The organism is Blastococcus sp. SYSU D00695 (genome assembly GCF_054050555.1).
Genome location: NZ_JBJGZP010000006.1, coordinates 114223 through 168673 on the forward strand (window position 1 = coordinate 114223; position 54451 = coordinate 168673).

Consider the following 54451-nt stretch of genomic DNA (forward strand, 5'->3'; position numbering starts at 1 on the left):
TGGCGTACTGGTCCATGAGCTCGGCGCGGCCCGCGACGCCCGCGATGGGGAAGCCGTTGCCGACGGCCTTGCCGAAGGTGGTGATGTCCGGCGTGATCCCGATGAGGGACTGGTAGCCGCGCAGCGCGTGCCGGAAGCCGGTGACGACCTCGTCGAAGACGAACACCGCGCCGTTCGCGGCCGCGATGCGCTGCACCGCGTGGTGGAACCCGTCGTCGGGCAGCACGTTGCCCAGCGCGTGCAGGATGGGCTCGACGATGACGCCGGCGATCTCCCCGGGGTGCTCGGCGAAGGCGCGCTCGACGGCGGCGGGGTCGTTGAACGGGACGACGACGGTCTGCGCGGCGGCCTCGGGCAGCGCACCGGGGACCGGGGTCGGGGTGTTCAGCCGCTCCCGGGGCGTCCCCACCCCGTTCATGAGCAGCGAGTCGCTCCAGCCGTGGTAGGCACCCTGGAACTTGAGGATCTTCGAGCGGCCGGTGACCACACGCGCGAGCCGGACCGCGTGCGCGGTCGCCTCGGACCCGGAGTTGCAGAACAGGACCCGCTCGGCGCTGGGCAGCAGGCCGGTGATGCGTTCGGCGAGCTCGACCTCCTCGGCGGTGACCCCGAAGCCGACGAGGTCAGTGCGCCGGGCGGCCGCGGCCGCGGCCGCGTTGACGTCGGGGTCGTTGTGCCCGAGCAGGGTCGCCCCGAAGGCGCCCTGGAAGTCCAGGAACTCGCGGCCGTCGGCGGTGGTGAAGGTGGAGCCCCGCGTGCCGACGACGGTGATGTCGTCGCACCCGGGCAGCCGCCGGCTGGCGCTGTTCACGCCGCCGGGCAGCACCGCCCGCGCTCGGGTCAGCAGCTCTCCGGACGTGGCCAGGACCACCACGCCACCCCCTCTCGCTCGGCGGGCCCGTCCGCGGTGCGCGGGCCCGGTGTGCCGAGCCTGCCCCTCGCCCACCTCCCGCCCTTGTCCGTGCCTGCCACGGACTTGTACGGCGCCGGCCCGGCGGGACCGGCCCGCGACCCGGCGGCGTCGACCGGGTCCGGCCGCCGGGCGGCTAACCTGGACCGTCGGGACGCCGGGCGCGCGACCGCGGGTCCACCCCCGTCCCACCTCGTCCCGTCCGCGGCGTCCGGCCCCCGCGGCCACCCCGACGCCCCGCAGGAGAGCCACCCGTGACCACCACCGCACCGGCCGGCGCCGGCACCCGCGAGCACCCGCCGGCCGAGGTCCTGGCCGAGGCGGGCCGGCGGCGCACCTTCGCCGTCATCAGCCACCCCGACGCCGGCAAGTCGACGCTGACCGAGGCCCTGGCGCTGCACGCCCGCGTCATCGGCCAGGCCGGAGCGGTGCACGGCAAGGCCGGCCGCCGCGGCACGGTCAGCGACTGGATGGAGATGGAGCGCGACCGCGGCATCTCCATCACCTCGGCCGCCCTGCAGTTCGCCTACCGCGACGCGGTGGTGAACCTGCTGGACACCCCCGGCCACGCCGACTTCTCCGAGGACACCTACCGGGTGCTCACCGCGGTGGACGCCGCGGTGATGCTGGTCGACGCCGCCAAGGGCCTCGAGACGCAGACGATGAAGCTGTTCGCCGTCTGCAAGCACCGCGGCATCCCGATCATCACGGTGGTCAACAAGTGGGACCGCCCGGGCCTGGACGCCCTGGCGCTGATGGACGAGATCACCGAGCGGACCGGCCTGACCCCGACGCCGCTGACCTGGCCCGTCGGCATCGCCGGGGACTTCCGCGGCGTGCTCGACCGCCGCGACGGCACCTACCGGCACTTCACCCGCACCGCGGGCGGCGCCACCATCGCCCCCGAGCAGGTGCTGGACGCCGAGCGCGCGCTGGCCCAGGAGGGCGACGCCTGGACGACGGCGCTGGAGGAGTCGGAGCTGCTCGCCGAGACCGGCGCCGAGCACGACCAGGAGCTGTTCCTGTCCGGCGTGACGACGCCGGTGCTGTTCGCCTCCGCCGTCTCCAACTTCGGCGTCGGGCAGCTGCTCGACGTCCTCGTCGACCACGCCCCGGCGCCCGCCCCGCGGCCGGACGCGGACGGCGAGCCGAACCCGCTGGACGCCCCGTTCAGCGCGTTCGTGTTCAAGGTGCAGGCGGGCATGGACACCGGGCACCGCGACCGGCTGGCCTACATCCGGGTGTGCTCGGGGGTCTTCGAGCGCGGGATGGTGGTCACCAACGCCGCCACCGGGCGGCCGTTCGCCACCAAGTACGCCCAGCAGGTCTTCGGTCGCGACCGGGAGACCATCGAGACGGCCTGGCCCGGGGACGTCGTCGGCCTGGTGAACGCCGCCGCGCTCGGGGTCGGCGACACCCTGCACGCCGGGCGCCCGGTCCGCTACCCGCCGGTCACCACGTTCGCGCCCGAGCACTTCGCGGTCGCGCGGGTGGCCGACACGAGCAAGTACAAGCAGTTCCGCAAGGGCATCGAGACGCTCGCCGGGGAGGGCGTCGTCCAGGTGCTGACCTCCGAGCGCCGCGGCGACGGCGCGCCGGTGTTCGCCGTCGTCGGGCCCATGCAGTTCGAGGTGGCCGGCCACCGGATGGAGCACGAGTTCGGCGCCCGGGTGACGCTGGAGCCGCTGCCGTACTCGCTGGCCATGCGCACCGACGAGGCGTCGGTGCCGGTCATCACCGCCAGCAGCGGCACCGAGGTGATGCGCCGGGCCGACGGCGAGCTGCTGGCGCTGTTCACCACCAAGTGGGTGATGGGCGTGCTGCGGGACAAGCCCGGGGTGCACCTCGAGCCGCTGGTGGCCGCCCAGCTGGGCTGAGCGGGGCCGCGGTGCGCGGGGTCTCGGCGCGCGGGGCCGTCAGCCGATCCGGACGGACGTGCGGCCGCGGAGCACCCAGCGGCCGTCGCGGCGCTCCTGGGCCGGCGGCGGGGTGTCCGCCGGGCGGCGCGCGCCGGGGATCCGCGGCAGGGGCCGGGTGGTCTCCACGGCGGTCAGCAGCTCCACCCCGCGGGCGCTGAGCGCGAACGTCTCGGTGACCTGCCCCGACCCGCGCGGCAGCGACTCCAGGTAGCCGCCCTCGTGGGCGCGGGTGAACGTCGACAGCAGCTCCACCTGGCGGTGCCGCCAGGCGGCGGCGTCGCCCTCCCCGGTGCGCGGGTTGAGCCGCTCCAGCAGCGCGAACATCGTCGCCGGCCGGTCGTCGGCCCGCAGGGCCTCGAGGACGGGACGGAGGTCGGCGCTGTTCTGCATGCCGACGACGCTAGGGCGGACGAGGGCGCGGGCCCGGGCGCCGACCTGCCGAAAGTCGCCGGCAACGGTGGGGGAAGCTGCCATGCCTCCGCGACCGAGGGCGTCCCGCCCACCGCACCGCGTCGACGGTCTCCGGGGCCGGGTCTCCGGGGCCGATGATCTCCGGGGACAGGGCCGCCGCGCGACGGCTGGAGCGCCTGGGACGGGTGAGGAGGACACGCGCACCCGCGTCCCGGCCCGCTCCGCGGCGCGTGGCGACCCTGGCGGACATGACGACGGCCTACGCGTACGGCACCGCCCACGCGGTGGTGATGGTCGGGGCGGTGGGGACCACCGACGGCCTGCAGCCCCGCCGGATCGGTCCCCTGCACGCCACCATCGGCCGGGTGAACGGCCGCAGCCGCAAGTCGCTGTGCGGCGCGTACGTCGCCGTCGACGAGCAGACCCCGTGGCCGCCGCAGGGCTACGACGACGAGCAGCTGTGCCCCGAGTGCGCGGAGCTGGCCACCCTGTAGGCCGGCGACCGCGCTCAGCCGCCGGCCACCGAGGGCAGGACCTGCACGACCGACCCGTCCGCGACCGGCGTGGCCAGCCCCTCCCCGAACCGGATGTCGTCGCCGTCGACGTAGACGTTGACGAAGCGGCGCACCGCCCCGGTCTCGTCCCGGATCCGCCGGTCCAGCAGCGGGTGGGTGGCGGCCAGCCGGTCCAGGACCTCGCGCAGCGTCGTCCCGTCGACGCTCAGGTGCTTCTCGCCGCCGGCCAGGTCGGCCAGCGCGCCCGGCAGCACGACCTCGGCGGTCACGGCAGCCGCACCGCCCGAACCACGAGGACGTCGGGCAGGTGCGCGGCGACCAGCCGGAAGGAGTCGCCCTCGTCGGCCGAGGCGTAGACGCAGCCGTCCCGGGTGCCGACGTACACGCCGGTCGGGTCGCCCTCGTCCACGCACAGGGCGTCGCGCATGACCGCGGCCCAGCTCGCGTCGGGCAGCCCCTCCCCGAGCTCGGTCCAGCTGTCCCCGCCGTCGCGGGTGCGGTGGACCCGCAGCCGGCCGCCCGGCGGCAGCCGCTCCATGTCGGCGACCAGCGGCACCACCCAGGCCGTGCCGGGCGTGCGCGGGGAGGCGGCGACCGGGAACCCGAAGTCGGCGGGCAGCCCGCCGGCGATCGAGCGCCAGGAGACCCCGGCGTCGTCGGTGGCGAAGACGCCGAAGTGGTTCTGCGCGTACAGCCGGTCGGGATCACCGGCGTCGACGGCGACCTTGTGCACGCACTGGCCGTACTCGGGCAGCTCGCCGGGCAGGAAGCTCGCGGTGATGCCCTTGTTCCGCGGGGTCCACGAGCCGCCGCCGTCCTCGCTGAGGTAGACGCCGCCGGTGCTCATGGCGACCAGCACCCGGTCCGAGGCCGGGTCGGGCAGCACGGTGTGCACCGCTCCCCCGCCGCCGCCCGGCTCCCAGGTCGGCCGGTGCGGGTGCTCCCACAGGCCCCGGACGAGGGAGAAGGTGCAGCCGCCGTCCTCGCTGCGCCACAGCGAGTGCGGCTCGCAGCCGGCCCAGACGACGCCGGGGCGGTCGGCGGAGTCCGGCCGCAGCTGCCACACCCGGGCCAGCGCGGCGCCGGTGTCCTCGGGGAAGCGGATCGCGCCGGCCTCGGTCTCCTGCCAGGTGCGGCCGAGGTCGTCCGAGCGCATCACGGTGGGGCCCCAGTGCCCGTACTGGATGCCGGCGAGCACGCGCGGCACCGGACCGCGGGCGTCGATCGACACGGCGGCCACCTCCTGCGCCAGCAGGTGCGGCCCGTCGAGGGTCCAGCTGCGGCGGTCGTCGGAGCTGCGGGCCAGCCACAGCCCCTTGCGCGTGCCGATGGCGAGCAGGTCGGTCATGGTGCCTCCCGGGTCCGCGGGGGCACGGGCCGGCCCCCGCCAGCTGAGACCGGCGGGGGCGGGGGAACTGAGCGGTGCGGGCCCGTCAGAGGCGGGAGGCACCCCCGTCGGGGTGCTGCTGCGGCCGGTCGGCGTCCAGGCCGGGCGCCAGCTTCTCGGCCTTCTCCCGCAGCTCCTGGGCGGCGGTGGCGTGCTCGTGGGCCGTGGCGGCGCGCTGCGCGGCCTCCTGCTCGGCGAGCCGGGTCCGCTCCTCGACCTCGGCGCGCTCCCGCCGGGCGCGGGCCGCCTGCTCCTCGGCCAGTGCCTGCTCCTTCTCCGCCTGCACCCCGCGCAGCCGGGCCTCCTCGAGGTGCTCGCGCGCCTGCTCCCGCCGGCGGGTCGCGCCGATGCGGTTGCGGCGCGCCAGCGCCAGGGCGAGCGCCGCCAGCAGCACGACGGCGACCACGACGACCAGCACGATCACCCAGGTGTCCACGGGGCTCCTCCATGGGGACGACGACGACGTCCCTGCAGGTGCCCGCGCCGTCCCCGCGTCAACCGTGGGTGCCGGGCTACTGCAGCGCGCTCCCGGCCCGCCACTGGTCCCAGCCGATCGTCCAGTCGTAGATGTCGCCGTCGGCCGGGCCCAGCGGCGGGCCGTCGGAGTTCCTGATCTCCACGACGTCCCCGGGCTGGCTGAACTGGAAGAACCAGGCGGCGCGCTCGGTGGAGACGTTGATGCAGCCGTGGGAGACGTTGCGGTTGCCCTGCTGCGCCACCGACCACGGCGCCGCGTGCACGAACTCGCCGTTGTTGGAGAGGCGGACGGCGTACTCGACCTCGGTCCGGTAGCCGCCGGGGCCGTCGGACGGGACGCCGAAGGTGCTGGAGTCCATGATCCGCGTGCGGTTGAGCTCGGTGACGACGTGGACGCCGTTGTGGCTGGGGTTGTCCGGGCTGCCGGCGCTCATCGGGTAGCTCTGCACCAGCTGGTCGCCGTCGTAGACGTCCATCACGTGCGTGCTCGCGTCGGCGATCGAGACGTGCCGGGCGCCGACGTGGAAGGAGATGGTGCGGTCCTTCTCGCCCCAGACGCCGTCGCCGAAGTCGACGCCGTACAGGTCGGCGTGCAGGGTCACGTCGGTGTCGGCCGGCCAGTAGGTGGACGGCCGGAAGTGCACCTCGCTGTCGCCCACCCAGCTCCAGACGCCGTCGGTGGGCGTGGAGCTCTGCACGAGCAGGTGGCTCTCGACCGCGGCCTGGTCGGCGACCGGCTGGTCGAAGTACACGCGGATCGGCATGCCGACACCGACGGTCTGCCCGTCCAGCGGCCCGATGTCGGGGGTGGAGACCTGGCCGGGCGTGACCGTGGTGAAGGTCGTCGTCGCCTCGACGGTCTCCTCGTCGGTGCCCTCCGCGCCGGCGGTCAGCGTGTAGGAGGTGCCGTAGGCGAGGTCGGTGTCCGGCGTCCACACCTCGACGTCGGGGACGCCGGGCTTCTCGGCCACGCTGCCGGCCACCGGGGCGCCCGAGCCGTCGGTCACGGTGACCTCGCCGAGCTCGCCGTCGGTCACGGTGATCTCGACCGGCACGAGCGGCGAGACGTCGGTGCTGCCGTCGGCCGGTGCCAGCGCGACCGAGGCGGGGGTGCCCTCGTCGGTCTCGGACGCGCCCGCGCTGCCCGAGCCCCCGTCGTCCTGGCACCCCGCCAGCAGGAGCACCGCCCCCGCCATCGCCACCGTGGCTGTCCGTCGCACTCGGTCCGACTCCCCTTCCGTCCCCACCGGCCCGTCCCCGGACCGCGGAGCCCAGGCTCCCACGCGGAGACGGAACGGGAACGGCCGTCGGCGTCCGGATGTCGGGGGGCGCCCGTCGCGGCCCGTCCCGGCGCTGGTATCGTTCTCCCTCGTCGCCCGGAGGTCCGGACGACACGCGCCATTAGCTCAATTGGCAGAGCAGCTGACTCTTAATCAGCGGGTTCGGGGTTCGAGTCCCTGATGGCGCACCCACCACGAGAGGCCCCTCCAGCGCGGACGGGCCTCTCGTCGTCCCGGGCGTGGAGTGGCCACACTCACACCACCGGTTCGTGCGGCACCCGGGCGGCGCCCGGCCTCCGCGTGCGACCATCCACCCGACCCGCGAACCGCGGCCGTTCCCGGCTGCTCGCCATGGAGGGCCGCTTGCACGCGACGGACACGAGGTCCCCGCGCGGGCTCCGCTGGGTGAACACGGCACTGCTGCTGACCCTGTTCACCACCGCGTTCCCGTCGACGATCCTCACGATCGCGGTGCAGCCCATCGCCGAGGACCTGGACTCGCTGCCGTCCACGGTCGTGTGGGTCACCACCGCCCCCCTGCTGGCGGCCGCCGTCACCACACCGCTGTTCGGGCGGATGGGCGACCTCTACGGCCACCGCCGCGTCTACCTCACCGGCGTCGTCACGTCGATGCTGTTCGCCCTGGCCAGCGGGCTGGCGTGGGACGCCAGCAGCCTGATCGCCGCCCGGACCATCTCCCAGGCCGCCGCGGCCGCGACCGTCCCGACCGCCCTGGCGATGCTCTTCCGGGTCAGCCCTCCCGGCGAGCGGGTCCGTGCCAGCGCGCGGGTCGGCGCCGTGACCTCCGGCGCCGCCGTCATCGGGGTCATGGTCGGCGGCCCGCTGGTGGACCTCGTCGGCTGGCGGGCGATCTTCTTCGGCCAGGTGGTCTTCTGCGCCGGCGCGCTGGTCCTCTCGGTGCTGGCGACCCCCGCCGACCCGCGGGAGCGGGTGCGCGCCTCCCTCGACGTCCCCGGGGCGCTGGCGCTGGCCGTCGCGACCCTGGCGCTCACCTTCGGGGTCAACCGGCTGGCCGTGTGGGGCTGGACGCCGCTGCCGATCGCCTGCCTGGTGATCGCCCCGCTGGCCGTCTGGGCCCTCGTGGTCATCGAGCGGCGGGCGTCCTCGCCGCTGCTGCCGGTGCGGGTGCTGTCCTCGCGCAACGTCCGCGTCATCACCGGCGCCAGCGTCCTGCTCGGCGCCAGCTACATGGGCAACTTCGTCGTCACCCCGCTGTACCTGCAGGGCCTGCTCGGCCTGACCGCGGCGGTGACCTCGATCCTGAGCGTCCCGCGCGCGCTGGCGCTGCTCGTGGCCGCCCCCACCGCCGGCCGCTGGGGCAGCCGCTTCGGCGAGCGCCGCGTCATCCTGATCTCCTGCTGGGCCTTCACCGCGGTGCTGGCCTCCATGGCCGTCGGCGCGTGGACGATGTCCCTCGTCGCGATCGCGATCGCCATCCCGCTCAGCGGCTACGCCTACGGCCACGCCGGCCCCGCGCTCATGTCCGCCCAGAGCGCCGCGGTCGACGCCCGCGACGTCGGGCTGGCCACCTCCCTGGAGCACACCGGCTTCCAGGTGGGCGCGGTCATCGGCATCGGCCTGTTCACCGCCATGGCCGGGGACGCGACCACGCCGGGGCCGTTCGCGCTGGTGTTCCTGCTGACCGCCGTCTCCTCGCTGCTGGGCACCCTGGTGCTGCACCGCATGCGGGACACGCGCGCCACGGAGCAGGGCGCGCCGGCGGTGCCCGACCGCATCCCGGACGACGTCGAGGCCTGAGCGGCACTCCGGGCGCCGCGGCGCCCGGACGGCGGAGGGGCCGGTGTGGACTGCGCGTCCGCACCGGCCCCTGCCGTTCCCCCACCCGCGGGTGCTGCGTCCCCCCGTGCATCGCAGACCCCGCCGGCACCTCGGCCGGTCTCCCGGCGACAGGACCCACTCTGCGGGGCCGGCCGCAGGGATCCCGCCCGGCGACCGCAAGGTCGGCGCAAGACCGCGGCCGCCGAAACCGCTTGCCCCGCCCGCCTACGGTTCCCTGGTGACTCCCCCGCCGACCCCGGTCCCCGTCCACCGTCCCGAGGACGGCGAGCTCGTCGGGCAGCTGTCCGCCGGGCGCCGGGACGGCGCCGACGTCTGGGTGGCGCAGACCCTCTTCGGGACCGAGCTGGGCACCTTCCCCGACCCCGACCAGGCGGCGGCCTTCCTGCACGCCCGCGGGCTGGCGCTGCTGGCCGACCGCTGGTGGTGGTCCTCGCCGGCGGAGGGCTGGGTGCCGGTCACCCTCGTCGAGGCGCGGCCCAACGCGGTGACGATCCGCCCCGGCCCGGACCCGGCGACCCCGCTGGTCACGCTGACGGGCGCGGGTCTGGCCGCCCTCGCCCGGACCCCGCCGGCCTGAGGAAGCCCCGGGCCGGCGCCGGTGTTGGCCGGACGTGGACAGCGCCCGGGACGTGGACGTCGTCGTGGTCGGCGCCGGCCAGGGCGGCCTCAGCACCGCGTTCCACCTGGCCCGGCTCGGGTTCGCGCGCGGCTCCGGCTTCGTCGTCCTGGACGGCGACGACGGCCCCGGCGGCGCGTGGCGGCACCGCTGGCCCTCGCTCACGGTCGGCACCACCCACCGCGTGCACGACCTGCCCGGCCTGGCGTTCCCCGGCCGCGGGGAGCAGCCGGCCGCCGAGGCCGTGCCCGCCTACTTCGCCGGGTACGAGCGCCGCTTCGACCTGCCGGTGCACCGGCCCGTGCGGGTCACCGCGGTCCGCCGGGACGGCGACGGCTTCCGGGTCGAGACCGACCGCGGCGCGTGGCGGGCCCGTGCCGTCGTCAACGCCACCGGCACCTGGACGCGGCCGTTCGTGCCGCGCTACCCCGGCCAGGACACCTTCCGCGGCCGGCAGCTGCACACCGTCGACTTCCGCTCCGCCGCGGAGTTCACCGGGCAGTCGGTGGTCGTCGTCGGGGGCGGGGCGTCGGCCACCCAGCTGCTGGCCGAGATCAGCCGGGTGGCCGACACCACCTGGGTCACCCGCCGGCCGCCGGTCTGGCGGGAGGACCCCTTCGACGAGGCCGCCGGCCGCGCGGCGGTCGCCCGGGTGGCCGCGGCCGTGCGCGCCGGGCGGTCCCCGGGCAGCGTCGTCGGCAACACCGGCCTGGTGCTCACCCCCTGGCTGCGCGAGGCCCGCGCGCGCGGCGTGCTGGAGCGGCTGCCGGTGTTCGACCGCATCACCCCCGACGGCGTCGCCTGGGACGACGGCCGCGCCGTCCGCGCCGACGCGATCCTGTGGGCGACCGGCTTCCGCGCCGCCGTCGCCCACCTCGCGCCGCTGCACCTGCGCGCCCCGGGCGGCGCCGTCCCGGTCGACGGCACCCAGGTGGTCGGCGAGCCGCGCCTGCACCTTGTCGGCTACGGCCCCACCGCCAGCACCATCGGCGCCAACCGCGGGGGCCGGGCGGCCGCCGTCGCGCTCGCCGCGGAGTTGTCCCCGGGGCGCGCCGCCGCCTGAGCGGCCGGTCCGGCAGAGTGGCCGACCGTGACCGCCGAGCTCGTCTTCCTGCACGGGGGCATCGCCTCCGGCAAGCTCACGACCGGGCGGGCCCTCTGCGCGCTCACCGGCCTGCCGCTGTTCCACAACCACCTGGTCGTCGACACGCTGCTCGCCGTCTTCCCGTTCGGCAGTCCCGAGTTCGTCCGGCTGCGCGAGCAGTTCTGGCTGAGCACCTTCGCCGCCGCGGCCGCCTCGGGCCGGTCACTGGTCTTCACCTTCGCCCCGGAGCCGACCGTGCCGCCCGGTTTCGCCGACCGCGTCCGGCAGGTGGTGGAGGAGGCCGGCGGGCGGGTGCGCTTCGTCGGGCTGCGGGTCTCCGCGACGGCACAGGAGGCCAGGCTGGCGAACGCCGACCGGACCGCCTTCGGCAAGCTCACCGACGTGGCGGTGCTGCGCTCGCTGCAGGGCCACCCGGGCGAGGACCTCCCGGCAGAGATCGTCGTGGACACCGACACGAGTCCCCCGGAGGCCTCCGCGCGAACGATCGCCGCCGCGCTCGGCCTGCCGCTCCCCTCCTGACCCCGACGAGCCCCTGGGGGACGGATGGGGGTCGGGTCAGGGCGCTCCCCGATGTGCGGGGACGGCGCGGGCGGCCAGCCTCGTCGGCATGACGCCCCCACCACCGCCCGGGACGGCCGCGCCGTGATCGTCGCCCGGGACCTCACCAAGACCTACGGCTCGCGGACCGCCGTCGACGGGATCTCGTTCACCGTCGAGCCCGGCCGCGTCACCGGCTTCCTCGGCCCCAACGGCGCCGGGAAGTCCACCACCATGCGGATGCTGCTCGGCCTGGACCGCCCGACGCGGGGCAGCATCACCGTCGGTGAGCACCGCTACGCCGACTCCCCCGCCCCGCTGCGGGAGGTCGGCGCCCTGCTCGAGGCCCGCGCGCTGCACCCGGGCCGCACCGCGCGCGACCACCTGCGCTGGCTGGCCGCGAGCAACGCGCTGCCGGCGTCCCGGGTCGACGAGGTGCTCGGCCTGGTCGGCCTGGAGGCGGTCGCCGGCCAACGGGTCGGCCGGTTCTCCCTCGGCATGGGGCAGCGCCTGGGCATCGCGGTGGCGCTGCTGGGCGACCCGGCCGTCGTCGTGCTCGACGAGCCCGTCAACGGCCTGGATCCCGAGGGCATCCGCTGGGTCCGCGGGCTGGCCCGGCAGCTGGCCGCGGAGGGCCGGACCGTGTTCGTCTCCAGCCACCTGATGGCCGAGATGGCGCTGACCGCCGACCACCTCGTCGTCATCGGCCGCGGCCGGGTGCTGGCCGACTGCCCCACCGCGGACTTCATCGCCCGGCACGCCGCCGCGCACGTCCGGGTCCGCAGCCCGCGGGCCGCCGAGCTCGCCGGCCTGCTGCGCGGCTCTGGCGCCGAGGTGACCGCGGACGGCGACGCGCTGCGGGTGCAGGGCGCCGACACCGCCGCCGTCGGCGACCTCGCCGCGGCGCACCGCCTGCCCCTGCACGAGCTGACCCTCGTGCAGTCGTCCCTGGAGGACGCCTTCATGTCCCTCACCGCTGCCAGCGTCGAGTACGGCGCCGCGCCCGCCGGAGCCGCACGGTGACCGCCGTCGCCGCCCGCCCGGTGGCCGCCCGGACCGCCCGGCCCGGCTTCGCCCCCGTCCTGCGGGCCGAGTGGATCAAGTTCTGGTCGGTGCGCTCGACCGCGTGGTCGGTCGCCGCCCTGTTCGTGCTCGGTGCCGGGCTCACGGTGCTCGTCTGCGCGACCAGCGCCGAGTGGCTGGCCAGCGCTGACGCCGACGAGTCCCCCGCCTCCTTCGTCACCTGGGGCCTGCTCGTCGCCCAGGTCACCGCCGTCGTCCTCGGCACGCTGGTGGCCACGAGCGAGTACGGCACCGGGATGATCCGCGCCACCCTCGCCGCCGTCCCGCGGCGCGGCGCCGTGCTGGCCGCCAAGGCCCTGGTCCTCGCCGGCACGCTGCTGGTCGCCGGCGTGGTCACCGCCGTCGCCGGCTACCTGGGCGGCAACGCGTTCCTCTCCGCCGAGGGCGTCGGGGTGCCCCTGGACGGGGACGGCGTCCTGCGCGCGCTGCTGGGCAGCGGGCTGTACCTGGCCGGGCTGGGGCTGCTCTCGATGGCGGTCGGCCTGCTGGTGCGGCACACCGCGGCGGCGCTGTCGACGGTGCTCGGCGTGGTGTTCGTGCTGGGCAACATGGCGTTCCTGCTCCCCGGCGCCTGGGGCGAGTGGGTGGCGAAGCTGCTGCCGGGCAACGCCGGCTCCGCGGTCGCGACGCCGGTGTCGTTCAACCCCGACCTGCTGGGCCCGTGGACCGGCTTCGCGGCCTTCGCCGCGGAGGTGGCGGTGCTGCTCGCCGTCGCGGCCGCCGTCTTCCGGCGCCGCGACGCCTGAGCCGCCCGGCGGCCGGGCCGGCCGGCGGTGGGACAGTGGACGGGTGACCGCCCCCGATGACCTGACCGCCGGCCGCGCCCGCGCCGACGAACTGCTCGCCCGCCTCGACGGCGCCCCCGCCGGCGACACCGCCGCGGCCCAGGCCCTGCTCGAGGAGGTCACCGAGATCCGCGAGCTGGCCTTCGTCGGCGCCGGGCTCACCGCGATCGCCCGGGCCGAGGGCCGCCGCCTGCCCCCGGCGCAGCGCGCGCAGGCGGCCACCCGCCAGGTCCACCTGGGCACCCTGCGCGACCGCCACCGCACCGACCCCGCGGGCCTGCGCGTCTGGCTGCTGGGCGCGGCCGAGGAGATCCGGCTGCTGCGCCGGCTGCGCGCGGCCGCCGAGCGCGTCGCCGGCTAGGGCCGCGCCGGCACCCGCGCCGCGACCACGGCCGCCGGCAGGGTCAGCGCCAGCAGGACGGCGACCAGCCCGTAGGTCCCCGACAGGCCGACGCCCCCGGACAGCCAGCCCAGCGCGAGCGCGCCGACCGCGGTCCCGGCGTCGAAGGAGGCGTTCCACATCGCGCTTGCCGCCGCGGCACCGCCGGCCCCGGCGCGGCCGAAGGACACCAGCAGCGTCAGGTTCTGCGTCGCGCCGTAGCAGATCCCGAACAGCGCGACGGCCACCAGCAGCCAGCCGCCGCCCCCGTGCAGCGTCGCGCCCAGCAGCGCCATGCCGACCGCCCCGACCGCCACGCCCGCCGGCAGCAGCACCCGCGCGCCCACCCGGTCGGCCAGCAGCCCGACCCGCCACCGCGCCAGCGCCGTCGACAGGCCCATGACCAGCAGCGCCAGCGTGGCCAGCGAGCCCTCGGGCCGCTCGATCGGCAGGAACGTCACCACGCCGCCGCCGGCGAGGGTGACCACGAGCAGCACCGCCGCGGGCGGCAGCGACGCGCGCACCGCCCGCCGGGTGGCCCCGCCGCCGGGCGAGGGCGCCACCGGCGCGGCCGTCCGCACGAGGCCGGGCAGGAACAGCAGGCCGGCCAGCGGCGCGGCGGCCACCCACGCCAGCACGGCCACCCGGCCGTCGAGCACCAGCGCCACCCCGGCCGGGACGGCGAGCAGGTTCGGCACGGCGATCGCCAGGCCGTACAGCCCGATGGACTCCCCCCGGCGCTCGGGTGGGGCGACGGCCGCGGCCAGCAGCGCCCCGAGGACGGTGACGATGCCGAACCCGACGCCGCGCACCGCCGACAGGCCCGACAGCCACGCCAGCCCGTCGTCGAGCGCGTACAGCGGCGCGGGCAGCCCGAGCGCCACCAGGCCGGCCGCGAGCACCGGCCCCGTGCCCAGCCGCGCGGTCAGCGCCGGCACCGCGGCCTGCGCGGCGACGGTGACGCCGAGGAAGACCGCCGTCACCACGCCCGCCGACGACTCGCCCGCGCCGCCCCGGACCGCGTAGGTCGGCAGCGACGCCAGGGTGAGGCAGAAGCTGGTGAAGCCGAGCAGGGTCACCGCCAGCAGCGAGCGCATGGCCGGCTCGCGCAGCAGCGACGTCCGCGCCGAAGTCCCGCCGTCCATCGCGTCCACCCCCGCTCCGGGCCCGCCGCCCGGTTCCCGCCGAGCAGCATGACCGGCGCTTCGCCGGGGCCACCGCGGGGGTAGCGCCCCGGCGTGCGCTTGCTGACCGTGGGACACGGACCCGAGGACCGCGCGGCGCTGGGCCCGCGGCTGGTCGCGGCCGGGGTCGCGGCGGTCGTGGACGTCCGGCGGTTCCCCGGCAGCCGCAGCAACCCCGACGTCCGCCGGGAGGCGCTCGAGGAGTGGGTGCCGGCGCTGGGGATCGACTACCGCTGGGAGCAGCGTCTCGGCGGGCGCCGGGCGCTGCCCGCCGGCGAGCCGGTCGCCGACGGCTGGTGGACGGTGGCGCAGTTCGCCGCGTACGCCGCCCACACCCGCACCCCGGCGTTCGCCGCGGCCCTCGACGAGGTGCTGGCCGAGGCCGCCGGGCGCACGGTCGCGGTGATGTGCAGCGAGTACGTGTGGTGGCGCTGCCACCGGCGGCTGGTCGCCGACGTCGTCGTCCTGGGCCGGGGCCTCGCTGTGGAGCACCTCATGCCCGACGCGCGCCTGGCCGCGCACCGGCCCGCGGAGGGGGCCGTCCTCGGCGCCGACGGCCTGGTCCGCTGGCCCGCCCGCTGACGGCCCCGTCCGGAGCCCGGGGGAGGACGGCGCCCTCACCCCATGTGCGGGTAGCGGTGGTCGGTGGGCGGCACGAAGGTCTCCTTGACCACCCGGGTGCTGGTCCAGCGGAGCAGGTTCTGCTCGGCGCCGGCCTTGTCGTTGGTGCCCGAGGCCCGCCCGCCGCCGAAGGGCTGCTGCCCGACGACGGCGCCGGTGGGCTTGTCGTTGACGTAGAAGTTGCCGGCGGCGAAGCGCAGGACCCGCTCGGCGTGCGCGATCGCGGCCCGGTCCTGCGCGATCACCGCCCCGGTGAGCGCGTACGGCGCCACCGACTCCAGCTGCCTCAGCACGGTCTCGTAGGACGCGTCGTCGTAGACGTGCACCGCGAGCACGGGGCCGAAGTACTCGGTGGTGAAGACGTCGTGCTCCGGGTCGCTGCCCTCGACGACCGTCGGCCGGACGAAGAACCCCTCGGCGTCGTCGCAGCGGCCGCCGGCGACCACGGCCAGGGCGTCGTCCTCCCGGGCGCGGTCCAGCACGCCGGCGAGCCGGTCGAAGGCGCGCCGGTCGATCACCGCGCCGAGGAAGGTGGACAGGTCGGTGACGTCGCCCATCGGCAGGGACTCGGTGGTGTCGACCAGGTCGTCGCGCAGCCGCGCCCAGACCGACCGCGGCACGTAGGCGCGCGAGGCCGCCGAGCACTTCTGCCCCTGGTACTCGAAGGCCCCGCGGACCAGGGCGGTGCGCAGCACGTCGACGTCGGCCGAGGGGTGGGCGACGACGAAGTCCTTGCCGCCGGTCTCCCCCACCAGCCGTGGGTAGCCGCGGTAGCCGGCGACGTTCTCCCCGACCGTGCGCCACAGGTGCTGGAACACCCGGGTCGAGCCGGTGAAGTGGATGCCGGCGAGGTCGGGGTCGGCGAGCACGACCTCGGAGACGGCGACCCCGTCGCCGGTCACCAGGTTGACCACCCCCGGCGGCAGGCCGGCGGCCTCGAGCAGCCGCATCACGAAGTGCGCCGCGAACTGCTGCGTGGGCGCGGGCTTCCACACCACCGTGTTCCCCATCAGCGCCGGCGCGGTGGGCAGGTTGCCGGCGATCGCCGTGAAGTTGAACGGGGTGACCGCGTAGACGAACCCCTCCAGCGGCCGGTGGTCGACCCGGTTCCAGGTGCCCGGCGCGGACTCCGGCTGCTCGGCCAGCAGCCGCCGGGCGAAGTGCACGTTGTAGCGCCAGAAGTCGACCAGCTCGCAGGCGCTGTCGATCTCGGCCTGCTGCACGGTCTTGCTCTGCCCGAGCATGGTCGCGGCGTTCAGCGTCTGCCGCCACGGGCCGGCGAGCAGGTCGGCGGCCTTGAGGAAGACCGCGGCCCGGTCGTCGGCCGACAGCTCGCGCCACCCGGGGGCGGCCTCCTTCGCGCAGCGGACGGCGTCGGCGGCGTCGGCGTGCGTCGCGTGCGCGGAGGTCCCGAGGACGGCGGCGTGCCGGTGCGGCTGGACGACGTCGAACCGCTCGCCCGCGGCCATCCGCTGCTCGCCGCCGATCGTCGCGGTCAGCTCCAGCGGCTCGGCGGCCAGCTCGGTCAGCCGCCGCTCCAGCTCCGCGCGCTCGGCCGACCCGGGCGCGTAGGTCAGCACCGGCTCGTTGCGCGGTGGGGGGACGCGGGTGGTGCCGTCCATGCCGACTCCCTTCAGCGGGTGGTGACCAGCGAGCGCAGGAAGAAGCGGAGGTTGGCCGGGCGCTCGGCCAGGCGGCGCACCAGGTAGCCGTACCAGTCGGCGCCGTAGGGGACGTAGGCCCGGACCCGCACGCCGTCGGCGGCCAGCCGGGCCTGCTCGGTGCCGCGGATGCCGTAGAGCATCTGCACCTCCCAGGAGTCCGGCGCCCGCCCGTGCTCCGCGGCCAGCCGCCGGGCCAGCGCCACCATCCGCGGGTCGTGGCTGCCGACCATCGGGTAGCCGCCACCGCGCATCAGGACGCCGAGGCAGTGGGCGTACGCGGCGTCGACGGCGTGCCGGTCCGCGTGCGCCACCGACGGCGGCTCGTCGTAGGCCCCCTTGACCAGGCGGACCCGGGACCCGGGGACGGCGAGGGCGGCGACGTCGGCCTCGGTCCGCCGCAGCGCGGCCTGCAGGACGGCGCCGGTGCGCGGGTGGTCGCGGCGCAGCTCGGCGAGCACCCGCAGCGTCGCGTCCACGGTGGGCGACTCCTCCATGTCGAGGGTGACCGTGGTGCCGATCGCCGTCGCCGCCGCCACCACCGGACGCACGAGGTCCAGCGCCAGGTCCTCGCCCCCGGGCAGCGCGGCGCCGAAGGCGGACAGCTTGACCGAGACCTCCGCGGCGGCGCCCAGGGCGAGCGGCGCCAGCCCGTCGAGGGCGGCGAGGTAGGCGTCGCGGGAGCGCCGGGCCCGGTCGCGGTCGGTGACGTCCTCGCCCAGGTGGTCCAGGGTGACGGCGATGCCCGCCGCGGCGAGCCGCCGGACGGCGGCCAGCGCGTCGTCCAGCGTCTCGCCCGCCACGAAGCGGTCGACCACCCGGCGGGTGGCCGGCACCCCCACCAGCGCCCGGCGCAGCGCCGGCCGGCGGGAGGCCGCCAGCAGCACGGCCCTCGAACTCAGCACGGGCACCTCCGGCGGGCGGCACGCGACCGGGGACGACGGCACCGACGCTAGGGCCGCGGCGGCCGCCGGGCCAGGCCCGCGACGCCGGACGGTGGGGCCGTGCAACCGGTCGTGCACGACGCACCGCGCGCCGCCGTCCCTGGGGTGACCTAGTCTCGGAGCCAGTGGAGCGGGAAGGGGAGGCGTTGCCTCGAGACACGGGGGGCGACGCCGACGTCCTCAGGGTGCTGCGGACGGAGACGGCCGACGAGCACGAGCGGGTCGAGGAGACCCTCGGACTGATGGACCCCGGCCTGACGCGGGAGCGGCTGACCGGCGTCCTGACCCTGATGCACGGCTTCTGGTCGGCCGCCGAGGCCGGGCTGGACGGCTGGGCGGCCCGCGAGCCGGCCGCCGCGCGGACCCTGGAGTGGCAGCGGCGCCGCCGCACCGCCCTGTTCGCGGCGGACCTGGCGGCCCTCGGGTCGGCCGGCGAGCCCGCCGGCCGGCCCGCGCTCCCCCCGGTCGCCGACACCGACCAGGCGCTGGGCCGGATGTACGTGCTGGAGGGGTCGACGCTGGGCGGCGTCTTCATCGACCGGCACCTGGCCACGCTCCCCGGGCTCGCCGGCGGCGACCGGCTGCGCGCCTTCAGCCCCTACGGCGAGGACACCGGCGCGATGTGGCACGCCTTCCGCCGGGCCACCCGCGCGCACGTGGCCGGCGGCGGCGACCCGGGCCGCGTCGTGGACGCGGCCCGGACGACGTTCACCGTGCTCGCCGACTGGTGCCGGCCGGCGCGGGCGGGCGGGGCGTGACCGGCGACGCGGAGGTCGGGCTGCTCCCGCCCGGGACGCCCATCGACCTGAGCAACTGCGAGCGCGAGCCGATCCACGTCCCGGGCAGCGTCCAGCCCCGCGGCGTGCTGCTGGCCGTGGACGAGCCGGGGCAGCGGGTGCGGCAGGCCTCCCGGAACCTGGCCGAGCTCACCGGCGTCGCGTGGGAGGACGCCGTGGGCCGCACGCTGCCCGAGGTGCTCGGCGTGCCCGCGGCCGAGGCGGTCGCGCGCTCGGCCAGCGCCTTTGGCGACCTGCGCGAACGCAACCCGATCGAGCTGACCCTCGACGTCGACGGCGACCCGGTGCCGGTCGACGCGATCCTGCACCGGGTGCTGCTGCCCCGGCCCGAGGAGCGCGCGGGCGCGGACCTGCCGGCGGCCACCGCGCTGGTGGTGGAGCTGGAGCCGGCGCGCGGTCCGCGGCCGTTCTCCTTCCCCAACACCTACCAGGCGGTGCGCGGCACGGTCGGCGAGCTCAACCGCGCCTCGTCGCTGCAGGAGCTGTACGACATCACCGCCGGGGCCGTCCGGGCCCTGACCGGCTTCGACCGCGTGATGGTCTACCGCTACGACGCGGACTACAACGGCGAGGTCGTGGCCGAGGCGAAGGCGCCGGAGTTGAACTCCTTCCTCGGCCTGCACTACCCCGCCTCGGACATCCCGGCGCAGGCCCGGGCGCTGTACGAGAAGAACTGGATCCGGCTGATCTCCGACGTCGACTACCGGCCCGCACGCATCGAGCCGGTCGACCACCCGGTGAACGGCCAGCCGCTGGACCTGACCTACTCGACGCTGCGCAGCGTCTCCCCGATCCACGTCGAGTACCTGCAGAACATGGGCGTGCGCGCCTCCATGTCGATCTCGCTGCTGCGCGAGGACAAGCTGTGGGGGCTGATCGCGTGCCACCACTACGCGGGCCCGCACGCCCCGCCGTTCGCCACCCGCGCCGCCGCGGAGTTCCTCGGCTCGACGCTGTCCCTGCGGCTGGTCGACCGGGCGTCGGAGGAGGAGGTGCACCGCGCGCTGCGGGCACGCTCGACGCTCACCTGGCTGACCGCGGCCACCCTCGACGAGGACCGCGCGCTCACCGACACCCTGCTCGGCTCCCCCAGCCTGCTCGACCTGCTGCCGGCGGACGGGGTGAGCGTCTGCCTGCAGGGCACGCCCGGCAGCGACGGTGCTCCCCTGCCGGAGGACCTGGCCGCCCGGATCGCCGAGTGGGCCGCCGGGCGCGGCGAGGACGTCGTCGCCACCGACAGCCTCGCCACGCTCGCGCCGGAGCTCGCCGTCCCCGCCGACCTGGCGGTTGGGGTCCTCGTCGTCCCGCTGCCCGAGGGGCAGTACGTCCTCTGGCACCGCGGGGAGAGCGTCCGCACCATCGACTGGGGCGGGGACCCGCACAACAAGGCGATCGCCGAGCGGGAGGGCGACGGGGTCCGGCTGAGCCCGCGCAAGTCGTTCGAGCGATGGCGGGAGACCGTCCGCGGCCGGTCCGAGCCGTGGACGCCGCCGCAGGTCGCCGAGGCCGCGGAGCTGCGCACCCACCTGCTCGAGGCCCTCTACGCCCGCCAGCGCAGCATCGTGCGCGCCGCCGAGATCCTGCAGCGCAGCCACCTCACCGCGCCGCCGCGCCGGCCCGACCTGCGGGTCGCCGTCCGGTACGTGCCGGCCACGCGGGAGGCCCAGGTCGGCGGCGACTGGTACGACGTCTTCGGCCAGCCCGACGGCTCCACGGTGCTCGTCATCGGCGACGTGGTCGGCCACGACACCGCCGCCGCCGCGGACATGGCGCAGCTGCGCGGCCTGCTCCGCGGCATCGCCTACGACAGCGCCGACGGTCCGGCGCGCGTGCTGAGCCGGCTGGACGCGGCGATCGAGGGGCTGGGCCTCGGCGCGCTGGCCACGGTCCTGGTGGCGCGGCTGTCGCCGGCGGCCCCGGACGGCCGGGTGACGGTGCGCTGGTCCAGCGCCGGTCACCTGCCGCCGGTCGTGGTGGGCCCCGACGGCGGGACGCGGTACCTGCAGACCGACCGCCCGGAGCTGCTGCTCGGCGTCCGGCCCGAGGCCGAGCGCGGCGACGCGGTGGCGGAGCTGGACGCGGGGTCGACGTTCCTGCTCTACACCGACGGCCTCGTCGAGCGCCGCGACCAGCTGTTCGACGCGGGGGTGGCGCAGCTGGGCGACGCCCTCGCCGCACTGCGCACCCGCGACGTCGAGGACGTCTGCGACGGCGTGCTCACCCGGCTGGTGCCTGACGGCGCCGAGGACGACGTCGCGCTGGTCGCCGTCCGCCTGGGGACCCCCGGCCACCCGGCGTGACACCGGGTGGCCGCGGGCCGCTCAGCCCTGCTCGAGCGCGCTGAAGTCCGCCGTCAGCCCGTTGTCCGGCGCGCCGCCGTCGGCGGGCAGCGGGACCTCGTCCTCCGCGGCGCGCAGCTCGGCCTCGGCGTCGGGCCGCTCGCTGCTGACGTCGCGCCGCAGGGCGTCCAGCAGCGCCTGCTCGTCGGGCGCCAGGTCCCCGAGACCGAGGCGGTCACCGGGCCGGCCGGCGTCGGAGCCGCTCGCCATCGCGGAGTCGGGCAGGTCGGGTTCGGTCATCGTGGTCTCCTCAGCGCGGGAAGTTCGGTTCCAGCCGGGGCACGATCTGCATCTCCGGCACGAACGCCGCCGGGTGCAGCGTCACCAGGTAGCGGACCATCTCCGCGACCGCCGACGGCGGCATCATCAGGTGGGCGGGGATGCCCCACTGCTCCATCATCGGGGTGTCCATGGCCGCCGGGATCACCGCCTGCACCCGGCAGGGGAACGGCCGCTCGACGCCGTCCTCGTCCCGGGTCGCCTTCTCGCGCAGCTCCCGCTGGATGCAGCGGGTGGCGTTGAGGAAGCCCGCCTTGGAGCCGTTGTAGGCGATCGCGCCGCTGCCGGAGGTGATCGCCGAGAGGCTGACGACGTGCACGACGTCGGCGGTGCGCTCGGCCGGCAGGTGCTGCACCCGCTTCATGAACTCGCTGGTGAGGAAGACCGGCCCCTCGCAGTTGACCGCCTGCACGCGCTGGTAGTCGGCGAGGTCGATGTCGGTGACGTACCCGGGGCGGTCGATGCCGGCGACGTTGACCAGGACGTCGAACGCGTCGCCGTGCTGCTCGAACAGCTGCGCGACCACCGCCCGGCGGCTGGCGTCGTCGGTGACGTCGAGGGCGACGACGTCGGCCTTGCCGCCGGCCTCGCCGACCAGCTCCGCCGTCCGCTCGCTGCCCGGGGCGTCGATGTCGGCGACCACCACGTGCGCACCGGCCTGGGCCAGCGCCAGGCAGGTGGCCCGCCCCAGTCCGCTCGCACCTCCGGTGACCAGGGCGACCCGCCCCTCCAGCGTCCCGCTGACTGCCATCCGCGCCTCCCTGTCGACCGTCGCGCCGGACGATCACGGCGCCTGGGTCAGCCTCGCCGATGCGGCGGCTCCCCGCAGGTCGACCCCGGTGCAGGAGCGCAGTACTGCATCGAGGGGAAGGGGCGGTGGGGTCAGGCGGGGACGAGCCCCGCGTCCTCGATCTGTCGCGCCTGCTCCCGGCACCACGGCGACCAGGCATCGCCCTCGGTCTCCTGCCGGCGCCGGAACGCCGCCCACTCCAGCAGCTCCCAGTCGTCGACCTCGCTCGGGTCGGGCGCCGGGGTGCCGGTGAACCGGCCCAGGTACACCGGGCAGATCTCGTTCTCCACCACGCCGCGGAACTCGGCCCGGTAGCGGTAGCCCGGCAGCGCCGGGCGCAGGTCGGTCACGCCGAGCCCCAGCTCGAAGGCGGCCCGGCGGGCCACCGCGGAGGCGTCGTCCTCCCCGGGGCCGGGGTGACCGCAGACCGTGTTGGTCCACATGCCGGGGAACGTCTGCTTGCCGGTCGCGCGGCGGGTCACCAGCAGCCGCCCGTCCGCGGCGAAGAGGTAGGCGGAGAAGGCGCGGTGCAACGGCGTCTCCCCGTGGTGCACCAGGGGCTTGGGCATCGTGCCGATCGCCGTCCCCTCGTCGTCGACCAGCACGATCAGCTCCACCGTCACGCGCCCAGTGTCCCCGATCCCGGAAGTCCCGCCCCGATCGATTGATAAACCGAGCAGCCGGTCTGACAATGGCTCATGCCCTCCATGCATCTGCGGCGAGCGGGCCGCGACCTGGACCTGCAGGTCGGCCGCGCCGGGCTGCGGACCACCGCCACGCTGCTCGCCGGGTCCGCCCCGGTGGCCGAGGGACGCGGCCTCGGCCGGGTGCTCCTCCGCCTGCCCGCCCAGAGCGACCCGGCGCCCGCCGTGCTGGTCCTCAGCCCGTGGCCGGGCGTCGTCGCCCGGGCCCTGCTGCTGGAACCGGCACCCGCCGAACCGGGCACGGGGGACGCGGACGCCGCGACCCCGGACGGCGGGGCTCCCGACCGGGTCGCCGAGCTCGCCGGCCTGGCCACCGCCCGCCGGCACCCCTTCGACGCCGCGCCGGGGACCCTGGCCGGCCGGCTGCGCGCCGTCGAGGAGCGGCACCCCCGGCTGTGGGCCGCCCGGCACGTCGTGTGGGGGGTCGCCCGCGTCCTGGCCGCCCTGCTCGGCATCGCCGTGCTGCTGCAGGCGCTGGTCCGCCCGGTCCTGCGGTGGCTGGCCGGCCTGGTCCCCGAGGTGGACCTGCCCGACCTCCCCCTGCCCGACATCTCGCTGCCCGACATCCCCCTGCCGGACATCTCCCTGCCCGACGTCTCCCTGCCCGGCTGGGTGTCCACCGTGCTGGCGACGGCGAAGTTCTGGGCGCCGGTGGCGGTCGGTCTCGTCCTCGCCGTCCGGGAGGTGCGCCGCCGGCGCGAACCGCCGCCCGGCGACGGGCGGGAGCCCGGCCCGGAGCAGGATGACCCCGATGCGCACCGTTGACCCCGCGCTGCACCGCGAGCGCCGGCAGGCCATCGTCGCGGCGGCGATCGAGCTGTTCGCCACCCAGGGCCTCGCCGCCACGACCACCGCGGAGATCGCCCGCGCCGCCGGCGTCTCCAGCGGCGCGCTGTTCCACTACTTCCCCTCCAAGCGCGCGGTGTTCCTGGCGCTGTTCGAGGCCGACGGGGACGAGTGGGACGAGGTCTTCACGGCCGCCCGGACCGCGCCCGATCCGTGGGGCACCCTGGTCGACGTGATCGGCCGGCTGGCGGCGGAGGCCGCCTCCCCGCTCATGGCCGGCCTGGTCGTCGAGGTGCTGGCGCAGGCCCACCGGGACCCGGAGGTCGCGGCCCGGGTGGCCGACGGCGACCGCCGGCTGCTGGACGGCATGACGACCCTCGTCGAGCGGCTGGCGGCCGCGGGCACGGCCGACCCGGGCATGCCGGCGACCACCGCGGCCCGCTGGGTCCTCACCCTGACCGAGGGCTTCCAGACCCGCGGCTACCCCGAGCCCGACCGGGACCGCGCCGCCGAGGCCGCGACCGCCGTCCGGCTCGCCGCCCGGGTGCTGCGCTACACCGGCCCGGGGGCGCCGGACTGACCGGGCCCGCGCGGGTGCCGCGACCGGCCGGACGGGGCACAGTCCCGGCATGGACAGCTTCCGCCGCGAGGGCATGGAGTTCGACGTCCGGGACGCCGGGCCCGCCGACGGCGAGCCGGTGGTGCTGCTGCACGGCTTCCCGCAGGACGGCACCGCCTACGACCGGCTGGCACCCGTGCTGCACGGCGCGGGGCTGCGCACGCTGACGCCGGACCAGCGCGGCTGCTCCCCCGGCGCGCGTCCCGCCGGACGGGCCGACTACCGGCTGCGGCAGACCGCGCAGGACGTGCTCGCCCTCCTGGACGCCGCCGGGCTGGACTCCGCGCACGTCGTCGGGCACGACTGGGGCGGGGTCGTCGGCTGGGCGCTGGGCGCGTGGTACCCCGAGCGCGTCCGCTCGCTCACCGCGCTGTCCGTGCCGCACCCGGCCGCGATGGCGAAGGCGCTGGTCAGCAGCGACCAGGCGCTGCGGTCGTCCTACATGGCGCTGTTCCAGCTGCCCGTCGTCCCCGAGCGGCTGCTGCTGGCCCGGGACGGCGCCGCCCTGCGCGCCGCGCTCCGGCGCGGCGGCCTGCCCGACGACGCCGTGGACCGCTACGTGCGGCGGATGCGGGAACCGGGCGCGCTGACGGCGGCGCTCAACTGGTACCGGGCGCTGCCGCTGGGCGCGCGCGACCCGGTCGGCCGGGTACCGGTCCCGACGCTGCACGTGTGGAGCACCGGGGACGCCTTCCTCGGGCGCGCGGCGACCGAGGCCACCCGGCAGTACGTGACCGGGCCCTACCGGCTGGTCGTGCTGGAGGGCGTGCCGCACTGGGTCCCCGAGCTCGCCGCCGAGCGCACCGGCGAGCTCGTCGTCGCGCACGTCCGCACCGCCGCCTGACCCGGTCCCGAGCAGTGGGAATCGGCTCGACCGCGCGGCGAGGATGGCAGGCGTGACGTACCCCGTCGGCCCCCGCACCGTGCCCACCCGCGTCCGCGAGCGCGTCGGCTACGACCGCGCCACCGTCCACGCCGTCCTCGACGAGGCGGTGGTGTGCCACGTCGGGTGCGTCGTCGACGGTCGGCCCCTCGTCCTGCCGCAACTGCACGCCCGCGTCGGCGACCGGCTGTACCTGCACGGCTCCACCGGGGCCCGCGCGATGCGCCACGCCGCCGACGGCGGGCTGGACGTCTGCGTGACCGTCACGCTGGTGGACGGGCTGGTGCTGGCCCGGTCGGCGTTCCACCACTCGGTGAACTACCGCTCCGTGGTGGCACTGGGCACCGCCACCGTGGTCACCGACCCCGCGGAGAAGGCGGCCGCCCTCGACGCGCTCGTCGACGCCGTCGTCCCCGGCCGCTCCACCGCCAGCCGCCGGGCCGACCGCCGCGAGCTGGCCGCGACCGCGGTGCTGGTGCTGCCCCTGGAGGAGGTCTCGGTCAAGGTGCGGACCGGACCGCCGGTCGACGAGGACGACGACCTCGGCCTGCCGCACTGGGCCGGCGTGCTGCCGCTGCGGACCGTCGCCGGCGCACCCGAGCCCGCCCCGGACCTGACCACGGGGATCCCCACCCCCGCGCACGTGCGGGAGTGGCAGCGCCCCTAGGCCACGTGGTGGCGGGCGCCGCCCTCGGCGACCACGCGGGGCGCCGGGCGCGGGCGGGCCTCGGCCGCCGGCACCCGCAGCGGCACGGTGCAGCCGGAGCACTCGACCGGCTCACCCGGCAGCGCCGCGGTGTCGGTGGTCGCGGTGCAGTGCGGGCACCACAGCCGGCGCTGCTCGGCGCCCGTGACCGCCCAGCGGATCGCGGAGGCGCGCACGCCCAGCCCGATCGCGGCCTCGCGGGCGGCGTGCACGTCGGCCGCCGGCCCGGCCAGCATGAGGCCCTGGCCGGCGGGGGCGGCGCGCAGCAGCCGCTCCAGCTCGGCGAGGCTGCGCGCGTCGGCCCGCTGCGCGGCCGCCCAGGTCACCGGCGTGCTCGGCGGCACCTGCTGGATCCAGCGACGGACGACGCGCATCCCGGCCGCGCCGAAGCCCAGCATGCCCAGCGCAGTGGCCGAGGGGTCGACCGCGACCTCGGACGCCGGTGCTGCCGTCGGGGACACCGCGGGGACGCGCTGCGTCATGAGGACTCCGGGGAGAGGCGGACGTCGGGAGGACCACACTAGGGACCTATGACCCTGAGGGAGGTTACCGGACCGTTACAAGGCGTCCACAACCCGGCAGGGCACATCCGAGAGGCGGGCACCGTGCCAGGGGTGGACCCGCGCGGGGACGGGTAGCGGCCCGGCATGGCCGATTCCTCCCCCGGACACCTGCAGGGCCTCCGGGTCGCCGTCACCGGCGCCAGCGGCAACGTCGGGACGGCGCTGCTGCGCCGGCTCACCGACCCCGCGCTCGGCGTCGCCGAGGTCCGCGGGCTGGCCCGGCGGCAGCCGCCGGACGTCGCCCCCTACACCGCCGCGACCTGGCACCGGGTGGACCTCGGCGAGGACGGCGGCGAGGCGGACCTGGAGCGCGCGTTCACCGGGGTGGACGCCGTCGTCCACCTGGCCTGGGCGCTGCAGCCGGGCCGGCACCCCGAGCGGCTGCACGCGGTCAACGTGGACGGCACCTACCGGGTGGCGCGGGCCGCCGCCCGGGCCGGGGTGCCGCACGTGGTGCACATGTCCTCGCTCGGCGCCTACGCGGCGGGGGCGGGCGACCGGGAGGTCACCGAGGACTGGCCGGTCACCGGCATCCCCAGCTCCCAGTACAGCCGCGACAAGAGCTCGGCCGAGAGGGTGGTCCGCCAGGTGCTGGGCTCCCGCGGCGACACGACCGTGACCGTCGTCCGTCCCACGCTGGTGCTGCAGCCGGAGGCGGCCAGCGAGATCGGCCGCTACTTCCTGGGCCCGCTGCTGTTCGCCGCGGCGCGCGCCCTGCCCGCGCCGGTGGCGCAGGCCCTGCCGTTGCCGCTGCCGGCGCTGCGGGTGGGCTTCGTGCACGCCGACGACGTCGCCGACGCCCTGGTGCGCATCCTCGACCGGCGGGCGTCCGGGCCGTTCAACCTGGCCGCGGAGCCCACGCTGGACGCCGACGGCCTGGCCCGCGCCCTGGGCACCCGGCGGGTCCCGGTGCCGGCGGTCGTGCTGCGGGCGGGGCTGGCCGCCGCGCACGCCGCGTACCTCGTGCCCACCGAACCGGGCTGGCTGGACCTGGGCGTGGGCGCTCCCGCGCTGGACACCACCCGGGCCCGCAGCCTGCTGGGCTGGACGCCCGGGCACCGCGGCGACGACGTGCTGCGCGAGTTCGTCGCCGCCCTGGGCCGCGGCGACGGCGCCCCCGGCGCCCTGCTCCGCCCGGCCGACGGCGACACCCGGGACCCGGACGGGGCCCCGGCCCGCTGACCGGCGGCCGCCCCGCGGGAGGGGCCGGCCGCCGGGCGGACGTCAGCCGCGGGACATGCCGGCCTGGCGGAGCAGGCCGCCGCCGATGATGACCCGCTGCACCTCGCTGGTGCCCTCGTACAGCCGGTAGAGGCGCGCGTCGCGGTAGAAGCGCTCGACCGGGGTGGTGCGCAGGTAGCCCATGCCGCCGTGCACCTGGACGGCGCGGTCGGTCGCCCGGCCGACCATCTCCGAGCAGAACAGCTTGGCCGCCGACGGGCCGACCGAGGTGTCCTCGCCGGTGTCGTAGCGGGCGGCCACGTCGCGGACCAGGGCCCGGCCGGCGACCAGCTCGGTGTGCATGTCGGCGATCAGCGCCTGGACCAGCTGGAAGCGGCCGATCGGCGCGCCGCCCTGCTTGGCGGTGGCGGCGTAGGCCACCGACTCGTCGAGCACCCGCTGCGCCATGCCGACGCACATGGCGGCGATGTGCAGCCGCCCGCGCGACAGCACGGTCAGCGCCTTGGAGTAGCCGCGGCCCTCCTCGCCGACCAGCGCGTCGGCCGGGACGCGGACGTCGTCGAAGAACACCTCCGACGTCCAGGCGCCGGACTGCCCCATCTTCTTGTCCTTGGGGCCGAGCGAGACGCCGGGGGCCTTCGCGTCGACGACGAAGCTGGAGATGCCCCGCCCGCCCTTCTCCTCCGGGTTGGTCCGGGCGAAGACGACGAACAGGTCGGCCAGCGGCGCGTTGGTGATGTAGCGCTTGGTGCCGCTGATCACCCACTCGTCGCCGTCGCGGCGGGCGGTGGTGCGCAGGCCCGCCGGGTCCGAGCCCGCCTCGGCCTCGGTGAGTGCGAAGGAGCCGATCAGCGAGCCGTCGGCGAGGCGGGGCAGGTACCGCTTCTTCTGCTCCTCGCTGCCGAAGCGGGCGATGACCTGGCCGGCGATGCCGTTGTTCGTGCCGAACAGCGACCGGAAGGCCGGGGTCGTGTAGCCGAACTCGAAGGCGAGCTCGACGTCCTCCTTCATGTTGACGCCCAGGCCGCCGTACTCCTCGGGCAGCGCGTAGCCGAACAGCCCCATGTCGGCGATCGCCCCGCGGAGCTCCTCGGGGATGCGGTCGTCGAGGTCGATCTCCTCCTCGCGCGGGATGACCTCCTCGCGCACCAACTGGCGGACGGCGTCCCGGATCTGGCGGAAGTCCTCGGCATCCATGCACCAATCATCGCCGAGGGTGTCCGCCGCCGTGACACCGGCGGCCCGCCGGCCGGGCGGGCTCAGGCGAGCGCGTCCAGGCGGGCCATGTCCTCGTCGGAGAGCGTCAGGCCCGCCGCGCCCAGGTTCTCCGTGAGGTGGTCGACCGACCTGGTCCCCGGGATGGGCAGCACGACCGGCGACTTCTGCAGCAGCCAGGCCAGCGCGACCTGCGACGGGGTGGCGCCCAGCTCGCGGGCGATGTCGGCGACCGGGCTGTCCGGGGCGGCGAGGTCGCCGGTGGCGATCGGGAACCAGGGGATGAAGCCGATGCCGTGGGCGGTGGCGTGCTCCAGGACGTCCTGGGACTGCCGGTTGGTCAGGTTGTAGAGGTTCTGCACGCTGACGATCTCGACGATCTCCCGCGCCTGCTCCAGCTCCGCCACCGACACCTCGGAGACACCGACGTGCCGGACCTTGCCCTCGTCCTGCAGTTCCTTGAAGACGCCGAGCTGGTCGGCGAGCGGGACCGCGGGGTCGATCCGGTGCAGCTGGATGAGGTCGATGCGCTCCAGCCGCAGGTGGCGCAGCGACAGCTCGACCTGCTGGCGGAGGTAGGCCGGGCGCCCGACCGGCGTCCAGATGCCGGGGCCCTGGCGGGTCAGGCCGGCCTTGGTCGCGACGACCAGGCCCTCCGGGTAGGGGTGCAGCGCCTCGGCGATGATCTGCTCGCTGACGAACGGGCCGTAGGAGTCGGCCGTGTCGATGAAGTCGACGCCCTGCTCGACGGCGGCGCGCACGACGCGCAGCGCGCCCTCGCGGTCGGCCGGCTCGCCCCACACGCCGGGGCCCGGCAGCTGCATCGCGCCGTAGCCGAGCCGGTGCACGGGGAGGTCGCCGCCGAGGAGGAACGTGTCGCCGATCTGTGCGGTGGTCATGCCAGGGCCCAAGACCTCAGCCCGCGCGGGTGTTCCCGCGGGCGTGTTCGATGGCGGCGTGGCGGATGCGCGGGTGGGCGAGATCGTCGTGCTGCGGCACGGGCAGACCGACTGGAGCCGCAGCGGCCGGCACACGGGGGTCACCGACCTGCCGCTGCTGCCCGAGGGCGAGGAGAAGGCCCGGGAGCTGGCGCCCCGGCTGGCCGCGCGGCGGTTCGCCGCGGTGTGGACCAGCCCCCGGCAGCGGGCCCGGCGGACGGCGGAGCTGGCCGGCCTGACCGCCACCGCCGTCGACCCCGACCTGGTCGAGCTCGACTACGGCGGCTACGAGGGCCGCACGACCGCCGAGATCAGCGAGGAGCTCGGGCGCGAGTGGTCGGTGTGGCGCGACCCCGTCGTCCCTGGGGACACCCCGGGCGAGACGCTGGACCAGGTCGCCGAGCGGGTGGACCGGGTGCTGGGGCGGGCCCGCGCGCTGCTGGCCGACGGCGACGTCGCGCTGGTCGCCCACGGGCACGTGCTGCGGGTCCTCACCGCCCGCTGGCTGGAGCTGGGGCCGGCGGCCGGGGCGCTGTTCGCGCTCCCGGCCGGGGCGTACGGGTCCCTGGGGCACGAGCACGCCCGGCCGGTGCTCAGCGGCTGGGGGCTGTGACGGAGGACCCCTTCCTCCGCACGCCTCGCGAGCTCGGCGTGAACCTCTGGACGGGGCCACCGGCTGGTCAGCTCCCGGGCTCGGGTTCCAGGAGGGCAGGGCGGCCGAAGAACCAGCCCTGACCGAGGTCGGCGCCGATCGCGGCGACCTGCTCGGCGGTCCGCTCGTCCTCCACCCCCTCGGCGACGACCTGCGCGCCGACGCGGTGGGCGGCCTCGACGACCCAGCGGAGGATGGTGCGCGCCCCCTCGTCGGGCAGCGCCTGCACCAGCGGCCGGCCGAGCTTGACGACGTCGGGGCGCACCGTGCCCAGCAGCTCCCGGCTCGCCCAGCCGGCGGCGACGTCGTCGAGCGCCACCCGCCAGCCCAGCTCCCGGTACTGCTCCAGCACCGACAGCAGGTGCCCGTGCTCGGCGAGGGCGGAGGGCTCGGCGACCTCGATGACCAGCCGGCCCGGCGCCAGCCCGGCCTCGGCCATGAGCGCGCGGGTGCTCTCCAGGTCCGCCTGCGGCCGGTGCACCGAGGTGGGGTGCGTGTTGACGAACAGGTCGGCGTCCCCCAGCCACGGCGCGGCGCCGGCGACGGCGCACTCGCGCCCGATCCGGTCCAGGCGGGGCAGCCAGTCGGCGGACTGGGCGACGAAGAACAGGTCCCCGCCCCCGATCTCGCGGCCGTCGGCGAGGCCGCGCAGCAGCGCCTCGTGCGCGACGACGGCGCCGGTGTCCAGGGCGACGATCGGCTGGTAGACGCTCCACAGCTCGGCCTCGGCCAGGATCCCGACCTCGGCGGTCACACCGCGGCGGGCCAGCTCGACGGCCAGGCTCGGCGCCGTGAGCAGCCGGGTGACCAGGGCGGTGTACTCCCCCGGCGGGTCGGTGGCGACCCGCACGGCCTCGGCCTCGGCGGTGGTCAGTTCGCGGGAGAGCCGGTCGAACAGCAGCTCCACCCCGACGCCGTCCCGTTCGTCGGTCAGGTCCAGCAGGCCGTCGGTGCGGTACACCGACAGGCCGACGGACCGGGCGATGCCGGCGACGGCGGGCAGGACGCTGTCCACCGGGCTGGCGAGCAGCAGCCGGGTGGCCACCTCCGGCAGGTCCCAGGTCTCGCGGCGCCGCGTCGTGCTGATGGTCCCGGGCACCCGAGCAGGATGACCGAGCACACCGCCGGTCACCGGCAGGCGCGCGGACCCCCGGCCGGGGGACCGGCCGACGCCGGAGGCGCGAGATCCGGAACTTCCCGGGTTGAGTGTCTAAAGTCAGGGGCATGGCACCGGCTCCGACCACCGATCCCGTGCGCACCAGCCGTGGGGGACGGCCGCGCGACCCCAGCCGCGACGGCGTGATCCGGGAGGCGATCCTCCGCCTGCTCGGCGACGTCGGGTACGGCGCCCTGACCATGGACGCGGTGGCCGCGGAGGCCGGCGTCGGCAAGGCGACGATCTACCGCCGCTGGCGCACCAAGCAGGACCTCGTCGTCGACACCATCGCGGTGATGAACCAGTCGCTGGCCGCCCCGGTCGACACCGGGTCGCTGGAGGGCGACGTGCGCGCGATCGTGCACCGGACGGTCGACGTCGTGAACGGCCCCGTCGGGACGGCGATGCGCTCGCTGCTGCCCTCGATGCAGCACCAGCCCGAGCTCCGCGAGGCCTTCGCCCAGGGGCCGCTGCAGGCCTGGCGCGACACCTTCGCGCGGATGTGGGCGCAGGCGGAGGCCCGCGGCGAGCTCGCCCCGGGCATGGCGCAGTCGGTGCTCGCCGAGGCCACGACCGCGCTGCTCGTGCAGCGGTGGCTGCTCACCGGGGAGCCGGTCGACCACGAGTACGCCGACCAGGTCCTCGAGGCCGTCGTCCTGCCGCTGCTGCGCACCCGGCGCCCCTGAGGGTCGCGGGCGGCTCACCAGCCGAGGGTGCCCGGCTCGCCCTTGAACGGGCCGACGACGTCCGGGGTGATCCAGCCGCCGTAGAAGTCCCCGGCCTGGGCGCGCACTGCGACGCCGTCGACCCGGGCGGCGTCCACCCTGCCGGGGTAGAAGGCCACGGCGCCGCGCAGGTGCTCGTAGCCGGCCGTGGGCTGCTCGTAGGACCAGCCGGCCGAGCCGACCCGCCGGCCGTCGACGACGGCGTCCCAGTAGGTGGCCACGCCCTTCCACTCGCACCACGAGGAGCCGCGGCCGCGCTCGAGCACGCCGGCGACGACGTCCTCCCGCGGCACGTAGTAGACGGGTGGGTGGCTGGTCTCGCAGACCCGCACCGCACGGGTGGTCCGGGCGATCACACGCCCGCCGAGCTCGACCTCCACGAGCCGCCCGGTGACCTGCGCCGACGGCGGGCGCGGGTAGTCCCAGACGGACTCCTGCCCCGGCCCGACCGGGTCGCGGCCGCGCGGGGTGCCCATCGGACCGGTCAGCGCCTGCGGCGACGGCGGCCGCGGACCGAGTTGACGACGACGACGGTGACGAACAGGCCCACCGCGCCGATCGTGGCCTTGCCGGCCGAGGACTGCAGGAAGCGCACGACGGCGGCCTGCCCCTGCTCCTTCAGCCGGGCGGGACTGGTGCGGAAGGCCAGCTCGTCCAGCGTGGCCGCCAGCGACTCACGGGCAGCGTCGATCTCCAGCTGGATCTGTCGGGGGTCGCGAGGCACGCCGACAGCCTGCCAGAACGCCGCGCGGGTGGCGCGTCCCCGCCCGGTGGGGGCACCCGCACGGGCGATGCCGGCCGCAGTCTCGCGATCGCCGCGCACCGGTGCGGGGCGCGGGAGGTCACGGGGTCCCCGGGCCGGTCGCCGTAGACTCCGCGACCGCGCGGGAGTGGTGTAACGGCAGCCACGCCAGACTTAGGATCTGGTGCCTCCGGGCGTGCGGGTTCGACTCCCGCCTCCCGCACGGGTGGCCCCGGCGTGCGCGCGCGGCGGCGCCTGGGGGACCCTCGCCGTCATGCGCACCCCCGGCCGGCGTCCCCCCGCGCGCGAGCCCGGCCCGGGCACCGATCCCGCGGAGGGGGTCCGCGACCGGGTCTGCGCCGGCCTCACCGGCGACGTCCTGGAGATCGGCCACGGGCACGGCCACAACCAGCCGCACCTGCCGCCGGAGGTGACCGCACTGTGGGCGGTCGAGCCCTCCGCGCCGGCGCTCGGGCAGGCCGCCGCCGCCCGCGCGGGGTCGCCGGTGCCGGTGCACGCCGTCGTCGCCGACGCCCAGGCCCTCCCCTTCCCCGCCGACCGGTTCGACGCCGCGCTGTGCACGTGGGTCCTGTGCGAGCTGCCCGACCCGGCCGCGGCGCTGGCCGAGGTCGCCCGCGTCCTGCGGCCGGGCGCCGCCCTGCACCTGGTCGAGCACGGCCTGTCCCCGGATCCGGCGGTGCGCCGCTGGCAGCGGCGCGGCGGGCGGCCCGGCCGGCTGACGACCGGCTGCGCGCTGGACACCGACGTCGCGGCGCTGCTGGCCGCCTCGCCGCTGACGGTCACCGCGCTGTCGCGGTGGCGGGACCCGGGCTCCCCGGCCTGGGCCGCCCAGATGTACGAGGGCCGCGCACACGCCTGACCAGGCACGACGCCCCTTGCCCCGCCGAGGGGCGGGACGGGAGGGGCGCGTGGGGTGCGCCCGGTTGCGGAACGGTCGAGTTCCCGCGCGTCACGGCCGGCCTCCCAGGCGGGACTGCTTGCGTGTGCCGCGCGCGGGGGGTCCGCGCACGGGGAACGGGGCGGTCCAGGTGGCGGGAACGGCAGCGGGCGGACGGCGGAGCTCCGAGTGGGCCTGCGGGCAGGACCTGGAGACGGCGGCGCACTACGTGCAGACGGTGCGGCGCGCCCCGACCCTCGCCGCCCGGGCGCGGGCCGTGGCCTCGCGCGAGGGGACGCGGGCGGTGCGCTCGCTCCTGCGGCAGCTCCCCCGCCGCACCCTGCCGGTCAGCGCCACCCCCGCCGGGCGGGAGCTGCGCGCGATGTTCCGCCCGGAGCGCCCGCTCCCCTTCGACCGGGCGCCCGTCGCCGTCCTCGACCTGCCGGCGAGCCGGGAGGAGTACCTGCGCGGCCGCCCCCGGCAGGCACTGCGGACCAACCTCGCCCGCGCGTCCGCCGAGGGCGTCACCTGCGCACCCGTGGGCACCCCCGCCGAGCTGCACGCGGTCGCGACCGCGATCGCCGACTCGCGACGCGACCACAGCACCGCCGCCACGTTCGTCCGCCCCGGCCAGGGGCTGGCGCCCGAGCGGGTCTGGTCGGCGGCCTACGACGGGAAGGGCGACCCGGTCGCGCTCAGCCACTCGCTCGTCGACCGGGACAACGCCGGGCTGCTGCTGATGATCAGCGCGCTCGACCACCCCGCCGCCCCGCTGGCCCGCTACGCCCTGCACACCCACGTCGTCGGCCGGCTGGTCGAGCGCGACGTCTCGACCCTGACCGTCGGCGGCTCGATGTTGCTGACCAGCCCGGGCACCCGCTACTTCCAGCGCCGCACCGGCTTCGGCCCGGTGCACCTGCAGCCGGCGCCGGTGGCCCGGTCCGGCCGGGGGCCGCGCACGCTCGGCTGAGCGTCCCGACCGACACGCCGACGGGCCGACGCACCGGCGTCAGCAGGATCACGTCCTCGCGTTCCCGCAGGTCAGCGTCGCGGGGGCGCGCGCGTGACAGGTGGCTGCCAGGCCGCCGTCGTAGCGTGGGAGGAGCTGCCCGGGTCCGCGGACGACGGCCCCGGGCCCCCGTCCCCCCGCCCGGACCTCGACCTCCCGGAGCCCATGTCCTCCTCGCGCCCCGACCCCACCGACGGCCCCGACGAGCAGCCGGAGAGGACCCGGCTCAGCCCGGTCCAGATCGCGGCCGGCGCCCTGGCCTCGGTCAGCTCCGCCGTCGTCGCCTCGTTCTTCGGGGTCGCCGGCACGCTGATCGGCGCCGCGCTGGCGAGCGTGATCAGCACCGTGACCGCCGCCGTCTACACGAACTCCCTGGCCCGCACCAACGCGCGGCTGCGGCAGGTCCGCGGCCAGCTGTCGGGCACGGCGCGCGCGGCACAGGCCGCCGCCCCCGCCGGGCCCGCGCCGACCCGGGAGCTGCCCGCCGCCCTCGACCCGCGCCGTCCCCCCGCGCCGGCACGCCGGTGGCGCTGGCCACGCGTGGCCGGCTACGCGGTGGCGGTGTTCGGGCTGGCCATGACGATCGTGACCGGCATCGAGATCGTCGGGCAGCAGCCGGTGTCGGCGCTGGTGGGGGCGCGCGAGGCGTCGACGTCGACCACGCTCGGCGAGCTGACCGCCCCGTCGTCGGCCACGCCGTCGCCGGCCGCGCCGACGACCCCGGCCCCCTCCGACGCTCCCGAGGCCCCGGGGACCGCCGCGCCGGACGACGCCGACGGGTCCGGCAGCCCGGCCCCCGGCACCGCGGCGACGACCTCGCCGTCGGCCACCCCGGAGCGCACCGCCTCCTCGACCGCGGCGCCGAGCGGCCCGGCCCGCGAGGCGCCGCAGACCACCGCGGACGGCGGCGCCACCGGCACGGGCGGCGCCGACCAGCGCCAGGACCCGCCCGCCGCCGCGGGCACCGGCGCACCCGTCACCCCCTGACCGCGGCGGGCCGGCCGCGCGGGGCCGGCCCCCCGGGCCGCCGGGTCAGGAGCCGACGAGCGCCCGGTGCAGCACGGCGATGAGCTCGGTCCGGGTGATGATCCCGGTCAGGCGGCCGGCGCCGTCCACCACCGGCAGGTTGCGCAGCCCGCGGTCGGTCATCAGCTCCACCAGCTCGGCCACCGGCGTGTCCTCGCGCACCGTGGTGACCGGGCTGGTCATCACCCGCTCGACCGGGTCGAACTCGACGATGTCCCGGTTGAACAGGTCGAACACCGTGATGATCCCGACGACGTGGCCGTCGGCGTCGACCACGGGGACGGCCTTCACGTGGTGCTGGTTGATCACCATCCGCGCCCGGTACAGGGTGTCGTCCGGGCGCACGCTGATGACGTCGCGGGCCATCAGCGCGCCGACCCGCAGCTGCCCGAGCCGGCGGTCCAGCGCCTGCGCCTCGGCATCGCGGATGAGGGCGACCACGTCGCCGGGCAGCACGTCGAGGCCGCGATCGAGCCGGGCGATCGCCCGGGTCACGTCCTCGGTGGAGACGCCGACCCGCTCGCTGGGCGCCGGGTCGCCGCCCTGGAGCGGGGGCGGCGGCGGGGGCACGTGCGGGTAGGGCCGGCCGGTCAGGTTGTTGACCAGGGCACCGACGGCGAGCAGGACGACGGTGTTCACCCCGACCGGCAGCACGGCGAACGCGTAGCCCTGCTCGGTCACCGCCGACCCGGCGACCGCGGCGAACAGGGCGCACGCCCCACCCGGTGGGTGCACGCAGCGCAGCAGCATCATCACCGCGATCGCGGTGCCCACGGCGACGGCCGCGGCGAGCGTGACGTCGTCGATCAGCTTGCCGGCGGTCACCCCGACCAGCGTGGACACGACGTTGCCGACCAGCAGCGACCACGGCTGGGCCAGGGGGCTCGCCGGGGCGGCGAACAGCAGCACCGCGGTCGCGCCCATCGGGGCCACGATGAACGGCAGCGCGTCCGGGCCGCCCGGCAGCACCCGTGCGGCGAGGGCGGCGACGGCGATGCCCACGAGCGCGCCGAGGCCCCCGCGGGCGAGGTCGATCGGCCGGTACCCGACCGGTCCGGGGCGCAGCGAGGCCAGCCAGGCCCGGCGGTCGGCGTGCACGCGTCGTCCTCTCCCCGACGGCTCCCTCGCCGTCGACCGCAGGGACCCTAGCCGCGGCGGACCCGGGCCGGGCGCCCGCCGCGCTCACCCCTCCGGGGGAGGCGGCGGCCCCGGGGGCTGCCCCGGGACGGCGGCCGTGCCGACGTCCTGCCCATGACCGCCACGACCACCCAGCCGGCCACCACCGGGCGGCACCGCGCCCCCGAGACGACCGACGAGCCGCGCTGGAGCACCCCGCGCGAGTTCCTCGCCGCGTGGTCGCGGGTCGGCCGCCACGCCGCCCCGGAGGACCGCACTCCCGACGACCCGTTCGACTGGCTGGGCTTCGCCCCGGCCGCGGACTGAGCGGCGCGTGCGCCGGGTCAGCGCGCCCCGAGCGCCTCGGCGACCACCGGGACCAGGGCCGCGAAGGCCTGGGCCCGGTGGCTCCGCGCGTCCTTCTCCTCGGCGGACAGCTCGGCGCTGGTGAGCTCCAGCCCGTCGGCCACGAACACCGGGTCGTAGCCGAAGCCGTTGCTGCCGCGCTCCTCGCGCAGCACCCGCCCGCGCCACTCCCGCTCCAGCACCCACTCGCCGCCCTCGGGCGTGACCAGCGCGGCGGCGCAGACGAACGCCGCCCCGCGCCGCTCGTCGGGCACGTCCCCGATCTGGGCGAGCAGCAGGGCGGTGTTCGCGTGGTCGTCGCCGTGCCGCCCCGCCCAGCGGGCCGACAGCACGCCCGGCATGCCGTTGAGCGCGTCCACCGTGATCCCCGAGTCGTCGGCGACCGCCGGCAGGCCGGTGTACCGGACCGCCTCCCGCGCCTTGAGCAGCGCGTTCTCCGCGAACGTCGCCCCGGTCTCGGGGGCCTCCGGGAACTCGGGGACGTCGCGCAGCCCCACCACCGTCACCCCCGGCACCGCCCCGGACAGCAGCCGCTGCAGCTCGGCGAGCTTGCCCGCGTTCCGCGTGGCGAGGACCAGCCGGGTGCTCATGCCGACAGTGCCCGCTGCTGGATCGCGGTCAGCTCCGCGCAGCCAGCCACCGCGAGGTCCAGCAGCGCGTCGAGGGTGGGCCGGTCGAACACCGCACCCTCCGCCGTCCCCTGCACCTCGACGAACCCGCCGTCGCCGGTGCAGACGACGTTCATGTCCGTGCCCGCCCGCACGTCCTCCTCGTAGGCGAGGTCCAGCCGCGGCTGGCCGTCGATCACACCGACGCTGACCGCGGCCACCGACTGCGCCAGCGGCTCCGCCTTCGCCAGCTTCCCGCGCTCGCCCAGCCAGGCGACGGCGTCGGCGAGGGCGACGTAGGCGCCGGTGATCGCCGCGGTGCGGGTGCCGCCGTCGGCCTGCAGCACGTCGCAGTCGAGGGCGATGCTGTTCTCCCCCAGCGCCGACAGGTCCACCGCGGCGCGCAGCGAGCGCCCGACGAGCCGGCTGATCTCGTGGGTGCGGCCCCCGACCCGGCCCTTGACCGACTCGCGGTCGCCGCGGGTGTGGGTCGCGCGCGGCAGCATCGCGTACTCGGCCGTCACCCAGCCCAGGCCGGAGCCCTTCCGCCAGCGGGGGACGCCCTCGGTGACGCTGGCCGCGCACAGCACGCGGGTGCGGCCGAACTCCACGAGCACCGACCCCTCGGCGTGGTCGAGCCAGTGCCGCGTGATCGTGACCGGGCGCAGCTGGTCGGCCGCGCGGCCGTCGGGACGGGTGGTCTGCGGGGCGGGGGTCACGGGGGCCGACAGTAGTGCGCCCGCCGGACGGGACGGGTCCGGCGGCCGGGCGGGCACCGCCGCGGCACGGCCGGCTCGCGGCGGCCGGGCAGGGCAGGATCGCCGCATGCGATCCGAGCTCCGCTCCGTCCGGACCGGTGGGGTGCCCGCCGTCGTCGACCTGACCGACGAGTGCGCCGCGTTCGTGGCCGGGGAGGCCGACGGCCTGCTGCAGGTGTTCGTGCCGCACGCCACCGCCGGCGTGGCGATCATCGAGACCGGCGCCGGCAGCGACCCGGACCTGCTCGCCCAGCTCGACGTCCTGCTGCCCCGCGACGACCGCTGGCGGCACCGGCACGGCAGCGCCGGTCACGGCCGCGACCACGTGCTCCCCGCGTTCGTCCCGCCGCACGCGACGGTGCCGGTGCTGGAGGGGCGGATGCAGCTGGGCACCTGGCAGCGGATCTGCCTCGTGGACACCAACACGGACAACCCGCAGCGGCACGTGCGGCTGTCGTTCCTCGCCGGCTGAGCCACGCCGCCCGGCGTGGAGGGGGGGAGCCCGGGCACGGCAGGATGCGCGGCATGACCGACACCGCCGCCACGCAGGACGCCGCCCCCGTCCGCCTCTCCCCCGGTGACCCGGCGCCGGACTTCACGCTCCCCGACGCCGACGGCACCCCCGTGTCGCTGTCGGCGCACCGCGGCCGCCGGGTGATCGTGTACTGCTACCCGGCCGCGCTGACGCCGGGCTGCACGACGCAGGCGGTCGACTTCACGGCCGCGGCCGGCGAGCTCGCCGAGGCGGGCCTGGACATCATCGGCATCTCCCCGGACCCGCCGGCCAAGCTGCTGCGCTTCCGCGAGAAGGAGGGGCTGGGCATCACCCTGCTCTCCGACGTCGACAAGTCGGTGCTGACCGCCTACGGCGCCTACGGCCCCAAGAAGCTGTACGGCAAGGAGGTCATCGGGGTCATCCGGTCGACCTTCGTCGTCGACGCCGAGGGCCGCATCGAGAAGGCCGCCTACAACGTCAAGGCCACCGGCCACGTCGCCAAGCTGCGCCGGGACCTCGGCCTGGCCTGACGCCGCGCGCTCTCCCGCCGCCGTCCCCCTCCTGCGACGCGGCAGTGCCGCCGTACGGGCGTCACCGCCGCCCCACGGCGCGGCAGTCACCCCGCCCCCGCGGCACTGCCGCGGTGTCGGTGCGAGGGGCGCAGCGACCAGGCGGGCCCTCCCCGAGGCCCCGGCCGGTCCCGCGCGAGCGGGCGGCCGGGGCCTCGATGCGTGACGGGCGTCCCGGGCGGGGCGTCCCGAGTGATCGGGACGGCGGTCCCTCGTGCTCGGGTCACCCGGAACGCGAGAGTCCGGTGACGAGATCACCGACTCCGCAGGGGAGCACCCGAGATGCGCCGCACCACCGTCACCACCCGCCTGCTCGCCGCGGGCTGCCTCGCCGCCGCGCTGGCCGCCACCGGCTGCAGCGCCGACGACAGCGACGACACCACGACCACCGCCTCCGGCGACACCAGCCAGGCCGCCGCGCCCGGCGGCGACCTGGACGCCTTCTGCCAGGGCGTCGTCGACTACGACGCCACCCCCAAGCCGATGGGCGGGGAGAGCGGCGAGCCCAGCCCCGAGGACGTCGCCGCCTACGGCGAGGCCCTGGCCGAGCCCGTGCAGGCCATCGTCGACAACGCCCCCGACGACGCCGCGGACGCCGCGGCCGCCCTGCACCACCTGCAGCAGCAGCTGGCCGACGGCGACGCGAGCGGGCAGTTCAGCCCGGACACCGTCGAGGCGGTCGGCACGATCGAGACCGCCGCCGCCGAGGGGTGCGACCACAGCGCCGTCACCGTGACCGCGGTGGACTACACGTTCGAGGGCATCCCGGCCGAGCTGCCGGCCGGGGTGACGACGTTCGTGATGCCGAACGAGACGCAGGCCGGCGAGGAGCACGTCATGCTCGTCGCCCGGGTCGCCGACGGGCAGACGCTCACCCCGGAGGAGTTCGCCGCCGACCCGGAGGGCTCGTTCGCGAAGATCGAGCTGCTGGGCGAGACCTTCGCCCCGCCCGGCGCGACCGGCGGGGTCACCCTCGACCTGCCGGCCGGCGAGTACCTGCTCATCTGCCCGGTCTCCCACGACGAGAACAGCCCGCCGCACTTCATGCTCGGGATGATCGCGGCGGTCACGGTCGCGTGAGCTCCCGTGCCCCCGGGGGGACCGGGCGCCCCGGTCCCCCCGGACGGCACGCGGCCGGCGCGCTGAGCCGGCGGGCGCTGCTCGGCGGCGCCCTGGCCACGCTGTGCCTGCCGGTGCTGTCCGCCTGCTCCGGCGGCGCCCTCGCCCCGTCCTCCGCCGCCGCGGCATCGCCGCGGCGCCCTGCTCCGGCGCTGGCCGACGACGGCGTCCCGATCGTCCCCGTACCGCCGCTGGCGCTCTCGACGGTCGGCCCCGACGGGGTCCGGGTCTTCCGCCTGCGGGCACAGGCCGGCACCACCGAGTTCCGCCCCGGGACCGCCACCCCGACCTGCGGCTACGAGGGCGCCCACCTGGGCCCCACGCTGCGGGCGCGGCGCGGGGAGACCGTCCGCGTCGAGGTGGTCAACGAGCTGCTCGAGGACACGACCCTGCACTGGCACGGCATGGAGCTGCCCGGCGAGGCCGACGGCGGCCTGCACTCCCTCATCGCCCCCGGGGCCTCGGCCTGGCCGAGCTGGACGGTGGCCCAGCCGGCGGCGACGCTCTGGTACCACCCGCACCCGCACGGCGCCACGACCGCGCAGGTGCTGCGCGGCCTCGCCGGCGCGTTCCTCGTCGACGACGACGCCGCCCCGGCCGGCCTGCCCTCGGCGTACGGGGTGGACGACGTCCCGCTGTTCCTGCAGGACCCCCGCCTGACCGCCGACGGCCGCATCGACGAGGAGACCCGCACCGCGATCGGGCCGCTCGGCGACGCCGTCCAGGTCAACGGGGTGACCGGCGGCTGCCTGCCGGTCACCACCACGCGCGTCCGGCTGCGGGTGGTCAACGCCTCCCCCGCCCGGGTCTACGCCCTCGCCGCCGCCGACGGCCGCGAGCTCGCCCTGGTCGGCACCGACGGCGGGCTGCTGGCCGCGCCGGTCGCGGTGCGGTCGGTGCGGCTGTCCCCCGGCGAGCGCGCGGAGCTGGTGGTCGCGCTGACCCCCGGCGAGCGGCTCGGCCTGGTGTCGGTGCCACCGGACCTCGGCCTCGTCCCCCAGCTGGCGGCCCCCTACGGCGCCGCGCAGACGCTTCCGCTGCTGGAGCTGCGGGCCGCCGCGGAGCTCGCGCCCTCCCCCGACCTGCCGGCCGTCCTGGCCGACGTGCCGCCGCCCGACCCGGCGGAGGCCGGCACCGAGCGGTCGTTCGAGCTGTCGGCGAACCGGATCAACGGCGCGATGGTCGAGCACGGGCGCATCGACCTGCGCGTGCCGCTGGGCGCCACCGAGGTGTGGACGGTGACCAGCACCCACGAGCAGCCGCACAGCTTCCACGCGCACGGGGTCCGCTTCCGGGTGCTCACCGTCGGCGGCGGGGCCCCACCGCCGGAGCTGTCCGGGTGGAAGGACACCGTGTACGTGCCCCCGCGGACCCCGCTGCGGCTGCTGGTCCGGTTCGACCAGCCGGCCGGGGAGCCGGCGCCGTTCGTGTACCACTGCCACGTCCTGTGGCACGAGGACCAGGGGATGATGGGGCAGTTCGTCGTCGAGCCGGCCTGAGCCGGTCACTCCGCGGGGACGGCGTCCCGGTCGGCACGCCGCAGCCGCAACCGGGCGGAGCTGGTGCCGGTCAGCGGGACCGCCCGCCCGGCGGCGGCCAGCCCCTGCTCGGGCACGTCGCTGTAGACGGCCTCGTACTCGCCGGCGCGGACGAGGAACGTCTCGTGCCAGATGCCGGTCCGGCCCTGCGGGTCCCGCCGGTACCACTCCAGCCAGGTCGGGCGGTGCAGGTCGCCGGGGTCCCGGGCGAAGGCCTCCAGGTGCTCGAAGCTGCGCCAGTACTGGACGATCGTCGAGAACCCCGTCCGGTAGGCGAGCAGCCCCTTCTCCGGGTGCGCCACGAGGTCGGCGAGCATCGCCCCCATCCCGCGCCGCCGGCCGCCCAGGTCGAGGAAGCTGCTCGCCAGCAGCCACGGCCGGTTGAGCCGGGCACCGATCAGGAGGACGACGAAGTCGCCCTCGATCTCGGCGCCGAAGCGCCCGCGGTGGACCTGGGTCATGGCCTGCTCCTCGCCGACGGGACCCCCCGTGCCGACGCGATCCTCCACCTGGCGGTGAGCCCGCGGCACCCCCTCCGGTCACGCCGACCAGGTGCCCGGCCGCGGCTGGCCGCCGGGCGGCTCGGCGTAGCCGGCGTCCCAGGGGAAGCGGTCGGCGGCGTCGGGCCAGGTCAGCTGGCAGGCCGGGACGGAGAACTCGTCCGGCCGCCGGTACCAGCGGTTGGCGCCGAACAGGATGTCCCCGGGGTTGGGGCACACCTCGACCACCAGCCGCCCGGCGGACTCGCGGACCAGCAGCTCGCCGGGCAGCAGGTCCCGGCCGTCGGCGACCAGCCCGGCCGCCCACTGGAGCATGCCGTGCCCGACGGCGGCTCCCACCCCCACCACGACGAGCTCGGGGTGGCCGAGCCCGAAGAGCCCGATCGTGTACGAGAACGGTGGCTGGCCGGGTTCCTCCCCGGGGCCGACGTGCTGCACCGCCCAGCGGTGCTCGCGGATGACGGCGGCGAGGTGGGCGTCCTCCTGGTCGAGCCAGGCGGTGGTCTGCGGGTCGAGGGACATGGCGGCAGCGTGGCCGCCGCGGGCGACGTCCCGCCGGGCGGGCGCGGCACCGCTGTGGACGGCGGTCCGGTCGTGGACGGCGGCCCGGGACCGTCGGACCCCCGTGCCAGGGTGCCGCGCCCCGGGCGGCTCATCCCTCGTCCGCGGCCGCCCGCCTCTCCCGCGCCCGGCGCCGCCCCTCGTGCATGGCCGCGACCCGGGCGACGGGGATGGTGTGGCCCTCCGCGACCAGGTCGGCCGGCAGGAGCTGCGGCTCGGGCAGCGCGGCCGCCCACGGGTCGCCCGGCCCCAGCAGGTCGGCCGCCGTCCGCACCGTGACCCGGCGGGGATCGGCCGCGGCCAGGTCCGCCCAGCCGACCGGCGCGGACACCGGCAGGCCGGGCCGCACCCGGGGGCTGTAGGCGGCCACGATCGTCGACGTCCCCGAGCGGGTGGAGTCGACGAAGACCAGCCCGTGCCGGTCCTCCTTGATGTAGGCCGTCGTCGCCACCGCCGGGTCCAGCCGGGCGGCGCGGGCGGCCAGCGCGCGGGTGGCGGCCGCGGCGTCGGCCGGGTCGGCGTCGCGCACCGGCACCACCACGTGCAGGCCCTTCGCCCCGCTGGTCTTCGCCGCGCCGGCCAGGCCCGCGTCGGCCAGGGCCGCCCGCACCAGCTCCGCGGTCGCGACGACCGCGGCGAAGTCCCCGCCCTCCGGCGGGTCGAGGTCGAGCACCAGGCCGGTCGGCCCGGCGGCACCCGCCGGCAGGAACGGCACGTGGAACTCGACCGCCCGCTGGTTGGCCAGCCACAGCAGGGTGCGGCGGTCCTCGCACAGCACCTGGTGGATCTCCCGGTGGGTCGACGCCGACCACACCGGCACCGTGCGGACCCACGCCGGGGCGCCCTTGGGCACGTTGCGCTGCATGAACGGCGCCGACCCGGGGCGCACCCGCACGACCGACAGGGGCCGGCCGACCAGCAGCGGCACCAGCCGGTCGGCGAAGGTGTCCAGGTGGTCGACGAGCTCGCGCTTGGTGACCTCGAGCCCGTCGCCCAGCGGGGAGCCCAGCGAGGTCAGCCGGACGCCGTCGCGCTCGTCGTCGTCCCGCCCGTCGTCGGCCACCGGGTCACCGTGCCCGGCTCCGGGCCGCCGGGCAACCCGCTCCCCGCCGGGCGCCTCCGGTCAGACCGGGTAGGTGGCCCCCGGCGTGACCAGCTCCGCCGCGGGGAAGACCGCGCGGGCGCCGGCCAGCTGCGCCGCCGCGTCCACCCAGGACGGCACGTGCGTCACCAGCAGCCGGCCGACCCGCGCGGCTGCGGCCAGCTCCCCCGCCTGCCGGCCGGTCAGGTGCAGCGCCGGCGGCAGGTCGGGGACGTCGGGGTGCGCGGCCTCGGCCAGCAGGACGTCGACTCCCTCCGCCAGCCGCGCCACCCGGTCGCTCGGGCCGGTGTCGCCGGTGTAGACCAGCGACGAGCCGCCGGCGTCCAGGCGGACGGCGTGGCACTCGAGGGGGTGCTCGGTCCGGGCCGTGGTCAGCGTGAACGGGCCCAGCGTGGTGGTGGGCGGCGTCGGCTGGAACCGGAACACGTCCGTCAGCGGCCGGCCGCGCTCGTCGCAGACCTGCGCCAGCCGCTCCTCGGCGCCCGGCGGTGCGATCAGCGGGATGGGCCGGCGGGAGCTCAGCCCCGACCAGCGGTGCCAGACGACGAACGGGGCGACGTCCAGGCAGTGGTCGGCGTGCAGGTGGGTGAGGTAGACGGCGTCGACGGCGTCGGGGTGCACGACCGCCTGCAGCGGGCCGAACGCGCCGTTGCCCAGGTCGAGCAGCAGGCGGAAGCCGTCGTGCTCGACGAGGTAGCACGAGGCCGCCGACGCCGGGCCGGGCCCGCTGCCGGAGCAGCCCACGACGGTCAGCCTCATCGACACCGCCGCGTACCCATGACGGGGAAGGCTAGCGGCCCCGCCGCCGGGGCCCGCGCCGAGCCCGCGAGGGGTGCGGGGCGGCGGGGGCCCCGGTCACGCCCAGAGCTGGCCCTCCAGCGCGGCGGCCGCCTCGTCGAGCGTGCCGGCGTAGGCGCCGGTGGACAGGTACTTCCAGCCGCCGTCGCAGACGATGAAGACGATGTCGGCCGAGCGGCCGGCGGCGACCTCCTTGTCGGCGATGCCGAGGGCGGCGTGCAGGATCGCCCCGGTCGAGATGCCGGCGAAGATGCCCTCGCGCTCCACCAGCTGCCGGGTGCGGTGGATCGCGTCGTCCGGCCCGACGCTGAAGCGCGAGTCCAGCAGCGAGGCGTCGTACAGCTCGGGGATGAAGCCCTCGTCGATGTTGCGCAGTCCGTAGACGAGCTCGCCGTAGCGCGGCTCGGCGGCGATGACCTGCACCCCGGGCTTGTGCTCGCGGAAGTAGCGCGAGCAGCCCATGAGCGTCCCCGTGGTGCCCAGCCCGGCGACGAAGTGGGTGATCGACGGCAGGTCGGCGAGGATCTCCGGCGCCGTGCCCGTGTAGTGCGCCTCGGCGTTGGCCGGGTTGCCGTACTGGTAGAGCATCACCCAGTCGTCGTGCTCGGCGGCCAGCTCCTTGGCCATCGCCACGGCCTGGTTGGAGCCGCCGGCGGCCGGCGAGCTGATGATCTGCGCGCCGTACATCTCCAGCAGCTGCCGGCGCTCCACCGACGTGTTCTCCGGCATCACGCAGATCAGCCGGTAGCCGCGCTGCCGCGCGACCATGGCCAGCGAGATGCCCGTGTTGCCGCTGGTCGGCTCGAGGATCGTCGCCCCGGGCTGCAGCGAGCCGTCCTTCTCCGCCGCCTCGATCATCGAGATGGCCGCGCGGTCCTTGATCGACCCGGTCGGGTTGTGGTCCTCGAGCTTGGCCCACAGCCGGACGTCGGGGGTCGGCGACAACCGCGGCAGCCCCACGAGCGGGGTGCCGCCGAGGGAGTCGACGAGTGAGGCGTAGCGGGCCATGGGTGTGTACTCCGGGAGCGGGGAGGAGGGACGGCGGGCGGCTCAGCAGCCGCCGGCGACCGCCGGGAGGATCGTGACGGAGTCGCCGTCCTTGACCGAGGTGTCCAGCGCGCCGGTGAAGCGGACGTCCTCGTCGTTGACGTAGACGTTGACGAAGCGGTGCAGCTTGCCCTCCTCGGTGACGAGGCGGTTCTTCAGGCCGGGGTGCTGGCTGTCGAGGTCGTCGACGAGCGCGGCGAGCGTGGCGCCGCTGCCCTCGACGGTCTTGGCCCCACCGGTGTGGGTGCGCAGGATGGTCGGGATCCGGACCTCGATGGCCATGGCGTGCGGTTCTCCTCTGGGTCGTGCGGGGATGCGGGCACCGCTGCACGGCAGCGGGGGTGGTGCGTCTGTGCGGGCAACGCCCGGTCACCGTCAGGGATTCCGACGACGCGGGGTCGGCCCGTGGCCCCCTGCAGGGACCCGCGGCGCGCGGAGCGTGTCGCGGGGAGCAGGGGGTCCTTCCTCAGTCGTAGACGACGGTGGTCGGCGAGTGGCCGAACAGGTAGGACTCGACGACCTCGACGTCCTCCTCGGTCACCTGGCCGTCGACGATCCGGAAGCTGCGGAACTCGACCTCGTCGCCGGCCAGGCCGGTCTGCGTGCCGTGGTGACGGGTGGACACCAGCACGTAGTGCGCGTCGGGCTCGGACGCGTAGCTGATGTCGGTGCGCGAGGGGTAGGCCTCGGTGGCGGTGTGCGAGTGGTAGACGACGACCGGCACCTCGTCGCGGTCGTCCATGTCCCGGTACAGCCGCAGCAGGTCGCCGGAGTCGAACTCGTAGAACGTCGGCGAGCGGGCGGCGTTGAGCATCGGGATGAACCGCTCGGGCCGGTCGCTGCCCTCGGGACCGGCGACGACGCCACAGGCCTCGTCCGGGTGGTCCTCCCGGGCGTGGGCCACGATGGCGTCGTAGGTCGCGCGGTCGATGCGCAGCACGGGACCAGTCTAGGCGCCCGCCCCCGGCCGCCCGCGCCGTCCTCCGTCCGGGGGACCCCCGCGGCCGCCGGCGACGGCGGCGCAGTGGTCACGATCACAGGAGCGGGGACCGGATACGGTCGGTCACGTGCTCGTCGACATCCTCCTGGCCGCCGTGGTGGCGCTGCTGGCGCTGCCCGCGCTGGTCCTCGGCGCCCGCGGGCTCCTGCGGCGCGACGGGCGGTTCAGCGGCGCCCCCGGTGCCGACCGCGCGTCGCTGGTCGTCCTGGTGACGCTGCGGGTGCTGGCCCTCGTGCTCCTGCTCGGCGCGGCGGGCCTCACGCTGCTGTCGACGATCGGTGCCGCCGTCCGCGACGTCGACCTGCACGGTTTCGTCTACGTGTTCTTCGCCCTCAGCGTGCTGCTGGCGGTGCTGGTGCTGGTCACCTTCGGCCGGCGCGCCCGGCGGCGAGGGCCTCGACGAGCGAGCCCTGCACGGCGGTGAGCCAGTAGTAGACGGCCAGCTGCTGGTCGGCCTCGGTCACCAGCTCCGCCGGCGGCTCGCTGTCGGCCCGGACGTCCAGCCGGGTGCCCAGCGCCAGCCGCAGGTCGTTGCTCGTGCGCAGCCAGGCCGCGGCCTGGTCGGCGTCCAGCCGGACCGGGCCGCCGTCGGCCGGCAGCGTGGCGCGGACGGTCGCCAGGTCGTCGGCCTTGCCCGCCACCAGGCCCTCGCGGGTCAGCTCGCGGTAGTCCGCGGCCAGGCGCGGGTCGCCCCGGTGCCCCTCGGGCAGCAGCCGGGCCAGCACCTCGTCGTCGGCGACGTCGTCCTCACCGGCGGACAGCAGCTGCTCCAGCTGGTCCAGCAGCAGCCCGACGATCCCGGCCTCGGCGGGGTCGAGGCGGGCGACGTACGCCGCGCCCCGGCGGCGGAACGGCTTCATGCGTCCTTCTGGTAGCTGGCCCACAGCCCGTAGGCGTGCAGCCGGCTGGTGTCGTGCTCCATGCGCTCCCGCGGGCCGGAGCTGACCACGGCCCGCCCCTCGTGGTGCACCTGCAGCATCAGCTCGGTCGCCTTCGCCTCGTCGTAGCCGAACAGCTCCTGGAAGACGTAGGTCACGTAGGTCATCAGGTTCACCGGGTCGTCCCACACGATGGTGACCCAGGGACGGTCGAGGTCGTTCTCCTCCTCGACGACGGTCTGCGGCGACCGTGTCGGCGCGAGCGGTCCGGCCACGCCGTAGAGCTTAGGACGCCACCACTGCCCGGCCACGCCCCAGGACGCCGCCGCCCACCGGGTCCGCGGGCCGCGCCGTGCCTAGGCTCGGCCCATGCCGACCGGAACCGCCCTGCTCACCGACCGGTACGAGCTCACCATGGTCGCCGCCGCCCTGGCCGACGGCACCGCCGGCCGCGACTGCGTCTTCGAGGTGTTCTCCCGGCGGCTGCCGCACGGCCGGCGCTACGGCGTGGTCGCCGGCACCGCCCGGCTGCTGGAGGCGCTACCGGCCTTCCGCTTCGGCGACGAGGAGCTCGCGACGCTGCGCGCGCAGGGGGTGACCGACGGGCGGCTGCTGGACTGGCTGGCCGACTTCCGGTTCAGCGGGGACGTCGACGGCTACGCCGAGGGCGAGTTCTTCTTCCCCGGTTCCCCCGTGCTCACCGTGCGCGCGTCCTTCGCCGAGGGCGTGCTGCTGGAGACCCTCGTGCTCTCCGTGCTCAACCACGACAGCGCGATCGCCTCGGCCGCGGCGCGGATGGTCGGCGCCGCCTGCGACCGGCCCTGCATCGAGATGGGCTCGCGCCGCACGCACGAGGCCGCGGCCGTGGCGGCGGCCCGGGCCGCGTCGCTGGTCGGCTTCGCCGCCAGCTCCAACCTGGAGGCCGGCCGCCGCTACGGGGTGCCCACGACCGGCACCAGCGCGCACGCCTTCACGCTGCTGCACGACGACGAGGCCGCGGCCTTCCGCGCGCAGGTCGCCACCCTGGGCACCGGGACGACGCTGCTGGTCGACACCTACGACGTCGAGCAGGGCATCCGCACCGCGGTCGAGGTGGCCGGCCCGGAGCTGGGCGCCATCCGGCTGGACTCCGGCGACCTGCCCACCCTGGCCACCCGCGCCCGCGAGCTGCTGGACTCCCTCGGCGCGACGTCGACCCGCATCATCGTGACCAGCGACCTGGACGAGTACGCCATCGCCGGGCTGATGGCGGCGCCGGTCGACGGCTACGGCGTCGGCACCTCGCTGGTGACGGGGTCGGGCGCCCCGACCGCGGGGATGGTCTACAAGCTGGTCGAGCGCGACGGCGTCCCGGTCGCCAAGCGCTCGGAGGGCAAGAACTCCGTCGGCGGGCGCAAGTGCGCCGTCCGCCGGCACGACGCCTCCGGCACCGCCACCGCCGAGATCGTGTGCCACGGGCCCGTCGAGCGCGAGGACGGCGACCGGGAGCTGGTCGTCGAGCTCGTCCGCGACGGCGTGCCGTGCCGGGAGCTGTCCCCGCCCGACGCGCTGGCCGAGGCCCGGGCACACCACCGGCGCGTGCGGGCGACCATGCCGGCGGAGGCGTTCGCGCTGTCCCGCGGCGACTGCGCCATCGAGACCGTCCACCCGTGACCGACGACCCGACCGGAGGCCCCGCGATGACCCGCGCCCTGCTCGTGATCGACGTGCAGAACGACTTCTGCGAGGGCGGCAGCCTGGCCGTCGCCGGCGGCGCCGACGTCGCCGCCGCGATCAGCGACCACGTCCGGACGGCGGCCGGCGACTACGCCCACGTCGTGGCCACCCGCGACCACCACGTGGACCCGGGCGCCCACTTCTCCCCCACCCCCGACTTCGTGGACAGCTGGCCGGCGCACTGCGTGGTCGGCACCGACGGGGTGGAGCTGCACCCGAGGTTGGACCGGGGCCCGATCGAGGAGGTCTTCGACAAGGGGCACCACACCGCGGCCTACTCCGGCTTCGAGGCGCACTCGGACGGGACGCCGCTGGCCGAGTGGCTGCGCGCCCGCGGCGTGGACGCCGTCGACGTCGTCGGCATCGCCACCGACCACTGCGTGCGGGCCACAGCCCTGGACGCCGTCGCCGAGGGCTTCGCCACCCGGGTGCTGCTCCCGCTCACCGCCGGGGTCGCCGAGGCGACCACCGAGGCCGCGCTGGACCAGCTCCGCCGCGCCGGCGTCGAGCTCCAGGGCTCGGTGCACCGCGCCTGACGCCGCTTCTGCGGTGTTCCTCGTGCTCCCGCGGTGCTGCAGCACCGCGGGAGCACGGACACCACCGCACGAGCACGCCTACATCGCGTCCAGCACCTCGTCGCGGGTGAAGCCCAGGACCTGCAGGACGGCGTCCAGGTAGGGCTGGTTGAGCGCGGTGTGCGCCTGCTCGCGCACGACCGGCTTGGCGTTGAACGCGATGCCCAGCCCGGCGGCGTTGAGCATGTCCAGGTCGTTGGCGCCGTCACCCACCGCCACGGTCTGCTCCAGCGGGATGCCGTGCTCGCCGGCGAACCGGGCCAGGGCCCGCGCCTTGCCGGGCCGGTCCACGATCTCCCCGACCAGTCCGCCGGTGAGCCGGCCGTCGGCGACCTCGAGGGTGTTCGCGGCGGCGAAGTCGAGCCCGAGGCTCTCCGCGAGCGGGTCGGTGATCTGGGTGAACCCGCCGCTGACGATGCCGCAGCGGAACCCCAGCCGCTGCAGCGTGCGGATGAGCGTCCGCGCCCCGGGGGTGAGCACGAGCGCCTCGCGGACCTCGTCGAGCACCTCCACGGGCAGCCCGGCCAGGGCCCCGACGCGGGCGCGCAGCGACTCGGCGAAGTCGAGCTCGCCGTTCATCGCCGCGGCCGTGATGCGCGCGACCTCCGCCGCCCGGCCGGCCCGGGCGGCGAGCTCGTCGATGACCTCCCCGCGGACGAGGGTGGAGTCGACGTCGAGCACGATCAGCCGCTTGCTGCGGCGGGCGAGCCCGACCCGCTCCACGGCGATGTCGGTGCCGGTCTCGGCGGCGACGGCGGCCAGCACGGTCCGCAGCTCGGTCGCCTCGGCGCCGGACACGGTCAGCTCGATGCTGGTCACCGGGTAGTCCGACAGCCGGCGGATCGCGTCGATGTTGGCCCCGGCCCCGGCGATGGCAGTGGCGGCGCCGGCCACGGCGGCCGGGGTGACCGGGCGGCCGAGCAGGATCACGTGGTGCGGCCGGTCGGCGGCGGAGCGGCCGGCGGCGTCCGCACCGGGGCCGACCGCCTCGACCGTGACCTGCATGCCGCTGTCCGCGGCGACCCGCCCGGCGACCCGGGACAGCTCGGCCACCAGGGTGTCGCCCCCGTCCCCCTCGCCGGCCGCGACGACCACCCCGAGGACGAGCTGGCCGTGCACCACCACCTGCTCGACGTCGAGCACCTCGACGGCCGGGCCGCGGCCGGGGGCCGACAGCGCCGTGAACAGCTGGGCGGTCACCCCGGGCCGGTCCGGCCCGCTGACCGTGAGGACGGCGGCCGGCGCGGAGCGGGTCACGGGCGGGAGCGTGCGGGGGGTGGGGTCCAGCGACACGCGGTCATCGTGCCGCACCGCCGGGAGCACCCCTGCCACCGCCCCGTCGCCCCGGCGGTACCCCGCGGACGACGGCGACGCCCCGCCGGCCGGGGCCGACGGGGCGTCGCGGGGATCTGCTGCGGCCCCGGTGCGGGGCCGCCGATCAGGTGGGGTCGGGGTCGTTGGGACCCTGACGCCGGCCGGCGGACAGGCCGACCTCGCTGACCCCGGCGTACGGCTCGTGCCGCTTGCCGACGTGCGCCTCGCGGTGCAGTCGCTCGATGAGGTGCGGGTAGTGCGCCTCGAACGCCGGCCGCTCGGAGCGGATCCGCGGGATGGCCACGAAGTTGTGCCGCGGCGGCGGCGACGAGGTCGCCCACTCCAGCGAGTTGCCGTGGCCCCACGGGTCGTCGCGCAGGGCGAGCTGCCCGTGCTTCCACGACTTGACCACGTTGTAGACGAACGGGATCAGGGAGGCACCGAGCACGAACGAGAAGATCGTCGAGACCACGTTCAGCGTCGTGAACCCGTCCATCTCCTGGTAGTTCACGTAGCGGCGCGGCATGCCCTCGCCGCCCAGCCAGTGCTGCACCAGGAACGTGCCGTGGAAGCCGATGAAGGTCAGCCAGAACTGCAGCTTGCCCAGGCGCTCGTCCATCATCCGGCCCGACATCTTCGGGAACCAGAAGTAGACGCCGGCGTAGGCGGCGAACACCACGGTGCCGAAGACCACGTAGTGGAAGTGAGCGACGACGAAGTAGCTGTCGTTCAGGTGGAAGTCCAGCGGCGGGCTGGCCAGCAGCACACCGGTCAGGCCACCGAGGAGGAACGTGATCATGAAGCCCAGCGAGAACAGCATCGGCGTCTCGTAGGTCATCTGACCGCGCCACATGGTGCCGATCCAGTTGAAGAACTTGATGCCGGTCGGCACGGCGATCAGGTAGGTCATGAAGGCGAAGAACGGCAGCAGCACGGCGCCGGTCGCGTACATGTGGTGCGCCCAGACCGCGACCGACAGGACGGCGATCAGCAGGGTCGCGCCGACCATGCCCTTGTAGCCGAACAGCGGCTTGCGGCTGAACACCGGGATGATCTCGGTGACGATGCCGAAGAACGGCAGCGCGATGATGTAGACCTCGGGGTGGCCGAAGAACCAGAACAGGTGCTGCCACAGCATCGCCCCGCCGTTCTCGCGGGAGAAGATCAGCGACCCGAGGTTCCGGTCGGCCAGCATGCCCATGATCGCCGCGGTGAGGATCGGGAACGCGAACAGGATCAGCAGGCTGGTGACCAGCGTGTTCCAGGTGAAGATCGGCATCCGGAACAGCGTCATGCCCGGCGCCCGCAGGCAGATGATCGTGGCGATGAAGTTGACGCCACCGAGGATCGTGCCCAGACCGCTGACCGCCAGACCCGAGAACCACAGCGTCGCACCGGCGCCGGGCGAGTGGACCGCGTCGGACAGCGGCGCGTAGGCGTACCAGCCGAAGTCGGCGGCGCCGCTCGGGGTCAGGAAGCCCGACACCGCGATGGTCGAGCCGAAGAGGAACAGCCAGTACGACAGCGCGTTCAGCCGCGGGAACGCGACGTCGGGCGCGCCGATCTGCAGCGGCATGATCAGGTTCGCGAACGCGAAGAACAGCGGCGTCGCGAACATCAGCAGCATGATCGTGCCGTGCATGGTGACCAGCTGGTTGTACTGCTCCGGCGAGAGGTACTGCAGCCCCGGCTGCGCCAGCTCCCCGCGCATCAGCATGGCCATCAGGCCGCCGATCGCGAAGAAGACGAACGAGGTGACCAGGTACATCAAGCCGATGGTCTTGTGGTCGGTGGTCCGCAGCAGGTTCGAGAGCCGCGACCCCTTCTCGACCTCGCGAGCTGGGCTGGGCCTGCTCACGATCGGAGCCGGTGCGATCGTCACGCCTGCAGCGTAGACGGTGCCGGGGACGTACCTCTCGCCGACGCCGGGGCTCCGGGTCACGGTGCGGTCACGGGCGGGCGGACCAGCTGCTGACCTGCACCGCGACGGTCACCCGCACCGGCTCCGGCAGGGTCGCGATCGCGGCCGCCAGCCGGTCCGGGGACAGGTGGCGGGCGTGCGGGCCCATGCCGACGAGCGTGCCCACCGCCGCCCGGGACAGGAGCAGCTCCTCGCGGTGCGTCGCGGTCCCCCCGGGCACCAGGTGCGGCGCGAGCGTCGCCGACAGCCGCGCGTCCTTGTCCGGGTCGACCCGCAGCAGGCCCAGGGGGGCGACCAGCTCGGCCAGGTGCTCGGGGGCGGGCGTGACCACCACCAGCCGCCCGCCGGGGGCCAGCACGCGGGCGGTCTCCGGCCCGTTGCGGGGCGCGAAGACGCCGAGCACCCGGTCGACGGCGGCGTCGCGCACCGGCAGGCGCGCCCAGGCGTCGCCGACGACGGCCAGCGCCCGCGGGGACGCCGCGGCCGCGCGCCGGGCCGCGTAGCGGGAGGCGTCCAGCACCACGCCCGCCGCACCGGGCAGCCGGTCCAGCACCGCGGCCAGGTGGTGGCCGGTGCCCCCGCCGAGGTCGAGCAGGGTGCCGGGGCGCTCCCCCGCCAGGACGGCGTCCCCCAGGGCGGCGGTGACCCCGGCGAAGGCGCCGGAGCCGAGGAAGGCGACGCGGTCGGCGACCATCGCGGCGGAGTCCCCCGCCGCCGGCGTCCGGCCGGGCGGCAGGAGGGTGACGTGGCCCTGCCGGGCCCGGTCGAAGGAGTGCCCGGCCGGGCAGGTCAGCCCGGCGTCCCCGGGGAGCGCGGCCAGCGGCT

63 protein-coding genes and 2 tRNA genes (2 of these 65 running past the window's edge) are annotated in these 54451 nt (G+C 76.4%); 32 read left to right on the forward strand and 33 right to left on the reverse strand.

What is annotated here, in order from left to right:
- Positions 1–874, reverse strand: the 5' portion of a protein-coding gene (locus ACI781_RS06165) for an aspartate aminotransferase family protein (RefSeq protein ID WP_456565195.1). Its footprint begins 443 nt before the window's first position; 874 of the gene's 1317 nt are visible here — the first part of the coding sequence; the start codon lies at positions 872–874; its stop codon lies beyond the left edge, outside the window.
- A 290-nt stretch (positions 875–1164) separates the two neighbouring features.
- Between ACI781_RS06165 and ACI781_RS06170 the strand changes: the two genes are divergently transcribed.
- On the forward strand, positions 1165–2787 hold the full coding sequence (locus ACI781_RS06170; RefSeq protein WP_456565196.1) for a peptide chain release factor 3: 1623 nt from the start codon (positions 1165–1167) through the stop codon (positions 2785–2787).
- Between the two features lie 39 nt (positions 2788–2826).
- On the opposite strand, the gene ACI781_RS06175 is transcribed toward ACI781_RS06170, so the two are convergent.
- The gene (locus ACI781_RS06175) at positions 2827–3219 is read right to left on the reverse strand and encodes a hypothetical protein (protein ID WP_456565197.1); all 393 of its coding nucleotides are present in this window, start codon (positions 3217–3219) and stop codon (positions 2827–2829) included.
- 269 nt (positions 3220–3488) lie between these two features.
- Here ACI781_RS06175 and ACI781_RS06180 point away from each other — a divergent pair, with 269 nt between their 5' ends.
- Positions 3489–3734, forward strand: coding sequence for a hypothetical protein (locus tag ACI781_RS06180; RefSeq protein WP_456565198.1), 246 nt, complete (start codon positions 3489–3491; stop codon positions 3732–3734).
- Positions 3735–3748: 14 nt separating this feature from the next.
- Here ACI781_RS06180 and ACI781_RS06185 read toward each other — a convergent pair whose 3' ends face one another.
- From ACI781_RS06185 to ACI781_RS06200, 4 genes are all read right to left on the reverse strand, one after another.
- A complete protein-coding gene (locus ACI781_RS06185) occupies positions 3749–4024 on the reverse strand; it encodes a ubiquitin-like small modifier protein 1 (RefSeq protein ID WP_456565199.1) in 276 nt (91 codons plus the stop codon).
- On the reverse strand, positions 4021–5103 hold the full coding sequence (locus ACI781_RS06190) for a WD40/YVTN/BNR-like repeat-containing protein (RefSeq protein ID WP_456565200.1): 1083 nt from the start codon (positions 5101–5103) through the stop codon (positions 4021–4023). Before ACI781_RS06190 ends, ACI781_RS06185 begins: the two co-directional genes overlap by 4 nt.
- Positions 5104–5188: 85 nt before the next feature.
- Positions 5189–5578, reverse strand: a complete 390-nt coding sequence (locus ACI781_RS06195) for a hypothetical protein (protein ID WP_456565201.1) — start codon at positions 5576–5578, stop codon at positions 5189–5191.
- Between the two features lie 76 nt (positions 5579–5654).
- The gene (locus ACI781_RS06200) at positions 5655–6839 is read right to left on the reverse strand and encodes a L,D-transpeptidase (protein WP_456565202.1); all 1185 of its coding nucleotides are present in this window, start codon (positions 6837–6839) and stop codon (positions 5655–5657) included.
- A gap of 175 nt (positions 6840–7014) precedes the next feature.
- Between ACI781_RS06200 and ACI781_RS06205 the strand changes: the two genes are divergently transcribed.
- From ACI781_RS06205 to ACI781_RS06240, 8 genes are all read left to right on the forward strand, one after another.
- Positions 7015–7087 (forward strand) — tRNA-Lys (locus tag ACI781_RS06205).
- A gap of 217 nt (positions 7088–7304) precedes the next feature.
- Complete coding sequence (locus ACI781_RS06210) at positions 7305–8678, forward strand: MFS transporter (RefSeq protein ID WP_456565203.1); 1374 nt, start codon at positions 7305–7307, stop codon at positions 8676–8678.
- Positions 8679–8937: 259 nt separating this feature from the next.
- Positions 8938–9297, forward strand: coding sequence for a hypothetical protein (locus ACI781_RS06215; RefSeq protein ID WP_456565204.1), 360 nt, complete (start codon positions 8938–8940; stop codon positions 9295–9297).
- A 34-nt stretch (positions 9298–9331) separates the two neighbouring features.
- The gene (locus ACI781_RS06220) at positions 9332–10399 is read left to right on the forward strand and encodes an NAD(P)-binding domain-containing protein (RefSeq protein ID WP_456565205.1); all 1068 of its coding nucleotides are present in this window, start codon (positions 9332–9334) and stop codon (positions 10397–10399) included.
- A 27-nt stretch (positions 10400–10426) separates the two neighbouring features.
- Positions 10427–10960 (forward strand): hypothetical protein, encoded by a 534-nt coding sequence (locus ACI781_RS06225; protein WP_456565206.1) that lies wholly within the window; start codon positions 10427–10429, stop codon positions 10958–10960.
- 123 nt (positions 10961–11083) lie between these two features.
- The gene (locus tag ACI781_RS06230) at positions 11084–12001 is read left to right on the forward strand and encodes an ABC transporter ATP-binding protein (RefSeq protein WP_456565207.1); all 918 of its coding nucleotides are present in this window, start codon (positions 11084–11086) and stop codon (positions 11999–12001) included.
- Complete coding sequence (locus ACI781_RS06235) at positions 11998–12807, forward strand: ABC transporter permease (protein WP_456565208.1); 810 nt, start codon at positions 11998–12000, stop codon at positions 12805–12807. Before ACI781_RS06230 ends, ACI781_RS06235 begins: the two co-directional genes overlap by 4 nt.
- 43 nt (positions 12808–12850) lie before the next feature.
- Positions 12851–13207 carry a hypothetical protein gene (locus ACI781_RS06240; protein ID WP_456565209.1) on the forward strand — a complete coding sequence of 119 codons (357 nt, stop codon included), beginning with the start codon at positions 12851–12853 and terminating at the stop codon, positions 13205–13207.
- On the opposite strand, the gene ACI781_RS06245 is transcribed toward ACI781_RS06240, so the two are convergent.
- Entirely contained in the window at positions 13204–14370 is a 1167-nt protein-coding gene (locus ACI781_RS06245) for an MFS transporter (RefSeq protein WP_456565271.1), read from the reverse strand. The genes ACI781_RS06240 and ACI781_RS06245 overlap by 4 nt on opposite strands.
- A gap of 108 nt (positions 14371–14478) precedes the next feature.
- On the opposite strand from ACI781_RS06245, the gene ACI781_RS06250 reads away from it, so the two are divergent.
- Positions 14479–14991, forward strand: a complete 513-nt coding sequence (locus tag ACI781_RS06250) for a DUF488 domain-containing protein (RefSeq protein WP_456565210.1) — start codon at positions 14479–14481, stop codon at positions 14989–14991.
- 35 nt (positions 14992–15026) lie between these two features.
- On the opposite strand, the gene pruA is transcribed toward ACI781_RS06250, so the two are convergent.
- Together pruA and ACI781_RS06260 are read right to left on the reverse strand one after the other, a co-directional pair.
- Positions 15027–16652, reverse strand: coding sequence for an L-glutamate gamma-semialdehyde dehydrogenase (pruA, locus tag ACI781_RS06255; protein ID WP_456565211.1), 1626 nt, complete (start codon positions 16650–16652; stop codon positions 15027–15029).
- 11 nt (positions 16653–16663) lie between these two features.
- Entirely contained in the window at positions 16664–17596 is a 933-nt protein-coding gene (locus ACI781_RS06260) for a proline dehydrogenase family protein (protein ID WP_456565212.1), read from the reverse strand.
- A gap of 185 nt (positions 17597–17781) precedes the next feature.
- Here ACI781_RS06260 and ACI781_RS06265 point away from each other — a divergent pair, with 185 nt between their 5' ends.
- Both ACI781_RS06265 and ACI781_RS06270 read left to right on the forward strand, forming a co-directional pair.
- The gene (locus ACI781_RS06265; protein ID WP_456565213.1) at positions 17782–18393 is read left to right on the forward strand and encodes a biliverdin-producing heme oxygenase; all 612 of its coding nucleotides are present in this window, start codon (positions 17782–17784) and stop codon (positions 18391–18393) included.
- On the forward strand, positions 18390–20732 hold the full coding sequence (locus ACI781_RS06270) for a SpoIIE family protein phosphatase (RefSeq protein ID WP_456565214.1): 2343 nt from the start codon (positions 18390–18392) through the stop codon (positions 20730–20732). Before ACI781_RS06265 ends, ACI781_RS06270 begins: the two co-directional genes overlap by 4 nt.
- A 21-nt stretch (positions 20733–20753) precedes the next feature.
- Here ACI781_RS06270 and ACI781_RS06275 read toward each other — a convergent pair whose 3' ends face one another.
- From ACI781_RS06275 to idi, 3 genes are all read right to left on the reverse strand, one after another.
- Positions 20754–21011, reverse strand: a complete 258-nt coding sequence (locus ACI781_RS06275; RefSeq protein WP_456565215.1) for a hypothetical protein — start codon at positions 21009–21011, stop codon at positions 20754–20756.
- A 10-nt stretch (positions 21012–21021) separates the two neighbouring features.
- The gene (locus ACI781_RS06280; protein WP_456565216.1) at positions 21022–21801 is read right to left on the reverse strand and encodes an SDR family NAD(P)-dependent oxidoreductase; all 780 of its coding nucleotides are present in this window, start codon (positions 21799–21801) and stop codon (positions 21022–21024) included.
- Positions 21802–21932: 131 nt separating this feature from the next.
- Positions 21933–22463 (reverse strand): isopentenyl-diphosphate Delta-isomerase, encoded by a 531-nt coding sequence (gene idi / locus ACI781_RS06285; RefSeq protein WP_456565217.1) that lies wholly within the window; start codon positions 22461–22463, stop codon positions 21933–21935.
- A 75-nt stretch (positions 22464–22538) separates the two neighbouring features.
- Between idi and ACI781_RS06290 the strand changes: the two genes are divergently transcribed.
- From ACI781_RS06290 to ACI781_RS06305, 4 genes are read left to right on the forward strand one after another with little or no spacing between them, the layout of a single operon-like run.
- Positions 22539–23309 carry a hypothetical protein gene (locus tag ACI781_RS06290; RefSeq protein ID WP_456565218.1) on the forward strand — a complete coding sequence of 257 codons (771 nt, stop codon included), beginning with the start codon at positions 22539–22541 and terminating at the stop codon, positions 23307–23309.
- Positions 23296–23910 (forward strand): TetR/AcrR family transcriptional regulator, encoded by a 615-nt coding sequence (locus ACI781_RS06295; RefSeq protein WP_456565219.1) that lies wholly within the window; start codon positions 23296–23298, stop codon positions 23908–23910. The genes ACI781_RS06290 and ACI781_RS06295 overlap by 14 nt, the downstream gene beginning before the upstream one ends.
- Positions 23911–23959: 49 nt before the next feature.
- Positions 23960–24793, forward strand: a complete 834-nt coding sequence (locus tag ACI781_RS06300) for an alpha/beta fold hydrolase (RefSeq protein ID WP_456565220.1) — start codon at positions 23960–23962, stop codon at positions 24791–24793.
- Between the two features lie 52 nt (positions 24794–24845).
- Positions 24846–25499: a pyridoxamine 5'-phosphate oxidase family protein gene (locus ACI781_RS06305; RefSeq protein ID WP_456565221.1), complete on the forward strand. Its 654-nt coding sequence runs from the start codon at positions 24846–24848 to the stop codon at positions 25497–25499.
- Here the strand turns inward: ACI781_RS06305 and ACI781_RS06310 are convergent.
- A complete protein-coding gene (locus ACI781_RS06310; protein WP_456565222.1) occupies positions 25496–26020 on the reverse strand; it encodes a dimethylamine monooxygenase subunit DmmA family protein in 525 nt (174 codons plus the stop codon). The two genes, ACI781_RS06305 and ACI781_RS06310, sit on opposite strands and share 4 nt — an antisense overlap.
- A 165-nt stretch (positions 26021–26185) precedes the next feature.
- Between ACI781_RS06310 and ACI781_RS06315 the strand changes: the two genes are divergently transcribed.
- Positions 26186–27283, forward strand: a complete 1098-nt coding sequence (locus ACI781_RS06315) for an NAD-dependent epimerase/dehydratase family protein (protein WP_456565223.1) — start codon at positions 26186–26188, stop codon at positions 27281–27283.
- A gap of 42 nt (positions 27284–27325) precedes the next feature.
- Here the strand turns inward: ACI781_RS06315 and ACI781_RS06320 are convergent, their stop codons facing one another.
- Positions 27326–28480, reverse strand: a complete 1155-nt coding sequence (locus ACI781_RS06320) for an acyl-CoA dehydrogenase family protein (RefSeq protein ID WP_456565224.1) — start codon at positions 28478–28480, stop codon at positions 27326–27328.
- Positions 28481–28542: 62 nt separating this feature from the next.
- Positions 28543–29397 carry an aldo/keto reductase gene (locus ACI781_RS06325; protein WP_456565225.1) on the reverse strand — a complete coding sequence of 285 codons (855 nt, stop codon included), beginning with the start codon at positions 29395–29397 and terminating at the stop codon, positions 28543–28545.
- A gap of 73 nt (positions 29398–29470) precedes the next feature.
- Between ACI781_RS06325 and ACI781_RS06330 the strand changes: the two genes are divergently transcribed.
- Positions 29471–30049, forward strand: coding sequence for a histidine phosphatase family protein (locus ACI781_RS06330; RefSeq protein WP_456565226.1), 579 nt, complete (start codon positions 29471–29473; stop codon positions 30047–30049).
- Between the two features lie 67 nt (positions 30050–30116).
- Here the strand turns inward: ACI781_RS06330 and ACI781_RS06335 are convergent, their stop codons facing one another.
- Positions 30117–31187, reverse strand: a complete 1071-nt coding sequence (locus ACI781_RS06335; RefSeq protein ID WP_456565227.1) for an EAL domain-containing protein — start codon at positions 31185–31187, stop codon at positions 30117–30119.
- A 125-nt stretch (positions 31188–31312) separates the two neighbouring features.
- Here ACI781_RS06335 and ACI781_RS06340 point away from each other — a divergent pair, with 125 nt between their 5' ends.
- Positions 31313–31930, forward strand: coding sequence for a TetR/AcrR family transcriptional regulator (locus tag ACI781_RS06340; protein WP_456565228.1), 618 nt, complete (start codon positions 31313–31315; stop codon positions 31928–31930).
- Between the two features lie 14 nt (positions 31931–31944).
- Here ACI781_RS06340 and ACI781_RS06345 read toward each other — a convergent pair whose 3' ends face one another.
- Positions 31945–32445, reverse strand: a complete 501-nt coding sequence (locus ACI781_RS06345; protein WP_456565229.1) for a DUF427 domain-containing protein — start codon at positions 32443–32445, stop codon at positions 31945–31947.
- A gap of 8 nt (positions 32446–32453) precedes the next feature.
- Positions 32454–32693, reverse strand: a complete 240-nt coding sequence (locus ACI781_RS06350) for a DUF3618 domain-containing protein (RefSeq protein WP_456565230.1) — start codon at positions 32691–32693, stop codon at positions 32454–32456.
- 160 nt (positions 32694–32853) lie between these two features.
- Here ACI781_RS06350 and ACI781_RS06355 point away from each other — a divergent pair.
- The 4 genes from ACI781_RS06355 to ACI781_RS06370 all read left to right on the forward strand — a co-directional run bounded on the left by ACI781_RS06355 (position 32854) and on the right by ACI781_RS06370 (position 35605).
- A tRNA-Leu gene (locus ACI781_RS06355) sits at positions 32854–32934 on the forward strand.
- Between the two features lie 51 nt (positions 32935–32985).
- A complete protein-coding gene (locus ACI781_RS06360; protein ID WP_456565231.1) occupies positions 32986–33591 on the forward strand; it encodes a class I SAM-dependent methyltransferase in 606 nt (201 codons plus the stop codon).
- Positions 33592–33760: 169 nt separating this feature from the next.
- Positions 33761–34579 carry a hypothetical protein gene (locus ACI781_RS06365; RefSeq protein WP_456565232.1) on the forward strand — a complete coding sequence of 273 codons (819 nt, stop codon included), beginning with the start codon at positions 33761–33763 and terminating at the stop codon, positions 34577–34579.
- 204 nt (positions 34580–34783) lie between these two features.
- Positions 34784–35605, forward strand: coding sequence for a hypothetical protein (locus ACI781_RS06370; RefSeq protein WP_456565233.1), 822 nt, complete (start codon positions 34784–34786; stop codon positions 35603–35605).
- A 45-nt stretch (positions 35606–35650) separates the two neighbouring features.
- Here ACI781_RS06370 and ACI781_RS06375 read toward each other — a convergent pair whose 3' ends face one another.
- On the reverse strand, positions 35651–36742 hold the full coding sequence (locus tag ACI781_RS06375) for an HPP family protein (protein ID WP_456565234.1): 1092 nt from the start codon (positions 36740–36742) through the stop codon (positions 35651–35653).
- 153 nt (positions 36743–36895) lie between these two features.
- Between ACI781_RS06375 and ACI781_RS06380 the strand changes: the two genes are divergently transcribed.
- Positions 36896–37087, forward strand: coding sequence for a hypothetical protein (locus tag ACI781_RS06380; RefSeq protein WP_456565235.1), 192 nt, complete (start codon positions 36896–36898; stop codon positions 37085–37087).
- Positions 37088–37104: 17 nt separating this feature from the next.
- Here ACI781_RS06380 and rdgB read toward each other — a convergent pair whose 3' ends face one another.
- Both rdgB and rph read right to left on the reverse strand, forming a co-directional pair.
- Entirely contained in the window at positions 37105–37716 is a 612-nt protein-coding gene (rdgB, locus tag ACI781_RS06385; RefSeq protein ID WP_456565236.1) for an RdgB/HAM1 family non-canonical purine NTP pyrophosphatase, read from the reverse strand.
- Positions 37713–38453 (reverse strand): ribonuclease PH, encoded by a 741-nt coding sequence (rph, locus tag ACI781_RS06390; protein WP_456565237.1) that lies wholly within the window; start codon positions 38451–38453, stop codon positions 37713–37715. The genes rdgB and rph overlap by 4 nt, the downstream gene beginning before the upstream one ends.
- Before the next feature lie 106 nt (positions 38454–38559).
- Here rph and ACI781_RS06395 point away from each other — a divergent pair, with 106 nt between their 5' ends.
- From ACI781_RS06395 to ACI781_RS06410, 4 genes are all read left to right on the forward strand, one after another.
- Complete coding sequence (locus tag ACI781_RS06395; protein ID WP_456565238.1) at positions 38560–38964, forward strand: YjbQ family protein; 405 nt, start codon at positions 38560–38562, stop codon at positions 38962–38964.
- Positions 38965–39017: 53 nt separating this feature from the next.
- Complete coding sequence (gene bcp / locus ACI781_RS06400; protein WP_456565239.1) at positions 39018–39518, forward strand: thioredoxin-dependent thiol peroxidase; 501 nt, start codon at positions 39018–39020, stop codon at positions 39516–39518.
- A gap of 321 nt (positions 39519–39839) precedes the next feature.
- Entirely contained in the window at positions 39840–40637 is a 798-nt protein-coding gene (locus ACI781_RS06405) for a hypothetical protein (protein ID WP_456565240.1), read from the forward strand.
- Positions 40634–42175: a multicopper oxidase family protein gene (locus ACI781_RS06410; protein ID WP_456565241.1), complete on the forward strand. Its 1542-nt coding sequence runs from the start codon at positions 40634–40636 to the stop codon at positions 42173–42175. Before ACI781_RS06405 ends, ACI781_RS06410 begins: the two co-directional genes overlap by 4 nt.
- Positions 42176–42180: 5 nt before the next feature.
- On the opposite strand, the gene ACI781_RS06415 is transcribed toward ACI781_RS06410, so the two are convergent.
- The 7 genes from ACI781_RS06415 to ACI781_RS06445 form a co-directional block, all read right to left on the reverse strand.
- On the reverse strand, positions 42181–42675 hold the full coding sequence (locus tag ACI781_RS06415) for a monooxygenase family protein (protein ID WP_456565242.1): 495 nt from the start codon (positions 42673–42675) through the stop codon (positions 42181–42183).
- A 78-nt stretch (positions 42676–42753) separates the two neighbouring features.
- Positions 42754–43236: a DUF4262 domain-containing protein gene (locus tag ACI781_RS06420; protein ID WP_456565243.1), complete on the reverse strand. Its 483-nt coding sequence runs from the start codon at positions 43234–43236 to the stop codon at positions 42754–42756.
- A gap of 130 nt (positions 43237–43366) precedes the next feature.
- Positions 43367–44338 carry a non-homologous end-joining DNA ligase LigD gene (gene ligD, locus ACI781_RS06425; protein WP_456565244.1) on the reverse strand — a complete coding sequence of 324 codons (972 nt, stop codon included), beginning with the start codon at positions 44336–44338 and terminating at the stop codon, positions 43367–43369.
- Between the two features lie 60 nt (positions 44339–44398).
- The gene (locus tag ACI781_RS06430) at positions 44399–45136 is read right to left on the reverse strand and encodes an MBL fold metallo-hydrolase (protein ID WP_456565245.1); all 738 of its coding nucleotides are present in this window, start codon (positions 45134–45136) and stop codon (positions 44399–44401) included.
- Positions 45137–45232: 96 nt separating this feature from the next.
- Complete coding sequence (locus ACI781_RS06435) at positions 45233–46183, reverse strand: PLP-dependent cysteine synthase family protein (protein WP_456565246.1); 951 nt, start codon at positions 46181–46183, stop codon at positions 45233–45235.
- Positions 46184–46225: 42 nt separating this feature from the next.
- Positions 46226–46504, reverse strand: coding sequence for a MoaD/ThiS family protein (locus ACI781_RS06440; protein ID WP_456565247.1), 279 nt, complete (start codon positions 46502–46504; stop codon positions 46226–46228).
- 184 nt (positions 46505–46688) lie between these two features.
- Positions 46689–47162 (reverse strand): Mov34/MPN/PAD-1 family protein, encoded by a 474-nt coding sequence (locus ACI781_RS06445; protein ID WP_456565248.1) that lies wholly within the window; start codon positions 47160–47162, stop codon positions 46689–46691.
- A gap of 127 nt (positions 47163–47289) precedes the next feature.
- Here ACI781_RS06445 and ACI781_RS06450 point away from each other — a divergent pair, with 127 nt between their 5' ends.
- Entirely contained in the window at positions 47290–47646 is a 357-nt protein-coding gene (locus ACI781_RS06450) for a hypothetical protein (protein ID WP_456565249.1), read from the forward strand.
- On the opposite strand, the gene ACI781_RS06455 is transcribed toward ACI781_RS06450, so the two are convergent.
- Together ACI781_RS06455 and clpS are read right to left on the reverse strand one after the other, a co-directional pair.
- Positions 47585–48082: a DUF2017 family protein gene (locus ACI781_RS06455; RefSeq protein ID WP_456565250.1), complete on the reverse strand. Its 498-nt coding sequence runs from the start codon at positions 48080–48082 to the stop codon at positions 47585–47587. The two genes, ACI781_RS06450 and ACI781_RS06455, sit on opposite strands and share 62 nt — an antisense overlap.
- Positions 48079–48375, reverse strand: coding sequence for an ATP-dependent Clp protease adapter ClpS (clpS, locus tag ACI781_RS06460; protein WP_456565251.1), 297 nt, complete (start codon positions 48373–48375; stop codon positions 48079–48081). The genes ACI781_RS06455 and clpS overlap by 4 nt, the downstream gene beginning before the upstream one ends.
- A 94-nt stretch (positions 48376–48469) precedes the next feature.
- Here clpS and ACI781_RS06465 point away from each other — a divergent pair, with 94 nt between their 5' ends.
- Both ACI781_RS06465 and ACI781_RS06470 read left to right on the forward strand, forming a co-directional pair.
- A complete protein-coding gene (locus ACI781_RS06465) occupies positions 48470–49753 on the forward strand; it encodes a nicotinate phosphoribosyltransferase (protein WP_456565252.1) in 1284 nt (427 codons plus the stop codon).
- Positions 49750–50352, forward strand: coding sequence for an isochorismatase family protein (locus ACI781_RS06470; RefSeq protein ID WP_456565253.1), 603 nt, complete (start codon positions 49750–49752; stop codon positions 50350–50352). Before ACI781_RS06465 ends, ACI781_RS06470 begins: the two co-directional genes overlap by 4 nt.
- Before the next feature lie 78 nt (positions 50353–50430).
- Here the strand turns inward: ACI781_RS06470 and serB are convergent, their stop codons facing one another.
- The 3 genes from serB to ACI781_RS06485 all read right to left on the reverse strand — a co-directional run.
- Positions 50431–51648 (reverse strand): phosphoserine phosphatase SerB, encoded by a 1218-nt coding sequence (gene serB / locus ACI781_RS06475; RefSeq protein WP_456565254.1) that lies wholly within the window; start codon positions 51646–51648, stop codon positions 50431–50433.
- 181 nt (positions 51649–51829) lie between these two features.
- Positions 51830–53587: an aa3-type cytochrome oxidase subunit I gene (gene ctaD, locus ACI781_RS06480; protein WP_456565255.1), complete on the reverse strand. Its 1758-nt coding sequence runs from the start codon at positions 53585–53587 to the stop codon at positions 51830–51832.
- Positions 53588–53654: 67 nt separating this feature from the next.
- Positions 53655–54451: the 3' portion of a putative RNA methyltransferase gene (locus ACI781_RS06485; protein ID WP_456565256.1), read on the reverse strand. The gene runs 64 nt beyond the window's last position; only the last 797 of its 861 coding nucleotides appear in the window; its start codon lies off the right edge, out of view; the stop codon is at positions 53655–53657.

What these genes read in the sequence shown, in the direction of transcription:
- ACI781_RS06175 (WP_456565197.1), bottom strand. Translation starts at nt 3,219, where the DNA reads ATGCAGAACAGCGCCGACCTCCGTCCCGTCCTCGAGGCCCTGCGGGCC.
- ACI781_RS06180 (WP_456565198.1), top strand. Translation starts at nt 3,489, where the DNA reads ATGACGACGGCCTACGCGTACGGCACCGCCCACGCGGTGGTGATGGTC.
- ACI781_RS06190 (WP_456565200.1), bottom strand. Translation starts at nt 5,103, where the DNA reads ATGACCGACCTGCTCGCCATCGGCACGCGCAAGGGGCTGTGGCTGGCC.
- ACI781_RS06245 (WP_456565271.1), bottom strand. Translation starts at nt 14,370, where the DNA reads ATGGACGGCGGGACTTCGGCGCGGACGTCGCTGCTGCGCGAGCCGGCC.
- pruA (WP_456565211.1), bottom strand. Translation starts at nt 16,652, where the DNA reads ATGGACGGCACCACCCGCGTCCCCCCACCGCGCAACGAGCCGGTGCTG.
- ACI781_RS06275 (WP_456565215.1), bottom strand. Translation starts at nt 21,011, where the DNA reads ATGACCGAACCCGACCTGCCCGACTCCGCGATGGCGAGCGGCTCCGAC.
- ACI781_RS06280 (WP_456565216.1), bottom strand. Translation starts at nt 21,801, where the DNA reads ATGGCAGTCAGCGGGACGCTGGAGGGGCGGGTCGCCCTGGTCACCGGA.
- ACI781_RS06290 (WP_456565218.1), top strand. Translation starts at nt 22,539, where the DNA reads ATGCCCTCCATGCATCTGCGGCGAGCGGGCCGCGACCTGGACCTGCAG.
- ACI781_RS06295 (WP_456565219.1), top strand. Translation starts at nt 23,296, where the DNA reads ATGCGCACCGTTGACCCCGCGCTGCACCGCGAGCGCCGGCAGGCCATC.
- ACI781_RS06300 (WP_456565220.1), top strand. Translation starts at nt 23,960, where the DNA reads ATGGACAGCTTCCGCCGCGAGGGCATGGAGTTCGACGTCCGGGACGCC.
- ACI781_RS06310 (WP_456565222.1), bottom strand. Translation starts at nt 26,020, where the DNA reads ATGACGCAGCGCGTCCCCGCGGTGTCCCCGACGGCAGCACCGGCGTCC.
- ACI781_RS06315 (WP_456565223.1), top strand. Translation starts at nt 26,186, where the DNA reads ATGGCCGATTCCTCCCCCGGACACCTGCAGGGCCTCCGGGTCGCCGTC.
- ACI781_RS06320 (WP_456565224.1), bottom strand. Translation starts at nt 28,480, where the DNA reads ATGGATGCCGAGGACTTCCGCCAGATCCGGGACGCCGTCCGCCAGTTG.
- ACI781_RS06325 (WP_456565225.1), bottom strand. Translation starts at nt 29,397, where the DNA reads ATGACCACCGCACAGATCGGCGACACGTTCCTCCTCGGCGGCGACCTC.
- ACI781_RS06340 (WP_456565228.1), top strand. Translation starts at nt 31,313, where the DNA reads ATGGCACCGGCTCCGACCACCGATCCCGTGCGCACCAGCCGTGGGGGA.
- ACI781_RS06345 (WP_456565229.1), bottom strand. Translation starts at nt 32,445, where the DNA reads ATGGGCACCCCGCGCGGCCGCGACCCGGTCGGGCCGGGGCAGGAGTCC.
- ACI781_RS06360 (WP_456565231.1), top strand. Translation starts at nt 32,986, where the DNA reads ATGCGCACCCCCGGCCGGCGTCCCCCCGCGCGCGAGCCCGGCCCGGGC.
- ACI781_RS06370 (WP_456565233.1), top strand. Translation starts at nt 34,784, where the DNA reads ATGTCCTCCTCGCGCCCCGACCCCACCGACGGCCCCGACGAGCAGCCG.
- ACI781_RS06380 (WP_456565235.1), top strand. Translation starts at nt 36,896, where the DNA reads ATGACCGCCACGACCACCCAGCCGGCCACCACCGGGCGGCACCGCGCC.
- rdgB (WP_456565236.1), bottom strand. Translation starts at nt 37,716, where the DNA reads ATGAGCACCCGGCTGGTCCTCGCCACGCGGAACGCGGGCAAGCTCGCC.
- ACI781_RS06395 (WP_456565238.1), top strand. Translation starts at nt 38,560, where the DNA reads ATGCGATCCGAGCTCCGCTCCGTCCGGACCGGTGGGGTGCCCGCCGTC.
- bcp (WP_456565239.1), top strand. Translation starts at nt 39,018, where the DNA reads ATGACCGACACCGCCGCCACGCAGGACGCCGCCCCCGTCCGCCTCTCC.
- ACI781_RS06405 (WP_456565240.1), top strand. Translation starts at nt 39,840, where the DNA reads ATGCGCCGCACCACCGTCACCACCCGCCTGCTCGCCGCGGGCTGCCTC.
- ACI781_RS06415 (WP_456565242.1), bottom strand. Translation starts at nt 42,675, where the DNA reads ATGACCCAGGTCCACCGCGGGCGCTTCGGCGCCGAGATCGAGGGCGAC.
- ACI781_RS06420 (WP_456565243.1), bottom strand. Translation starts at nt 43,236, where the DNA reads ATGTCCCTCGACCCGCAGACCACCGCCTGGCTCGACCAGGAGGACGCC.
- ACI781_RS06430 (WP_456565245.1), bottom strand. Translation starts at nt 45,136, where the DNA reads ATGAGGCTGACCGTCGTGGGCTGCTCCGGCAGCGGGCCCGGCCCGGCG.
- ACI781_RS06435 (WP_456565246.1), bottom strand. Translation starts at nt 46,183, where the DNA reads ATGGCCCGCTACGCCTCACTCGTCGACTCCCTCGGCGGCACCCCGCTC.
- ACI781_RS06440 (WP_456565247.1), bottom strand. Translation starts at nt 46,504, where the DNA reads ATGGCCATCGAGGTCCGGATCCCGACCATCCTGCGCACCCACACCGGT.
- ACI781_RS06455 (WP_456565250.1), bottom strand. Translation starts at nt 48,082, where the DNA reads ATGAAGCCGTTCCGCCGCCGGGGCGCGGCGTACGTCGCCCGCCTCGAC.
- ACI781_RS06465 (WP_456565252.1), top strand. Translation starts at nt 48,470, where the DNA reads ATGCCGACCGGAACCGCCCTGCTCACCGACCGGTACGAGCTCACCATG.